This is a genomic window from Methylobacterium sp. C1, assembly GCF_001854385.1.
Taxonomy (GTDB): domain Bacteria; phylum Pseudomonadota; class Alphaproteobacteria; order Rhizobiales; family Beijerinckiaceae; genus Methylobacterium; species Methylobacterium radiotolerans.
Genome location: NZ_CP017640.1, coordinates 1,122,063 through 1,177,363, shown reverse-complemented (window position 1 = coordinate 1,177,363; position 55,301 = coordinate 1,122,063). Strand labels below are relative to the sequence as shown.

Genomic DNA, 55,301 nt, shown 5'->3' with positions numbered 1-55,301 from the left:
ACGCCATCATCTTCTTCAGGTCGAGCTTCGGCGTGCCGACGTCGATGCCGAGATCGGCGAAGTGCGTGTTGGCCTCCTCGAAGGCCTCGGACGCGTGCAGCAGGGCCTTGGACGGGATGCAGCCGACGTTGAGGCAGGTGCCGCCGTGCGTCGCGCGCTTCTCGACCACCGCGGTCCGCAGGCCGAGCTGCGCCGCGCGGATCGCGCAGACGTAGCCGCCGGGGCCGGTGCCGATGACGACGAGATCGTAGGACATGAGGCTTCGCTTCCGCTCGGTCGTGCCGCGTGTGGGACGGGCAGGGAATGTCAGGTCGGGCTGAGGCTCAGCGGCCGCCGCCGATGTCGAGGATGGCGCCCGTGGTGTAGGAGGCCTCCTCCGAGAGCAGCCACACGATCGGTGCGGCCACCTCCTCCGCGGTGCCGGCCCGCTTCATCGGGACGCCCGGGCCGAGGCGCTCCACCCGGTCGGGCTCGCCGCCGCTGGCGTGGATCTCGGTGGCGATGATGCCGGGCGCCACCGCGTTGACCCGGATGCCCTCGGCGGCGACCTCGCGGGCGAGCCCGACCGTCAGCGAGTCGATGGCGCCCTTGGAGGCGGCGTAGTCCACGAACTGACCGGGGCCGCCGAGGCGCGCCGCCACCGAGGACAGATTCACGATCGCGCCCCCCGCCCCGCCGCGCTTGGTCGACATGCGCCGCACCGCCTCCCGCGCGCAGAGGAAGCTGCCGACCACGTTGGTGGTCATCATGCGCTGCAGGCGGGTGACGCTCATGTCGGCGACGTCCGACTTCACGTCGACCACCCCGGCATTGTTGACGAGCGCCGCGAGGCGGCCGAGGCCGTCGGCCGCCTTGAACAGGGCGATGACGTCGGCCTCGTCGCCGACGTCGCCCTTCACGGCGAGCGCGTGTCCGCCCTGGGCCGCGATCGCGTCCACCACGTCCTGCGCCGCGGCCGCGTCCGACACGTAGCTCAGGCACACGGTGTAGCCGCGCTCCGCCAGGAGCAGCGCCACCGCGCGGCCGATGCCGCGGCTGCCGCCGGTGACGATCGCGACCCTGTTCTCAGCGCCCGACATGGCTGCCTCAGAGGTCCAGCACGAGGCGCGCCGGATCCTCCAGCGCCTCCTTGACCCGCACCAGGAAGGTCACGGCCTCCTTACCGTCGACGATGCGATGGTCGTACGACAGGGCGAGGTACATCATCGGCCGCGCCTCGATCTTGCCGGCGCGGACCACCGGGCGCTCCTCGATGCGGTGCATGCCGAGGATGCCCGATTGCGGCGCGTTGAGGATCGGCGTCGACATCAGCGAGCCGTAGATGCCGCCGTTGGTGATCGTGAAGGTGCCGCCCTGCATCTCCTCGATGGAGAGCTTGCCGTCGCGGGCCTTCTTGCCGAAGCCGGCGATCTTCTTCTCGATGCCGGCGATCGACAGGTCGTCGGCGTCGCGCACGACCGGGACGACGAGGCCCTTATCGGTGCCGACCGCGATGCCGATGTGGTAGTAGTTCTTGTAGACGAGGTCCTGCCCGTCGATCTCGGCGTTGACCGCCGGCACGTCCTTGAGGGCGCCGATCACCGCCTTGGTGAAGAAGCCCATGAAGCCGAGCTTCGTGCCGTGCTTCTTCTCGAAGATGTCCTTGTACTGGCTGCGCATCGCCATCACGGCCGACATGTCGACGTCATTGAACGTCGTCAGCATCGCCGCGGTGTCCTGCGCGTCCTTGAGGCGGCGCGCGATGGTCTGGCGCAGCTTCGTCATGCGCACGCGTTCCTCGCGCGCGGCGTCGTCCGGCGCCGAGGGCGCGCGCGGCAGGGTCGGGCGGGCTTCCTTGGCGGGCGCCGACGGGGCCGGCCCCTTGGCGATGGCGCCGAGCATGTCCCCCTTGGTGACGCGGCCGTCCTTGCCGGACCCGTTGACGGACGACGGGTCGACGCCCGACTCCCGGGCGAGCTTCGCCACAGCCGGACCGTTGTCGCCGACCGGACGCTGCTGGGCCGCGGGCGCGGCGGCGTCGCCGTGGTTGCCGTAGCCGGCGGAGGATTCCTGGGCCGGGGCCTCGGCCCTGGCGGGCGCGGCGGCCTTCGGGGCCTCGCTCCGGCTCTCAGTCTTGGTCTCGGCGGCCTCCTTCGGGGCGGCCTTCTTGCCGGCGCCTGCACCGGCCTCGACGATCGAGCCGAGCAGGGCGCCGGGCTCCACGGTCTCGCCGTCCTTGACCAGGATCTCGCCGAGCTGGCCGGCCGCCGGGGCGTTCACCTCCAGCGTGACCTTGTCGGTCTCGAGCTCGACGATCGGCTCGTCGGCCGCGACCGTGTCGCCGGGCTTCTTGAACCAGCGGCCGATGGTGGCCTCGCTCACGGATTCGCCGAGGGTCGGGACGAGGATGTCGGTTGCCATGCTCTTCTGCCCCGCGGGGGGCCTCCTCTGGATGTCGGGCCGCGACGTCAGCGCCGCAGGATCAGGGATGGAACGGGCGAGACGGTGTACCGGAAGCCTGCCTGCGCCATCAGGACGGGATCTGCTTCGCCGAGCGCCTCGGCCCCGGCCGCGTCGTCGGCCTCGACCAGGGCCAGGCCCCAGGTGCCGCCGGACTCGAAGACGGGCCCGACCGCGATGGCGGCTCCACGGGCCGCCTGCTCCATCCAGTAGCCGGAATGCGCCGAGAACAGCGCCTTCTCGGCCTCCGTCGCGTCGAACGGGAAGCTCGGGCGGGGCGGTTCCAGACGGAGCAGGAAGTAGGCCATGGCCGGACGATCAGACCGCCAGGGCCTCGTTGAGGAAGGCCTGGAGCTGCGCCTGGTGCTTCGACATCTGGCCGACCGCCGTGGAGGCGGAGGCCGGACGGCCGACGTAGCGGGCACGCTTCACCGCGGAGCCGGCCTGGCCGAGCACCCATTCGAGGTAGGGCTCGACGAAGGACCAGGCGCCCATGTTCTTGGGCTCCTCCTGGCACCAGATCACGTCGGCGTTGCGGAAGCGGCCCATCTCGTTGGCCAGCGCCTTCAGCGGGAACGGGTAGAGCTGCTCGACGCGCATCAGGTAGATGTCGTTGAGGCCGCGCTTCTCCCGCTCCTCCAGGAGGTCGTAGTAGACCTTGCCGGAGCAGAGCACGACGCGGCGGATCTTGTCGTCGCGCACGAGCTTGTTCTGCGCCCCCTCCTCCTCGGCGTCGTCCCACAGGACGCGGTGGAAGGTCGAGCCCTCGGCGAGCGCGTCGAGGTTCGAGACGGCGCGCTTGTGGCGCAGCAGCGACTTCGGCGTCATCAGCACCAGCGGCTTGCGGAAGTCGCGCTTCAGCTGCCGGCGCAGGATGTGGAAGTAGTTCGCCGGCGTCGTGACGTTGGCGACCTGCATGTTGTCCTCGGCGCAGGCCTGGAGGTAGCGCTCCAGCCGGGCGGACGAGTGCTCGGGCCCCTGCCCCTCGTAGCCGTGCGGCAGCAGCAGGACGAGGCCGGACATGCGCAGCCACTTGCGCTCGCCGGACGCGATGAACTGATCGATCACCACCTGGGCGCCGTTGGCGAAGTCGCCGAACTGGGCTTCCCAGAGGACCAGGGCGTTCGGCTCGGCGAGCGAGTAGCCGTACTCGAAGCCGAGCACCGCCTCCTCGGAGAGCATCGAGTTGATGATCTCGATCGAGGCCTGCCCCTCGCGGATCGAGTTGAGCGGCGTGTAGCGCTGCTCGTTCTCCTGATCGATCACCACCGCGTGGCGCTGCGAGAAGGTGCCGCGCTCGACGTCCTGGCCGGACAGCCGGACCCGGTTGCCGTCGAGGAGCGTTGCCCCGAAGGCCAGGGCCTCGGCGGTCGCCCAGTCGACGCCGATCCCGGTCTCCACCGCCTTGGCGCGGTTGTCCATGAAGCGCTGGATCGTGCGGTGCAGGTGGAAGCCCGGCGGCACCTGGGTGATCCTGCGGGCGATCTCCTGCAGGGTCTCGGCCGGAACGGCGGTGCGGCCGCGGCGCGGATCGTCCACGTCCTCGTGCACGGCCTTCACGCCGGACCAGCGGCCGTCGAGCCAGTCGGCCTTGTTGGCCTTGTAGTTGTTGGCGACGTCGAGCTCGCTGTCGAGCATCCCGCGGAACTCGGCCTTGCGGGCGTCGAGCGCCTCCTGGGTCACGGAGCCGTTCTCGACCAGCTTGCGGCCGTAATTCTCCAGCACCGACGGGTGCTTGCGGATCCGCTGGTACATCTTCGGCTGGGTGAAGGCCGGCTCGTCGCCCTCGTTGTGGCCGAAGCGGCGGTAGCACAGCATGTCGATCACGACCGGCTTGCCGAACTTCTGGCGGTACTCGACCGCGACCTTCGCCGCGAAGGTGACGGCCTCGGGGTCGTCGCCGTTGCAGTGGAAGATCGGCGCCTCAACCATCTTGGCGACGTCGGACGGGTAGGGCGACGAGCGGGAGAAGCGCGGATCGGTCGTGAAGCCGATCTGGTTGTTGATGATGAAGTGGACCGATCCGCCGGTGCGGTGGCCCTTCAGGCCCGACAGGCCGAAGCACTCCGCGACCACGCCCTGGCCCGCGAAGGCCGCGTCGCCGTGGATCAGGAGCGGCAGCACCGTGCGGCGCTCGATGTTGGGCTTGGCCCACTGGTCCTGCTTGGCGCGGACCTTGCCGAGCACGACCGGGTCGACGATCTCGAGGTGCGACGGGTTGGCGGTCAGCGACAGGTGAACGTTGTTGCCGTCGAAGGCGCGGTCCGAGGACGCGCCCAGGTGGTACTTCACGTCGCCCGAGCCCTCGACCTCGGCCGGGGAGGCCGAGCCGCCCTTGAACTCGTGGAACACCGCCCGGAACGGCTTGGCCATCACGTTGGTGAGCACGTTGAGCCGGCCGCGATGGGCCATGCCCAGCACGATCTCGCGGACGCCCAGCGCGCCGCCGCGCTTGATGATCTGCTCCAGCGCCGGGATCATCGACTCGCCGCCGTCGAGGCCGAAGCGCTTGGTCCCGGTGTACTTGAGGTCCAGGAACTTCTCGAAGCCCTCGGCCTCGATCAGCTTGTTGAGGATGGCGCGCCGGCCCTCGGGGGTGAAGGAGATCTCCTTGTCCTTGCCCTCGATGCGCTCCTGGATCCACGCCTTCTCGGCGGGGTCGGAGATGTGCATGAACTCGACGCCGAGGGTCTGGCAGTAGGTCCGCTCCAGGATGTCGACGATCTCGCGGATCGTGCCGAACTGGAGGCCGAGCACGTTGTCGAGGAAGATCGGGCGGTCCCAGTCGCTCTCCTGGAAGCCGTAATGCTGCGGGTGCAACTCCTCGTGGTCGCCGCGCGGCGCGAGACCCAGCGGGTCGAGCTTGGCGTGGAGGTGGCCGCGCATGCGGTAGGAGCGGATCAGCATGATCGCCCGCACCGAGTCCTTCGTCGCCTGCTCCACCGAGACGCCGGTGGTCGCCGTGACGCTGTCCTGCGGCTTGCCGGGCTTGGCGTCCTTGCCCTCGCGGGCGACGATCTTGTCGCCGATCGCCTTCTCCAGGGCGCCCCAGTTGCCGTCCAGCGCCGAGACCAGCTCGCCGTTGAGCGGCACCGGCCAGTTCGGCCGCTCCCAGGAGGCGCCGGCGGCGTTCTTCTCGACCAGGGTCTCGTCCTCGCCGAGCCCCTTGAAGAAGGCCTGCCACTCCGGATCCACCGAGGACGGGTTGCGGGCGTAGGCCGCCTGCAATTCCTCGATGTAGGCGGCGTTGGCGCCGTAGAGGAACGAGGTTTCGAGGAGCGCTTCGTTCACGTCCTGGCGTGCCATGGTGCGTCCATCCTGATCGCGCGGGCAGGCTCCCCTGCCCTCCGGGCTCCCCGTCCGCGCGGCGGATCGCCCTCAAACCGAAACGGGGCGGGTGACCGCCCCGCTGAAATCGTCTGCACGCCCGATATGGGCGTCGCGGCCCTGCGATGGCCGCAACGCAGGCGCGCTTGCCTCAGCCCTTCAGGACCTCGACGAGCGTCGAGCCCAGCCGGGCCGGCGACGGCGACACGCGGATGCCCGCGGCCTCCATGGCGGCGATCTTGTCCTCGGCGCCGCCCTTGCCGCCCGAGATGATCGCGCCGGCATGGCCCATGCGGCGGCCCGGAGGCGCCGTTCGGCCGGCGATGAAGCCGACCATCGGCTTCTTCCGCCCGCGCTTGGCCTCGTCCTTCAGGAACTGCGCGGCCTCCTCCTCGGCCGAGCCACCGATCTCGCCGATCATCACGATCGACTCGGTCTTCGGGTCGGCGAGGAACAGCTCCAGCACGTCGATGAACTCGGTGCCCTTCACCGGGTCGCCGCCGATGCCCACCGCCGTCGTCTGGCCGAGGCCGGCATTGGAGGTCTGGAACACCGCCTCGTAGGTCAGCGTGCCCGAGCGGGACACGATGCCGACGGAGCCCGGCCGGAAGATGTTGGCCGGCATGATGCCGATCTTCGACTCGCCGGCCGTGACGATGCCGGGGCAGTTCGGCCCGACGAGTCGCGACTTCGAGCCGGTGAGCGCCCGCTTCACCCGCACCATGTCGAGCACCGGGATGCCCTCCGTGATGCAGACGATCAGCGGCACCTCGGCGGCGATCGCCTCGCAGATCGCGTCGGCGGCGCCGGGCGGCGGCACGTAGACCACCGAGGCCTCGGCGCCCGTGGCCTCGCGGGCCTCCGCGACGGTGTCGAACACCGGCAGGCCGAGATGGCTGGAGCCGCCCTTGCCGGGGCTCGTGCCGCCGACCATCTTGGTGCCGTACGCGATGGCCTGCTCGGAGTGGAAGGTCCCGTTCTTGCCGGTGAAGCCCTGGCAGATGACCTTGGTGTTGGCGTCGATCATCACCGACATGGTCAGGCTCCCTTCACGGCGGCGACGATCTTCTGGGCGGCGTCGTCGAGGTCGTCCGCCGGGATCACGTTGAGGCCCGAGTTGCGGATGATGGCCTTGCCCTGCTCGACGTTGGTGCCCTCGAGGCGCACCACCAGCGGCACCTGCAGGCCCACCGCCTTCACGGCCGCGATCACGCCGTTGGCGATCACGTCGCACTTCATGATCCCGCCGAAGATGTTGACGAGGATCCCCTTCACGTTCGGGTCGGCGGTGATGATCTTGAACGCCGCCGTGACCTTCTCCTCCGAGGCGCCGCCGCCGACATCGAGGAAGTTCGCCGGCTCCTCGCCGTAGAGCTTGATGATGTCGAGCGTCGCCATGGCGAGGCCGGCGCCGTTGACCATGCAGCCGATCGTGCCGTCGAGCGCGATGTAGGCGAGGTCGTACTTCGACGCCTCGATCTCCTTGGCGTCCTCCTCGGTCTCGTCGCGCAGGGCGACGATGTCGGCGTGCCGGTAGAGGGCGTTCGAGTCGAAGGCCATCTTGGCGTCGAGGCACTTGAGGTGCCCGTCGGCGGTCAGCACCAGCGGGTTGATCTCGAGGAGGCTCATGTCCTTGGCCACGAAGGCCGCGTAGAGCTTCTCGGTGAGCGCGGCGGCCTCCTTGGCCTGGGCGCCCGACAGGCCGAGCGCCTTGGCGACGGCGCGGCCGTGGTGGGGCATCACGCCGGTGGCCGGATCGACCGCGATCGTGTGGATCTTCTCGGGCGTGTCGTGGGCGACCGCCTCGATATCCATGCCACCCTCGGTGGAGACCACGAAGGCGACGCCGCCCGTGGCGCGGTCGACCAGCATCGAGAGGTAGAATTCCTCGGCGATCTGGGCGCCTTCCTCGATGTAGAGGCGGTTGACCTGCTTGCCGGCCGGGCCGGTCTGGATGGTCACTAGCGTCTGGCCGAGCATCTCGCCGGCGAACTGCTTGACCTCGTCGATCGACTTGGTGACGCGCACGCCGCCCTTGGCGCCCTCGGGCGCGCCCTTGAAGGTGCCCTTGCCGCGGCCGCCCGCGTGGATCTGGCTCTTCACGACCCAGACGGGACCGCCGAGCTCCTTGGCGGCGGCCTCGGCCTCCGACGGGTTGAAGATGGCCACGCCGCGGGAGACGGGCAGGCCGAACTCCTTCAGCACGGCCTTGGCCTGATATTCGTGGATATTCATCGGAGCCTCGTAGGGAGGAGCGAATAGGTGGCAGCGGGCGGCGCGTAGAGGAATCGAGCGATCGAGAGTCGAATCTCCGAACGCTACGCGCTGCCCGGTATCCGCTTACCGGTCAGGCGAGGTTGCTGTCGACGCCCTTGCAGGCCTCGATGAGGCCCGTCACCGAGGCGACGGACTTGTCGAACATGGCCTTCTCGGCGTCGTCGAAGGTCACCTCGAGCACGCGCTCGACGCCGTTCGCGCCGATCACGATCGGCACGCCGATGAACATGCCCTTCACGCCGTACTGGCCGTCGAGGTAGGCGGCGCAGGGCAGGACCCGCTTCTTGTCGCGCAGGTAGCTCTCGGCCATGGCGATGGCGGAGGCGGCGGGCGCGTAGAAGGCCGAGCCGGTCTTGAGCAGGTTGACGATCTCGCCGCCGCCCTTGCGGGTGCGCTCGACCATGGCGTCGAGCTTCTCCTGGGTGGTCCAGCCGAGCTTGACGAGGTCGGTCAGCGGCACGCCCGCCACCGTGGAGTAGCGGGTCAGCGGGACCATGTCGTCGCCGTGGCCGCCGAGCACGAAGGCCGTCACGTCCTCCACCGAGACCTTGAACTCCTCGGCGAGGAAGTGGCGGAAGCGCGCCGAATCCAGCACGCCGGCCATGCCGACGATCTTGTTGGTCGGGACGCCGGAGAACTTCTGCAGCGCCCAGACCATGGCGTCGAGCGGGTTGGTGATGCAGATCACGAAGGCGTTCGGCGCGTGGGTCTTGATGCCCTCGCCGACGGCCTGCATCACCTTGAGGTTGATGCCGATCAGGTCGTCGCGGCTCATGCCGGGCTTGCGCGGCACGCCGGCGGTGACGATCACCACGTCGGCGTCCTTGATGGCGGCGTAGTCGCTGGCACCCGCGTACCGCGCGTCGAAGCCCTCGACCGGGGCGGCCTCGGCGATGTCGAGGGCCTTGCCCTGCGGCACGCCGTCGACGATGTCGAACAGCACCACGTCCCCGAGATCCTTGAGGCCGGCCAGAAGGGCCAGGGTGCCGCCGATCTGGCCGGCACCGATGAGCGCGATCTTGTTGCGAGCCATGTCGGATGTGTCTCCGCTGCGTTCGACTTCGGTGATGCGTTGCGCGAGGCCGGGGCTGCTCGTCCGTCAGGGTCCGAGGCCGGATTCGCCACTCTGAAATCTGCGCGGCTGTGTGGCCGAAAAGCACCGTGGCTTCAACCCGATGCGGGCCGCGCGAGCGACCCGTCCGGGACGCCGGAGCGCCACCGGGGAGCCCGACGGTCCTTCGGAAACGTCAACGTCGCGAAGGTTTTAGGTGCAGTGCACCCTGCCGCGCGGCCGCTCCGAAGGCGCGATGACAGATCTGAAAACCTGTCATTTCGGTTCGCGCCGGGCGTGAAGAAGCGCGTCGGGCCGCGCGAACGACGAAGGCCCGGACGGGGTGTCCGGGCCTTCGGAATATCCTGTTCTGGGAGCGGCGGATCAGAGGATGCCGGAGCGCAGAACCCGCTGGATCGCGTGGATGACGGCGCCGAACCGGGCCTCGATCAGGTCGCGCGGCACCTCGGCATCGTGCTGGATCGCCAGGGGATGGGTGAAGCGGTAGCTCGCGTCGAAGATGTAGGCGATCGCCCGCTCCCGGTCCCGGGCCGAGAAGATCCCGGAGGTGATCCCCTCCTCGACCACGCGCTCGACGAGGCTGCGCAGGCGCACGCGGTGCCGCCGGGCGATCGGGCGGGCCGACACGGTGGCGTCGAGATGGACCGCGAACAGGTTCGGCTCGTCGAACAGGGCGTCCCGCTGGACCGTCGCCAGGGCGGTCAGGAGCCGCTCGATCTTGTCGTCGGCGGGGTCGGGCGCGTCGGCGATGCCGGCGAGCCGGGCCTCGACCTCGCGGAGCCAGCGGCCCGCCACCGCGTCGAGGAGCGCGTCCTTCGACGGGAAGTAGCGGTAGACGTTCGCGTGCGTCATGCCGGCCTCGGCGGCGACGGCCACGACCGTCACGCGCTTGGGACCGAGCCGCGAGAGATGCTCGGTGGCGATCCCGAGCAGCCGCACATCGGCCGCGACCGGCGCCCGCGGGCGGGCAGGACTGACCGCCTCACCCGTCTCGCGGAGTGTGCCGGATTCGGCGTCGGCGACGGTAATCTTGGCCTTGGCGCTGAGCGCCTCCTCCTTGGACCCGTCGGACTCTGGCTTGAGGAAAGGAAGCGGAAGGCGGGAAGTGGACAGGTGGTAGGGCGAGACGGACCCCCATCATACCGGCTGAAGCGTCCCGGCGCTTCGCGTTGACGTTACGGCTTCCCCCCGGGAGCCCGGTTACCTGAGCGGATTAGGACCGCTTAAACACCCCTATGTGTCAGTTTGCCTTGAGAAGGCAACAAATTTTTCTCGTTATCACCTGCGTCAGAAGCGGTTCTTCCACGCCCGCAAGGCGACGAACACGGCCTCGGGATCGCTCTGCGGCGGCAGGTCGACGGTTTTCGCGAGGGCCGGCTGCCCGCTCCGCAGGAACGGGTTGGTCGCCCGCTCCGCACCCATGGTCGAGGGGATGAGGAAGCGGCCCTCGGCCTGGGCGCGCTCGGCCTCGGCGAGGCGCGCCCTCAGGTCCGGGTTGTCGGGATCGGCCGCCAGGGCGAAGCGGGCGTTGGAGAGTACGTAGTCGTGGCCGCTGAAGACCTGCGTCGCGTCGGGCAGGTCGTCGAAGCGGCGCAGCGAGCGGTAGAGCGTCTCCGGCGGGCTCTCCATCACCCGGCCGCAGCCCAGGGTGAACAGGGTGTCGCCGGCGCAGACGAGGCCGGCCTGCGCGAACCAGTAGGTCACGTGGTCGGCGCAGTGGCCGGGCGTCTCCCAGACCTGCGCCTCGAGGCGGCCGACCGTGACCGTGTCGCCCTCCCGCACGGTCACGTCCACCTGCGGGACCGCGTCGCCGGCCTTGGCGGGGGCGACCACCCGGGCGCCGGTCGCCCGCTTCACCTCCGGGATGCCCTCGACGTGGTCGCCGTGCCGGTGCGTCACGAGGATGTCGGTCAGCCGCCAGCCGGTCTCGTTCAGGGCCCGGAGGACCGGTCCGGCTTCCGGCACGTCGATCGCCGCGCAGGCGCCCGTCTGCGGATCGCGGATCAGCACGCCGATATTGTCGCTGCGGCAGAGGAAGGTGCGAATCTCGGTCTCGGCGGCCATCGGACGGAGTCTCCCAGGAGCGCGAACGGGCGCGGGGCGGCGCGAAAACTGTTGCCGTGAACAGGTGATGGTCCGGCCGGGTTCCTCCGGCGCTTGCCGCGGCGCGCGCGGCTCACCATTGAGTACGACGACCGTTCCGTCCGCGATCTCCTGTTCCCTCATGCGTCTCGACGTCAACGGCTTGCGGGCCTTCTACGCCAGCCCTCTGGGCCGCACGACGCACCGCGTGGTCGGCCGCGCGCTCCACGACTTCCTCGGCTCGGTCTCGGGGCTGCGCGTCCTCGGGATCGGCTACGCCACGCCGTATCTCGGGCCGGTCCACTGCATCGCCGAGCGCACCCTCGCCTTCATGCCGGCCTCGCAGGGCGTGGTGAACTGGCCGAGCACCGGGCGCTCCTGCGCGGCGCTCGCCGATCCCACCATGATGCCGCTGCCGGAGGCCGCCATCGACCGGGTCATCCTGGTCCACGCCCTCGAATCGGTGGAGAGCCCGACGGAGCTGCTGCAGGAGGTCTGGCGGACCCTCACGCCGGGCGGCCGCATGATCCTCGTGGTGCCCAACCGCCGGGGCGTCTGGGCCCGCCGGGAGGCGACGCCGTTCGGCCACGGGCAGCCCTACAGCCGCTCGCAGCTCGGGCGGCTCATGCGCGAGACGCTGTTCTCGCCGGTGAGCTGGGCCGAGACCCTGTACATGCCGCCGGCCCGCTCGCGCCTGATGCTGCGCACCGGGCCCGCCTGGGAGTGGCTCGGCACCGGCCTGTCCCTGCCCTTCGCGGGCCTGCACGTGGTCGACGCGACGAAGCAGCTCTACCGGCCGGTCGCCGTGCAGCAGGTGCGGCGCGCCCGCCGCCTCGCGCCGGCCCGGGTGCTGGTGCCGGCCCCCTCCCCGGGTTGACCCCGATGAGCCTCGACTTCACCACCCAGCAATTCCTGCTGGCCCTGTCGGCCCTGTTCTCGATCGTGAACCCGATCGGGGGCGCCTTCATCTTCGCCCAGGTGGCGGGCGCCTTCAGCCACGCCGAGCGCGTGCTGCTGTCGCGCCGGATCGGCGTCTACGCCGCCCTGGTGATGCTCGGCGCCCTCTGGGCGGGCACGCCGATCCTGAACTTCTTCGGCGTCACCCTGGGGGCGCTGCGCATCGCCGGCGGCCTCGTGGTGATGTCGTCGGCCTGGACCCAGCTGAACCGGCCCGAGGCACGGGAGGCGCGCAAGCAGGCCGAGGCCTCGGGCTCGGCGGGCCGCGGCGCGGCTCCGGCGGAGCCGCCGGGCGATCCCGCGCCCGGTCCCCTCGCCGACATCGCCTTCTTCCCCCTGACGCTCCCGTTCACCACGGGGCCGGGGACGATCGCGGTCGCCATCACCCTGGGGGCCAACCGGCCGGCGGCCTACGCGGAGCGGTTCGGCTTCTACATCGGCGTCACGCTGGCGGCCCTCGCGGTCGCCGCCACGGTCGCGGTCCTCTACGCCTCCGCCGACCGGGTGGTGGCGTTCATCGGCCCGGCCCGCGCCCGGGTGATGGGCCGCCTCTTCGCCTTCCTGCTCTTGTGCGTCGGCACGCAGATCCTGGTGAACGGCCTCGTCGACGTGTTCGCCCCCCTCGCCGCGGCGCGCTGACGTCCGGAAGACTGCCGGAGACGGCCGACCGCGACCGTCGGCCTGTCGAGCAGATCGGGCCTGAGGACCACGGCGCGGCACGCGTTCCCGTTTTCCGGCCAGGCGAATCGCTCGAATTGCCCGGTACGTCCGCGATGTTCCGTATTAAATCGCAGATACTGGACAATATCGGCTAAGATCATCGAGTTTTACAAATATATAAGTTTGTTAAGGATCTCATTTTAGAGCATCCGCCGGGATCAAATCTGATCTGATCGGGCTTGCGTCCGGCAAGGGACCGGGCAACATCTTGCCGGTACTCGGCCGCAGTGGGGAAAGCTTCCGGCCGAGCCGCCGGCGAAGCAGATCCAGCAACGGAGTGCAGATCGTGGCGACGGACGTCATCGCGAGCCCCCATCGTCGGCGGTCCGCGCCCGGGCCCCGACCGAGAGGCGGCCGAACGGCCGCGACGCCGTCGGCGGTCGATCGGCAGGCCCGCGACCGCGGCCCTGCCCGTGCCGGCCCGGGCCCGATCGGATCCCGCGCTTGAGAAGACCCGGGAGCCCCGTGCGCGATCGCGCCGTCGAGGATTCCGGCCCGCCGCCGCGGACCGTGCGTCCGGGCCCGGCCCCGTGAGCCCTCGAGATCCCGCAGGCCGGTGCCGCGCGCGCCGCGGCCAACAGGCACGTATCAGCAAGGAGACACCGCATGACCGACACGACGCAGATCAAGGTTCCGGCTTGGTACAGCCCGGACGAGATCCAGGACATCCAGCGCGATCTTCTGGGCGCCGCCGCGAAGGTTCTCGTGCTCTGCCTCGGCGGCAAGGGCGGTGTCGGCAAGACGACCATCGCCCTCCAGGTGGCCGATCTCTGCGCGGAGGTCGGTCCGGTGCTGGCGATCGACACCGACCCGGCCAACCGGCACTTCCACACCGCGCTCATGCAGGAGACCATCCCCGGCAGCGACAACTTCGTTCCGCGCCGCCCCGGACTCACCGCCGTCCGGCAGCGCCTGCGCGCCGAGGACAGCACGGGCCGCGTCGACCCGACCCTGTGCCAGGACCTGATCGAGCGCGTGACCGAGGCGGCCGAGCGCTTCGTCGTGGTCGACTTCCCGGCCGGCGACACCGAGACGACCCGCCGCTGCACCGAGATCATCGTGGAGAGCTGCCGGGAGGCGAATGTCCGCCTCGCCGTGGTGGTCGCGGCCGGCGCGGTGGATCCCACAGCCCTGGAGGTCCTGCGCGAGCTCCGGCCCATGCTGATCGAGTGCGACCGCGCGGTCCTGGCGAAGAACACCGCCCAGGCGACCAATTTCGACTATCTCGAATCGTCCGACCTCGTGCGGTCCCTGCGGAAGCAGTCGAACTTTCGCGTCATCGAGATCGAGCGGATCGGCGAGCGGCTGATCGAGGCCCTGCGGGTCCAGAACATGACCTGGCAGGCCTTGGCGAACAGCGCGCCGATGCGCCTGCGGGTCGAGGGCCGCCGCCTGCGGCGCAACTTCCACACGGCGTGGCGGGATGCCCTCCGGCCGTGACCAACCTCGAGCGGTTCTACCGGTCGGTCCACGGCCGCGATCTCCAGCCCTGGGAGCGTCAGCTCGCGGTGCGGATCGCGGCCGCCTTGAACACCACGACGGACGACGACTTCGTCGTCCACCTGTTGCTGGTGTACATGTCCACCAACGCCATCACGAACATGTACAACGAGCTGGTGGCGGCGCGGAACGGTCTCGCCGAACACAACCGGGACCTCATCCAGGCGCTGACGGCCGATCTGCGGCGCAGCCGGCTGGTTACCGCCGTGCTGCTCGGCGCGGCAGCCCTCGGCGTGCTCGTGAGCGTCGGGATCCTCGGCACCGTCCTCAACCTGTCTTACGGGTCCGCCGCCAGCGCGGCGCGCCTCGCCGCGGCGCTGGAATCCTGCGAGTCGCGCGGCCCGGCCGGCGCCCAGCGCGGCCTCGGGATCGGTCGCTGAGCCGAGGGACCCCGCCGTGGGCTCACTCCAGTCGGACGGACACGCTGTCGCTGGCGCCGGTCGCGTCGAGGACCGAGATCCGCGCGAAGCCCGCGCCGCCCGGGGCCCACTCGGCCCGGCGCCGCGGCGTCTGGACGACCGGCTGACCGTCCACCAGCCACGTGAGCGGCGGCACGCCGCCCAGGGCCTTGAGGGCGAGGCCCGGGCCGCCCTCCGCGGCGCCGTGCCGGTCCGCCGCGAGGCCGAGATCGATCCGCGCCCCGTCCGGCGGATAGGCGATCCGCAGCGCCGGTCCCGCCGCCTCGGCCGCCTCGCGCCGCAGGTGCCGCAGCGGCGGCGGCAGGCTCCCCGTCCCGACCACCAGCGCGTCCCGCGGCTGGGGGACCGGCTCGGGCTCGGTCCCGAGGCGCGCGAAGGCGTCGAACAGGATCGGCGCCGCGACGGTGCGGCCCACGAGCCCCGGCACCGCGGCCCCGTCCGGGCGCCCGGCCCAGACGACGATCGTCGCGTGACGGTCGAAGCCGGCGGCCCAGGCGTCGCGGTAGCCGTAGGACGTGCCGGTCTTGTAGGCGATGCGGTTCGGCAGGGCGTTCTCCGGCGGCGGCGTGCCGCGCAGGATGTCGGCGACGTACCAGGCCGCGACGGGCTCCGCGACGCGGTGCCGGGATTCGGCCGCGACCCCGTCGGCGCGGCGGAGCAGGTCCGGAACCGCGCCGCCGCGCGCGAGTCCGGCGTAGAGCCGCGCGAGGTCGGTGACCGTGATGCCGAGGCCGCCGAGCGCGACCGGCAGCCCCGGGGCAGCCTCCCGCGGGAGCTGGACCCCGGCACCCGCGGCGCGCAGCCGGGCGATGAAGCGGGCGGGACCCACCGCATCCATCAGCTCGACCGCGGGCACGTTGAGCGAGAGCTGCAGGGCCCGCCGGGCCGTGACTGTACCCTGGAAGGTCAGGTCGAAATTCTCCGGCGCGTAGCTCGCCGAGAAGCGCGCCGGGCGATCCTCCAGCAGGGTCTCGGGATGCGCGAGGCCGTCCGCGAAGGCCATGGCGTAGACGAACGGCTTCAGCGCGGAGCCGGGCGAGCGCACCGCCAGGGTCATGTCGATGGCGCCGCGCCGGGCAGGGTCCAGGTAGCCGGCGCTGCCGACCTGGGCGAGCACCCGGCCGTCGCGGTTGTCGAGGACGAGGATCGCGGCCGAGAGGTCCGGGCCGGCGGCGGCGGCGCGCTCGGCCGCCAGGGTTTCCAGCCGCTCCTGCAGGCGCCCGTCGATCGCGAGGCGGATCGTGGCGGCACCGGGATCGGCCGCCACCGCCTCCTCGGCGGCGTGCGCCGCGAGCATCGGGAACGGCCTGCGCGCCGTCGGCACCGGCTCGGCCCGGGCGGCCTCGGCCTCCGCCGCCGTGAGGATCCCCCGCGCGACGGCCACCGCCAGGACCCGGTCGCGGGCGGCGCGGGCGCGCTCGGGGAACCGGTCGGGGCGGCGGGTCTCGGGCGATTGCGGCAGGGCGACGAGCAGGGCCGCCTGCGCGGCGGTCAGCCGGACCGGCTCGCGCCCGAAATACGCGACGCTCGCCGCGCGCACGCCCTCCAGCGGGCCGCCGTAGGGGGCCAGCGCCAGGTAGAGATCGAGCAGCCCGGCCTTGCCGAGGCGCCGCTCCAGCGTGACCGCCCGCACCATCTGGCGGAGCTTGGCCTCGAGCGACCGCTCGCGCCGCGGCTCGACGAGGCGTGCCACCTGCATCGACAGGGTGGAGGCGCCGGACACGATGCGGCCGCGGGTCAGCCACTGGCGGGCGGCGCGCAGCACGGCGGCCGGATCGATGCCGGGATGCGCGGCGAAGCGGCGATCCTCGTAGGCGAGCAGCATCGCCCGGTAGCGCGGATCGACCGCCTCCGCGGTGACCGGCAGGCGCCAGCGCCCGTCCGCCGTCGCGAAGGGGCGCAGCAGCGTGCCGGACCGGTCCAGCACCACCGTCGAGCGCGATTCGGCCCCGGCCAGGTCGAGGGGCGGCAGCGCCTCGGCGTAGCGCCAGAGCGCAACCGCGCCGGCCCCCAGCAGGCCGAGCCCGAGCGCCGCCGCTCCCAGCGCCGCGCGCAGGCCCCTCGCCCGCTTCCGAGGAGGCGCCGGCGCGCGCGGATCCGACCCGTCCTGCGGCACGCATCCTCCCGGTCTCGGCTCCGACAGCGCAGGATCCCGTGTTCCCGCGCGATCGACAAGCCCCCGGACCAATCGGCGTCCCGGGCGCCGGCCCGGCTGCGGCCGGACCCTACGCCGTCCCGACGCCCCGCAGGTCCTCGAAGGCGGCGCGATCCGGGCGATTCACCCGGACCGGGAACGGCACGACGTTCGAAGGCATCGGGGCGGTCGCTGTCTCAGGGGGCTGCGCCGCCTTGTGCGCCTTGCCGGGCTTCGCCCACCGCTCGATCCGCTTGAAGTAGGTCCGCCTCGCCAGCCAAGCCGGAACTCGCCTGCTCTTCCGCATGATCTGTCCCTCGCCGTTGCGCCCCGAGCCCCCTCCAGCCCCGCGCCCCGAACGCGTCAAGCGGTTCGAATCGCGGCTGTATTCACGATACGAGCGGATCCCGGGGAGCCCCGCATCCCCCGTTTGGGTGACGCGCGCGCAGGCGCGACCGTCAGGCCGCCGCGTTCTCCTTCGCCCGCTCCAGCGCGAGCTTCGTGACGGCCACCTGGTCGACCTTGCCGGTGCCGAGCATCGGGATCGCGTCCAGCACCGCCACCTCGGCGGGGATCGCGACGTCGGAGGCGCCGCGACCCTTGGCGAAGCTCTGGTAGGCGGCCCGGGTCGCGCCCTTCTCCTGCGTGAACAGGATCAGCCGCTCGCCCTTGCGCGCGTCCGGCACCGCCGCCACCGCGCTCGGACGGTCGGGCCAGAGTTCGGCGGCCAGCGCCTCGATGCCGGCGAGCGACACCATCTCGCCGGCGATCTTCGCGAAGCGCTTGGCCCGGCCCTTGATGGTGACGAAGCCCATCGCGTCGATCGCCACGATGTCGCCGGTGTCGTGCCAGCCGCCCGGCGGCGGCTCCAGCACGCCGGGCTTCTCGGCGCGCAGGTAGCCCAGCATGATGTTCGGCCCGCGCAGGGACAGGCGGCCGCCCTCGTCGATCCCCGGCACCGGCTCGAGGCGGGTCTCGATGCCGGGCAGGATCCGCCCGACCGTGCCGAAGCGGTTGAACATCGGCGTGTTGAGCGCCACGACCGGCCCGCACTCGGTGACGCCGTAGCCCTCCAGGATGCGCAGCCCGAACTTCTCCGCCCAGGTCTTCCGGGTGGTCTCCTTCACGGCCTCGGCGCCGGCCACGACGTAGCGCAGGGAGCGCAGGTCGTAGGAATGGGCCGCGCGGGCGTAGCCCGTCAGGAACGTGTCGGTCCCGAACAGCACCGTGCTGTTCGAGCCGTAGATCAGCTCCGGCACGATCCGGTAGTGGAGCGGTGACGGGTAGAGGTAGACCGGCACCCCCGAGACCAGGGGCAGGACCAGCCCGGCCGTGAGCCCGAAGGCGTGGAACACCGGCAGGACGTTGAACACCTTGTCCATCGGTCCGAAATCGATCCGGGCCGCCACCTGCGCCACGTTGGCGAGCATGCAGCGGTTGGCGAGCACCACGCCCTTCGGCGTTCCCTCGCTGCCCGAGGTGAACAGGACCGCCCCCGGATCCTCGCCGGAGCGCGCCACCAGGGGACGGCGCGGCGCCAGGAGGCCGCGGATCTTGTCCCCCGTCGTGATCCCGGCCCGCACGTCCTCCAGGTAGATCAGCTCGACCGATCCGCGGATCGCCTCCACGAGCGGCCCCAGGCGCCCCTTCTCGATGAAGGCCCGCGAGGTCAGGATCTTGCCGACCTCCGCTGCCCGGCAGGCCGAGAGCACGTTGGCGGGGCCGGCGGAGAAGTTGATCATCGCCGGCACCCGGCCCGCGGAGGCGAGGGCGAACAGCGTCACCGCGGCGCCGTTGGCGTTCGGCAGCATGACGCCGATCCGGCCGCCCACGGGCGCCAGCGGCATCAGCTTGCGGCCGAGCACGTTGGCGCCCATCACGAGCCGGCTGTAGCTGAGGCGGCCGCCGACCGGGTCCTCCAGGGCGTTGCGGCCCCAGCCGTGGCGCTCGCCCGCCTCGATCAGCGCCGCCATCAGGCCGCGCTCGATGTCGGCGGTGCGGAACACGAGGTCCGACATGATCCCGTAGAGGGCGGCGCCCGCCGCCTGCCGCCGCGCCTTGCCCTTGAGCGCGGGGTCCACGGTCAGCCGCACCGGCGGCATCACCGTCACGGTCACCTTGGGCCACCAGCGGCGGCGCACCTGCCCGCGCGACAGCCGCGAGAAGACCGTGCGCTCCAGGCCGTCGAGCTTCACCGGGACGACCATCGCGCCCGACTTGTCGGCGATCAGCCCGGCGCCGTCGTAGACCTTCATCAGGCTGCCGGTGACCGTGAGCCGGCCCTCCGGGAAGATGATCAGGGTCTCGCCGCCCTTGACCGCGTTGATCAGCGTCCGGGTGGCGAGCGGCCGGGTCGGGTCGAGCGGCATCGCCTTGGTGACGCGCAGGAACGGCCGGACCCACCAGCGCTGCGCGATGCCGCTGTCGATGGCGAAGACCGGCTCCTGGTCGAGGAGCGACAGGGCGAGCGGCGCGTCGAGGAACGAGACGTGGTTAAGGGCCACGATGGCGTTCGGCCCGGCCGCCGCGAGGTTGTCGAAGCCGCGCACCTCCAGCCGGTAGAACGCCCGGAACAGGATCGACAGGGCGTCGCGGAACGGGCTGGTCGGCAGGGTCGCGAACACGACCGCGCCGACGATCAGGTTCAGCACAGCCACCACGGCGAGCAGGCTCGCGATCGTGAGGCCTGCGCCCTGCAGCGCCGCCAGTGCCAGGGTGCCGGCGACCATGAAGGCCGCCGTCATGACGTTGACCGCGCCGATGATCCGCGCGCGCATCGCCTTCTCGGCCCAGGCCTGCACGGCCGCGAAGGACGGGACGATGTAGAGGCCGCCGGAGATCGCCAGCCCGAGGAAGTCGATGCCGGTGCGCAGGCCGTGGCCGGTCTGCAGGAAGCCGAGGGGGCCGATCGGCTCGGCGGGCGGTGCCGGCAGGTGGCCGACCGTCCAGGCGAGGTCGAGGCCGAACAGGCCCATCAGCACCGCGCCGACCGGCGTCGGCAGCAGCACGATCCGGCCGCTGGCGAGCCACGAGGCGAGGCCGGACCCGACGGCGATGCCGATCGAGAACAGCGCGAGCAGCAGCGTGATCACCGTCTCGGTGCCGTTGAAGGCGCCCCGCACCAGCACCGGCAGCAGCGACAGCACCACCACGCCGACCAGCCAGAACCAGCTCACGGTGAGCGAGCCGCGCCACAGCCGCGTGTCGGCCCAGAGGTCGCGCAGCAGCGCGTAGGTCGAGCGGGCGACGTTCGGGTCGACGCGCAGGTCCGGCGCCCCCTCCCCGGTCGGCGGGATCATCCGGGCCGAGAGCCAGCACAGGACGGCGAAGCCCATCACCAGGGCGCCGAACAGGAGGCCCGAGCCGCCCATCGCCGAGGCCGCGCCGGCCGCGATCGTGCCCAGCAGGATCGCCAGGAAGGTCGCCGCCTCCACGAGGGCGTTGCCGGCGGGCAGCTCCTCGCGGCGGAGATGGTCCGGCAGGATCCCGTACTTGATCGGGCCGAACAGCGCCGCGATCGTCCCGAACAGGCCAAGAGCCACGAACAGGACCGGGATCGAGTGCAGCAGGAAGCCGAGCACCGCGGTGCCGGCCGCGAAGATCTCGGCGAACTTGAGCCGCCGCGCCATGAGGGCCTTGTCGTAGCGGTCGGCCCACTGGCCGCCGAGACCCGACAGGATGAAGAACGGCCCGATGAACACCGCGCTCGCGAGCGTCACCAGGACACCGGCATGGGCGTCCGCCTGGCCGCCGATCCCGAACAGGATCAGGAAGGCGAGCGCGTTCTTGAGGAAGTTGTCGTTGAACGCCGAGAAGAACTGGCACCAGAACAGCGGCGCGAAGCGCCGCGCAGTCATCAGGGTACGGAACATGGCGATCTCTCGGTTCCGAACCTGACTGGCCCACGAGAGACGGTCAGGTCAAATCGGACCGAGACGAACGCACAGGGATCGCGGGCGTCGCGTGGTCGAGCCGTGCGGGCCGGCACTGCCGGCCGCCGCGCCGCCCGGCCGCGGATCGGCGCCCGCCCCGTCAGGCCTTGTGGACGAGGCGGCCTCTCCGCGCGGCGGCGGCCCCGGCGTGCCGGGCGATGAACGTGTGCAGGGCGGCGCCGAGATCGTAGGACCAGTAGACGTGGGCCGCGACGGCCGAGATCACGAGGAGCGCGGCACCGACCGCGCAGGCCGGCACGAGCAGCAGGCCGGTCAGGACCATCCCGACGGCGGTCCGCTCGGCCAGGGACGCCTGCGGCCACGGATCGATCGGGAGCGAGAGCAGGGAGAAGCGTCGTCCAGTGCGCATGGCTGCGACCCTCGATGGTTCGGCATGACGCGGTACGACCAGTCAACAGCGGCCACCGTCGGACGTTGCGTCCCGGACCGCGAAATCGGCGGCCCCCGTGACGTTCCGGACCGGCCCGGCGGCGCAACCGAGCGCGCCGCACCGGGTTGCCGGTTCGGTCTCTCGAGGATGAGGTGGGTATGGCACGGGTTGCGGTCGTTACCGGGGGCACGGCCGGAATCGGTCTCGCCACCGCGCATGAATTCGCCGCGCGCGGCTGGTCGGTGGCGGTGATCGCGCGGGATCCTGGCCGTCTCGCCGCCGCCGAGCGGGCGCTGGCCGCCTACGGCCAGCCGGTGCTGGCGATCGGCGCCGACGTCGCCGAGCCGGAGGCCGTGGACGCCGCCGCCGAGCGGGTGGAGCGCGAACTCGGCCCGATCCGCGCGTGGGTCAACAACGCCATGTCGACGGTGGTGAACCCGGCCGACCGAATCACTCCGGACGAGTACCGGCGGGTCACCGAGACCACCTATCTCAGCCAGGTCTACGGGACGCTCGCCGCCCTGCGCTTCATGAAGCGCCGCGACCGCGGCGCGATCATCCAGGTCTCGTCGGGACTCGCGATCCGGGCGGCGCCGCTGCAGGCACCCTACTGCGCGGCGAAGTTCGCGGTCTCGGGCTTCACCGACGCCCTGCGCTGCGAGCTGCTGCACGACCGGGTCAATGTCAGCCTCAGCGTGATCTACCTGCCGGCGGTCAACACGCCCCAGTTCAACTGGGCGCGCAACCGCACCGGCCACCGCCAGTACGCGCCGGATCCGGTCTTCGACCCGCGGCTCTGCGCCGAGGCGATCCTGTACGCGGTCGAGCACCCGCGCCGCGAGGTCTGGGTCGGGCGGTCGTCGGCGATGATGGCGGCCGCCCAGGCGCTGGCGCCGGCGCTCGCCGACCGCAAGGCCGCCTCCATGTGGGCGGCGCAGCTCTCCGACGAGACCATCCCCGAGATGGACGGCAACCTCTACGAAGCTGTGCCCGGCCCGGTCGGGATCGACGGGCGCTTCATCGGCCGGACCAAGGCGAGCCGCGGAGAGTTCGTCACGAGCCGGACCCGCGACGTCGTGGTCGGCGGCCTCGTCGGGCTGGCCCTCGTCGGCCTCGCCGGCACCGTCCACGCCGCCCGCTCGGCGCGCCGGCGGCCGGAGCGGATCTGACGGCTGCGCCCGTGCGCGCCGCCTGCTAAGCCCGTTCCGATCGATAGGCCCGCCGCCGCCGTCGCGAGCGGTGCGAAGCCATCCCGTTGCGCCGCCCCCGCCGAGGTCGCGCTGCCCTGGGTCGCTTCGCTCCGCTCGCGACGGCGGAGAAGGCGACTGCGACTGCGGCCGCATCACACGCGCCGCCCCCGAAGAGGTCCACGACGATGCCCGGCTATCTGCCCTTCGCGGGCGCCCTGAAGCTGCCCGCCTATACCTGCGACAATTGCGGGTTCTGGCAGCGGCACTTCGAGGCGCCGGCCGCCTGCCCGATGTGCCTCGACGCCCGCCACGTCGTGCCGCAGGACGGGTGGCGCTTCCGCACCGCCCGCGAGGCCCAGGAGGCCTTCCCCTGCCACTGGCAGGAACTCGAGCCGGGCGTCTGGCGCTTCTGGAACGAGCCGGTCTCCGGCATCGGCCCGTCCGCCTACCTGATCCAGACCGAGCACGGGAACATGGGCTTCGAGGGCTGCCCGGTCTTCAGCGAGGCCGCCCTCGACCAGATCGAGCGGCTCGGCGGGATGGCCGTCCTCTCGGCCTCGCACCCGCACTCCTACGGGGCGCTGCCGCAGCTCCAGGACCGGTTCGACCCGGAGCTGTGCCTGCCGGCGGCCGACTTCACCTGGAGCGCCGCGCTCCAGGTGAGCTGGCCCTACGACGATTTTCTGGAGCCGCTGCCGGGGTTGGAACTGCACCGCACCGCGGGCCATTTCGATGGCCACGCGATCCTGTACGACCGTGGGCGAAAAATCTGCTTCTGCGGCGACGCGCTGAAGTTCGAGCTCGACCCCGCGGATTTCCGCCGGGCCACCACGATCTCGGCCCACAAGGCCTTCGTGCGCGGGGTGCCGCTCACGCCGAGCGAGCTGCGCCGCTACCGCGACGTGTTCGAGCGCCTCGACTTCGCCCAGACCTGGACGCCGTTCGAGCCCGCCCGGAATTGCGGGCGACCCGAGGTCCTGGCCCTGCTCGACCAGCTGATGAGCGGCCGGTCGCACGCCGCGCCGGTGCCGCTCGACAGCCTGCGGGTTCAGGGCCGGTAGAGCGGGTCGTTCTCCAGGCGGATCGGCTGGCCGTGGGGCGTCGCCTCCGCGGCCCGCAGGAAGGCCTCGGTCCGCGCCGCGACGCTCTCGGGTCCCGCCACGCCGCGCTCGGCCAGGAGCGCCTCCAGCGTCGCGAGCCACGCGCCGTAATCGGCCGCCTGCTCGGGCGACTCGGCCGGCCGGATCTGCCGGCCGAGCCGGTCCGCCCATTCCGACCACGTGAACAGCCCGGATTCGCGCAGGGAGACCACCAGCGCGAAGACCTGCGCCTCCCAGGGCGCCGCGAAGGGGCTGGGCGACGGCGCGGTCACGCGGGGTCCAGGTACGGTTCGAAGGCCGCCACCGTGACGACGCCCCCCGGGTCGCCGCTCTCGCCCCACAGCTCCCGCGCCGTGAAGGCGACCGTGTAGAGCCAGGTCGGGTTCTCGCCCGCCCGGTAGGCGTTGGTGTCGGGGAAGACGAAGACCCCGTCGACGCGCACGATCCGGCCGCGCTTGCCGCGCACGTAGCGGGGCAGCCGCGTGTGGCCGGTCGGGTGGATGTTGCGGGCCAGGACGGCGTCGTCCACCGCGAAGCGCGCCGGGGCGTCGGCGGCGCGGCTGCTCGGGAAGCCGGCCCGGAAGCGCTGTTCCAGGCCCTCGCGGGCCAGGACCCGCGCGACGGGCTTGGCCGGCTCCGCGGAGCGGCCGGACTCCATCTCGGCCGGCGTCGCCAGCCCCGTGGCGACGACCTGCTTCTCCAGGGCCTTGAGCCAGATCTCGTAGTAGCTCGACGCGAGGTATTCCGCGGGCGGCAGGGATTCGCGGTTGGCCCGGCTGCCGTCGAGGTTCCAGGCGCCCGTGTAGCCCATGGCCATCGCCAGCGCGAAGACGCGGCGCTCCCACGCGGCGTGGAAGACTGGCTCGTCCGGCTCCGGCACCACCGGCCCGAAGCCGTGCGCGCCGCCGAGATCCTGGGCCCCGTTCATACCGGCATCTCCGCGGGGGCGGCCGGGATCGCCTCGGGCAGCCCCGTGCCGATCATGGAATCGCGCGTGACGAGGGCGGCCAGGGCCTCCTCTGAGAAGCCGTCGGTCCCGGCCGGCCGCATCGGCAGGACCATGTAGCGGGTCTCGGCCGTCGAGTCCCAGACGGTGATGCGGGTCGTTTCCGGCAGCGTCACCCCGAACTCGGCGAGCACGCCGCGCGGGTCGATCACCGCCCGGGCCCGGTAGGGCGGCGCCTTGTACCAGACCGGCGGCAGGCCGAGCACCGGCCACGGGTAGCAGGAGCACAGGGTGCAGACGACGAGGTTGTGGATCTCCGGCGTGTTCTCGACGACCACCATGTGCTCGCCGCCGCGGCCGCCGATCCCGAGTTCGGCGATGGCCGGCGTGGCGTCGGCCAGGAGCCGCGCCCGGAAGGCGGGATCGGTCCAGGCCCGGGCCACGACGCGGGCGCCCGCGTGCGGGCCGACCTTGGTCTCGTAGAGCTCGACCAGGGCATCGAGGGCCGCCGGGTCGACGTAGCCCTTCTCGGTGAGCAGCGATTCCAGGGCGCGCACCCGGGCCTCGACCGGCGACAGGTCGCTGCCGTGGTGGTGATCGTGATGATCATGCGAGTGCTGCGCGTGATCGTGACTCATCCCGCTCTCCTGACTGCCCGCAATCTGCATCGCCCGGCCCGCCGCCGCCAGCCCGGGAAGGCGGATCCGGCCGGCGTTGTCACCTCGGGCACTCTGCCTAAATTCCCTGTCACACTCGGGAGCGTTTGGCATAGGTTCAGAATTTTATCGCTACCGACGTTAGAGCTATTCTAGTATGCCAGCGTGGGAGGCGGAAACGTTCATGACTGAGGACGTTGCGGACCGGCCAGATGCAACTGCGGGCACCCGGGACGGGGCCGGCTACGCCGCGTCCATCGGCCAGCACCTCGCCCTGCCGATCCGGGAGTATTTCAAGGTCGTCGAGCTGGAGCCCCTGCCGGCGCAGCTCGCCGCGCTGGTATCGCGCTTCGAGGCGGCGGTCACGGCGCACGGGGAGACGGTGCCCTTCGACTTCCGCGGCGACATCATCAAGGCGCTGCCGGCCCTGCGCACCTTCGCCCTGTCGCTCGTGGGCGACGTGAGCCGCGCCGACGACTTGGTGCAGGAGACCTTCGTGAAGGCCTGGGCGAACCAGGAGCGGTTCCGGCCCGGCACCAACTTCACCGCGTGGCTGTTCACGATCCTGCGCAACCAGTTCTACACCGATCTGCGCAAGACGCGGCGGGAGGTGGAGGACGTGGACGGGACGCATGCCGGTCAGATGACCAGCCCGTCCGACCAGGAGGATGCCAGCACCCTCAAGGTCGTCTGGGAGCGTCTCGGCGACCTGCCGTCGGCGCAGCGCCAAGCGCTGCTGCTGGTGGGCGCCGAGGGCCACACCTACGAGGAGGCTGCGATCATGCTCGGCTGCCAGGTCGGCACCGTGAAGAGCCGCGTGAGCCGGGCCCGGTCGTCGCTCCTCGATACCCTCGGTGTCGTCGTGGCTGGGCAGGCTCCGGCCGCGTGATCGGCCGAGCCCCCGGCGGCACGGCCTGACGCGGCCTCGTTCCGGCGCGGGGCGCGACGCGTTCCGGCGCCGCCGCACCCTGGACGTGGATCAACCGCAGGACCTGCGCCGGTCCTGTGCGCGTCCTCACGATGGCCGGAAGTCGCGGCCCGTAGGATCGATATCAGTCATCGATTCGAGGTGGGCCCATGCAACACTTGTCAGCAGAGAACGGCCGGGTGGCGGCGTGGTGCGCGAAGCATCCGGTCTTCCTCGCCTTCGGTCTGTGCGCCTTCGGCCTCGCCGTCGCCGCCGCGGTCTGGGGGCTCGGGATCCTCTCGTCGGCCACGGCCACGGTTGTTGCCGCCCTCTATGGTGTCTTCCTCGGCGCCTTCCTCATGGAGTACTTCAGGATCAACGAAATCGTCAGAGCGGTGCGATCGATCTGGTCCGCACTGACGGGCATCTGGTGGCTGTTGACCTTCTGGCGGGCGTGACGGGACCGCGGATCCCGCCTCACCATCGGCGGACGCCGGAGGCGAGAGCCTCGCGAGTCTCAGACCGGGGGCCGACGCAGGTGCCAGTCCGTCACCCTCTGGTAGGCCTGTCCGATCCGCAGGGCCGTCGTCTCCTCGTAGCCGCGGCAGACGATCTGCAGCGAGAGCGGCAGCCCGGACGCGGTGAAGCCGTTCGGCAGCGCCAGGGCGCAGAGGTCGAGCAGGTTGCCGAACCGGGTGAAGCGCGACGGCAGGTGCGCCTCGTCGACGGCGTCGAGCGCGACGGCCGCGCTCTCCGTGGTCGGCGTCAGGAGGGCGTCGATGCCCGCGAGGGCGGCGTCGTACTGCTGCTTCATCGCGGCCCGGCGGTGGAGCGTGCCGAGATACTCCTGGGCCGAGACGTTCGCGCCGGCCAGGATCCGCGCCCGGACGGCGTCGCCGAGCTCTGCGGAGGGATCCTCCGCCAGGGTCCCGTTGACGAAGTAGGCCTCCGCGTTGGTGATCTGGCTCATGGCCACGCAGTCGCTGAAGCGGAACGGCAGGGCGACGTCGACGATCTCGGCGCCCTGACCGGCCAGGAGGTCGAGGGCCGCGTCGTAGGCGGCCAGCATGTCGGGGGCGACCCCGTCCCGCTCCGAGTCCGGCATCCGGCCGAGGCGCAGGCCGCGGACTCCGCGGTTCAGCGCCGGCCAGGGCGCGTCCGGCGCCACCCCGCGGGTCGTCGGATCGCGGGGATCGGGGCCGGAGATCGCCTCGTAGAGCAGCGCGGTGTCCTCCACGGTGCGGGCCAGCGGCCCGGGCGTGTCGAGGGTCATCGAGAGCGGCACGATCCCCCAGGTCGAGACGCGCCCGACCGTCACCTTGAGGCCCGTCAGCCCGCAGAACGAGGCCGGCAGGCGCACCGAGCCGCCGGTGTCGGTGCCGATACCCCAGGGCGCCATCCGGGCTGCCACCGACACGCCGGTGCCGCTGCTCGACCCGCCGGGGGTGCGCGGCGTCTCCGGATCCCAGGGATTCCACGGCGTGCCGAGATGCTGGTTCGTGCCCCAGCCGCCGTAGGCGAACTCGACTGTGTGGGTCTTGCCGAGCACGATCATGCCCTGGCCGATGAGGCGCCGGGCGATCGTCGCGGTGCGCTCGGCCCGGCGCGCCCGGTGGGCGGCCGAGCCGCCCATGGTGATCCGGCCCTCCAGGTCGATCAGGTCCTTGAGCACGACGGGGACGCCGTGGAGCGGCCCCACGGCGTGGCCCGACCGGATCGCCCGGTCGGCCCCCTCGGCGGCGAGGCGGGCGTCGGCGGCGAAGACCTCCGTGAAGGCCTGGAGCCTCGGCTCCAGCCGCTCGATCCGGCCGAGGAGGGCCTCGACGGCGTCGACCGGCGAGAGGGTCCGCGCCTGGAGCGACCGGGCGAGCTCGGCCGCGGAGGCGTGTACGGGATCGATGTCGGACATGGGTTCTACTGCACGCTGACGAGGGTGAGGTCGACGAACCAGGATTGCGGCGAGACGAATCCCTGGACCTTCTTGGACATCCCGCGGGGATTGAGGTCGTGGACGACGAACAGCCACGGCGGATCGTCCACGAGGCGCTCGTGGGCGGCCTTGGTCTGCGCGTCGATCACCTTCGCGTCGGTGGTCTCGGCGAGCGCCTTGAGGGCGGCGTCGAACTGGTCGTCCTTCCAGGTGGGGAAGTTGAAGCCGTTCGGCGGGAACCGGTCGCCCGCGAAGTAGCGCGCCATCACGGCGGCGTCCGACGAGGGCGAGGAGACGTTGAGCGCCATCGCGCCCTGGAGGCTCGGGGCGTCGGGGAGAGCCCGGCCGGCGTTCAGGAGGACCTGCCACTCGACCACGTTGAAGGTGAGATCGACGTTGCAGGCCTGCTTCAGGTTCTCCTGCAGGTATTCGTTCATCGGCATCGGCAGCATCTGCCCCGAGCCGGAGGAGGAGATCATCACCTTGAGGCTCAGCGGCTTCTTGTCGGTGTAGCCGGCCTCGGCGAGCAGCGCCTTCCCCTTGGCGGCGTCGAAGGTGTAGCGATTCTTCGGGCTGCCGAAATTCGGGTCCTTGTCGTTCAGCCATCCGCTCGCCGGCTCGGCGGTGCCGTTGAGGAGCTCGACGATGCCGGCCCGGTCGATGCAGTAGTTCAGGCCCTGCCGGACGCGCACATCCTTCAGCGGGCTGTCCTTGGCGCCCATGTTGAAGAAGTAGGGCCAGACGTGCGGGTACGAGCCCGTGGTGATGGTGAAGCCCGCCTGCTTCAGCGACGGGATCGCGTCGGGCGCCGGCACCTCGATCCAGTCGACCTGGCCGGCCCGCAGGGCGGCGACGCGGGCATTCGCCTCCGGGATCGGCAGCAGCCGGACCTTGTCGACCTTGGCCATCCGGTTCGGATCCCAGTAGCCGTCGAACTTGGCGAGATCGACCGCCTCCCGCGGGGCCACGCGGGTGATCCTGAACGGGCCCGTGCCGGCCGCCGGCAGCGCCGCGACCTTGCTCCAGTCGCGCCCGGCCTTCTCGAAGGAGGCGGGCGAGGTGAAGAGCAGGTAGACCACCATGTAGGGGAAGTACGAGGCGACCTGGGTGGTGGTGATCTGCACGGTCGAATCGTCGACCTTCTTGTAACTCCCGACCAGCGGCGCCCGGGCCCGGGAGATGCCGGCGCCCTGCGGCTCGAACTGCGGGCTGTCGTTCTTGAAGTAGCGGTCGAGGTTCCAGATCACCGCGTCGGCGTTGAACGGCGTCCCGTCGTGGAACTTCACGCCCTGGCGCAGGTGGAAGGTCCACACCGCCTTGTCGTTCGGATCCTGCTCCCAGCGCTCGGCCAGCGCCGGGATGATGCCGGCGAGCTTGGTGGTGCTCTTGAGGTCCCACTGCACCAGCCCCTCGAAGATCGGGTAGCCGAGGAAGCGCATCCCCTCGAAGCCGTTGTTGGGCATGCCCGTCGTGGTGGGGATGTCGCTCGCCGTCATGGCGATGCGCAGGACGCTCTCGGCGCTGGCCGACCCCGTCAGGGCCACGGTACCCGCCAGGGCGGCGGCAATCAGGCGGCGAAATGTCATCCGGATCCCAATCGTCGAAGTTGCGGCGCGCCAACCGCAATTCCCGCGCCACGCCCAGGCTTAGGCCCTGCGTTCGGCGAACAGAAGATGCCGGACGTCGCCTCTTGCGCGTGGCGCCGGCTGCGTCACGATAATACAAAATGCGAGTCGCCAGCCGGGACGGCCGGCCCCTGAAGGAGACGCCCGTGACCGACGAGACGCCGCGCGCCATGAACGGGGCCGAGAGCTTGGTCCGGACCCTGGTGGAGGGCGGCGTCGAGGTCTGCTTCACCAATCCCGGCACCTCCGAGATGCACTTCGTCGCCGCCCTCGACCGCGTCGAGGGCATGCGCTGCGTCCTGTTCCTGTTCGAGGGCGGGGCGACCGGCGCCGCCGACGGCTACGCCCGCATGGCCGACAAGCCGGCCTCGACCCTGCTCCATCTCGGGCCCGGCCTCGCCAACGGGCTGGCCAACCTCCACAACGCCAAGAAGGCGCGCACGCCCGTCGTCAACATCGTCGGCGAGCACGCGACCTACCACCGGGAGTACAACGCGCCGCTCACCTCGGACATCGAGGGGCTGGCCCACCCGATGTCCTCCTGGGTGCGGACCGGCATGAGCGCGACCGAGATCGGCTCCGACGGCGCCGCCGCCATCGCGGCCGCCCGCACCGCCCCGGGTCAGGTCGCGACCCTGATCCTGCCGGCCAACACCGCCTGGGATCCCGGCACCGGCCCCGAGCCGGTGCCGCCGATCCCCGAGCGGGCGCGGGCGAGCGACGACGCGATCGCGGCGGCCGTGCGGGCCCTGCAGAGCGGCGAGCCCGTGCTCCTGCATCTCGGCGACCGGGCCGTGCGCGGCGAGGGCCGGGTGATTGCCGACCGGATCGCCCGCAAGACCGGCGCCCGGCTGATGGCGATGACCTCGAACGCCCGGATCGACCGCGGCGCCGGCACCGTGCCGATCGAGCGCCTCCCCTACCCGATCGACCAGGGGATCGCGGCGCTCAAGGACTTCCGCCACATCGTCCTGATCGGCGCGACCCCGCCGGTCGGCTTCTTCGCCTACCCGGGCAAGCCGAGCCTGCTGGCGCCGGAGGGCAGCACCACGATCACGCTGGCCACGCCCGAGGAGGACCAGATCGACGCCCTGGAGCGGCTCGCCGAGGCCGTCGCGGCCCCGCCCGCCGAGCCGGTCGCTATCGGGCCGCGGCCGAAGCTCCCGACCTCCGGTCCCCTCGACCAGGACACGATCGGGCAGGTGCTCGGCGCGCTGATCCCCGAGGGCGCGGTGATCTGCGACGAGTCGATCACCACGGGCCGCAACTTCTTCGCCCTGACCCGGGACGCCGCGCCCCACACCTGGCTCCAGCTCAGCGGCGGCTCGATCGGCCTCGGCATCCCGATGGCGACCGGCGCGGCCGTGGCCTGCCCCGACCGCAAGGTCATCAACCTGCAGGCCGATGGCAGCGGGCTCTACACGGTGCAGGCGCTCTGGACCCAGGCGCGCGAGCACCTCGACGTGGTGACGCTCGTCTGGTCGAACCGCTCCTACGCGATCCTGCGGGCGGAACTCACCAATGTCGGCGCGCTCAATCCCGGCCCGAAGGCGCTGGGCATGCTGAGCCTCGACGATCCGGCCGTGGATTGGGTGAGCCTCGCCCGCGGCTTCGGCGTCGCGGGACGGCGGGTCGAGACCCTGCCCGACTTCATCGAGGCGTTCCAGCACGCGCTGGCCAACCCGGGACCGCACCTCATCGAAGTGGCTCTGTGAGCGTGGCGACCTACGCCCTCCCCGGCCTCGACGGGCCGGTGGAGATCCGCGTCGACCGCTGGGGGCTGGCGCATATCCGCGCCGGCACCGCGCTCGACGCCTTCCGCGCGCAGGGGTTCAACGCGGCGCGGGACCGGCTCTGGCAGCTCGACCTGTGGCGCAAGCGCGGGCTCGGCCTGCTGGCGGCGGATTTCGGACCGGGCTACCTCGCCCAGGACCGGGCCGCCCGGCTGTTCCTCTACCGCGGCGACATGGCGGCCGAGTGGGCGGCCTACGGGCCGCAGGACACGCGGGCCATCGTCGCCGCCTTCGTGTCGGGGATCAACGCCTACGTCGCCCTCGCCGAGGCGCGGCCCGACCTGCGCCCGCCGGAATTCGGCCTGACGGGCACGCGCCCGGCCCTGTGGCAGCCGGAGGACGTGGTGCGCATCCGCAGCCACGCGCTGATCCGCAACGTCCTGTCCGAGGTCGCCCGCGCGCGGGTCCTCGCCCGCGGTCGCAGCCCGGCGGACGGGCTCGCCACGGACGATCTGCGCAAGCGGATCAGCCCGCCCCATGAGCCGGTCGTCCCGGACGGCCTCGACGCCGCCGACTGGCCAGACGACCTCCTCGATGCCTTCCGTCTCGCCACCGCGCCGGTCGGGTTCGGCCCGGACCGGATGGCGGCGACCCGCGCGGAGGCCTGGGACTGGTCGAGGGTCGACGCGCACGGGGCCGTCACGCGCGGTCCCCGCAGCGCGCCGAAGGAGCCGGCCGAGGGCTCGAACAACTGGGTGGTCGGGCCAGCCCGCACCGCCACCGGCCGGCCGATCCTGGCGAGCGACCCGCACCGGGTCTACCTGCAGCCCTCGCTGCGCTACGCCGTCCACCTCACCGCGCCGGGACTCGACGTGATCGGGGCCGGCGAGCCGGCCCTGCCCGGCATCTCCATCGGCCATAACGGCCACGCCGCCTTCAGCCTCACCATCGCGCCGATCGATCAGGAGGACCTGTTCGTCTGCGAGACCGACCCGGCCGATCCCGACCGCTACCGCTCCGGCGACGGTTGGGAACCGATCGCGCGCGTCGCGGAGCGGATCCCGGTGCGCGGCGGGCCGGACGAGACCGTGATCCTCGGCTTCACCCGGCACGGGCCGGTCCTCCGCGAGGAGAGGGGCCGCGCCTTCGCGCTGCGGACCGTCTGGACGGAGCCCGGCGCTGCCGCCTATCTCGGCAGCCTCGCCTATCTCGGCGCCACGACGCCCGAGGCCTTCGGCGAGGCCCTGCGCCACTGGTCGGCGCCCTCGGTGAACCAGCTCTACGCCGACGCGGCGGGGCGGATCGCGTGGTTCATGGCCGGCAAGGCGCCGGTGCGGCCCGGCCATGACGGGTTGCTGCCGGTGCCGGGCGACGGGCGGTACGACTGGACCGGCTTCCACGATCCTGGCGCCCTGCCCCGGAGCGTCGATCCGGAAGCGGGCTGGCTCGCCACCGCCAACGAGATGAACCTGCCGCCGGACTATCCCGCGGAGGACCGGAGGGTCGGGTTCGAGTGGGCCGAGCCCTGGCGGGCCCGCCGCATCCGGGCCGTCCTCGGCGGGCAGGACCGGCACAGCCTCGCGGATTCGCGGGCGCTCCAGGGCGACGTGGTCTCCGAGCCGGCCCGGCGGCTGGCCAACCTGGTGCGCGCCCTGCCGGCGGCGGACGATCCCGACGCCGCCGCGGCCCGGGCCGTGCTGGCCGCGTTCGACGGCGCGCTGCACCACGGCTCCGCGGCGGCCGCCCTCATCGAGGTGGTCTGGGTCCGGCACCTGCGCCCGGCCCTGCTCGCGGCGCTCGTGCCCGATGCCGGCACGCGCCGCCTCCTGCCGCCCGGCGACACGCAGAGCCTGCTCGAGCGGCTGGAGACCGGTCTCGACCCGGCGACGCGCGCCGGCCTGATCAGCGACGCCCTCGGCGCCGGCCTTCGCACCTGCCGGGAGCGGATGGGCGCCGACCCGGCGCACTGGTCCTGGGGCCGCCTGCACCACGCGCTGTTCGCGCATCCGCTGACGGCCCAGGCGCCCGGATCCGGCTGGGACGTCGGCCCGCTGCCGGTGGGCGGCGCCGCGGCATCGGTCATGCACGCGGAGTACCGGACCGACACGTTCCGGCTCACCCACGGCGCCTCGTTCCGCATGGTCGTGGACGTCGGGGACTGGGATCGCTCGGTCTTCATCAACGTGCCGGGCCAGTCGGGAGACCCGGGAAGTCCGCACTACGCCGACCTGGCCCCGGTCTGGGGGCGCCAGGACTACGTGCCGATGCTCTACGGCCGCGCGGCCGTGGACGCGGCGACCGAGACGGTCATCACGCTGACCCCGAGCCCCGCCTGACCCGGCGGCCGGGACGGATTGGGACAGGACCTTGAAGATCTTCATCGCCGGCCTCGCCACCGAGACCAACACCTTCGCGCCGCTGCCCACCGGACGGTCGGCGTTCCACGCCGACTACGCCCGCCGGAACGGCAGCCGGAACCCGCCGAGCCTCAGCAATATCGGCCTCAAGGCCTGGCGCGCGATGGCCGAGGCGGACGGGCATACGGTCGTCGAGAGCCTCTCGACCTTCGCGCAGCCCGGCGGGATCACCCTGCGGGGCGTCTACGAGGAGCTGCGCGACGCCCTGCTGGAGGACCTGGAGGCCGCGATGCCGGTCGACGCGGTGCTGCTGTTCATGCACGGCGCCATGGTGGCCGAGGGGTACGACGACTGCGAGGGCGACACCCTGGAGCGGGTCCGCGCCGTCGTCGGCCCGGACGCCACGATCGGCGTCGAGCTCGATCTCCACTGCCACCTCACCGAGGCGATGCGGACCAGCGCCGACGTCATCGTGATCTACAAGGAATACCCGCACACCGACATCGTCGACCGCGCCCGCGACCTGTATCCGCTGGTCGTCCGGACCGTGTCGAAGGACATCCGGCCGGTGATGGCCTACGCCGACTGCCGGATCGTCAACATGTGGCGCACCAGCCGCGAGCCGGTCGCGGGATTCGTGCGCCGGATGGAGGCGCTGGAGGGGCGCGACGGGATCCTGTCGGTCTCATTCGGGCACGGCTTCCCCTGGGGCGACGTGGCGGATGTGGGCGCCAAGATGCTGGTCGTCGCCGACGGCGATGCCGCCAGGGCGCAGGCGCTGGCCGACGAGCTGGCCGGCGCCGTCTGGGCCATGCGGGAGGAGGCGGCGAGCCGCTGCGACACGATCGACGCGGCGATCGACCGCGCCCTCGCTTCCGACGACCCGCGCCCGATGGTGCTCGCCGACTTCGCCGACAATGCCGGCGCGGGCGCCCCCTCCGACAACACCGCGATCCTCGCCCGCCTCGCCGAGCGGGGCATCGCGGACGTGGCGCTCGGCCTGATCTGGGATCCCGGCGCGGTCGGCATCTGCCACGAGGCCGGCCTCGGGGCGACCTTCACCCTGCGGATCGGCGGCAAGTGCGGCGTGACCTCCGGGAACCCGGTGGACCTGCGCGTCACGGTCCGCGGCCTCTCGGACGACCACAGCCAGACCGGCCTCAGCGGCGGCCGGGCCCATCTCGGCCCCGCGGCGTGGGTGGAGGCGGACGGGATCCACGTGGTGCTGACCCACAAGCGCCAGCAGGCCTTCGCGCCCGACGCGTTCACGGGCCTCGGCCTGAGCCTCGACGACAAGCGGATCGTCGTGGTGAAGTCGATGCAGCACTTCTACGCCGCCTTCGCGCCGATCGCGAGCGAGGTCCGCTACGTCGCGGCGCCGGGCGCCGTCCCGCCGGATTACGGCGCGATCCCCTACACCAAGCGGTCCGGCCTCTACTGGCCGCGGGTCGCCGATCCGTTCGCCGAGGAGAAAGCCCGATGATCCCGGAGATGATCCCGGACCTGCCCTTCGACGCGCGCGACATCCTCGCGACCCTGGAACCCTGGGTCCTGTGCGAGAGCCCGACCCACGACGCGGCGGCGGTCAACCGCATGATGGGCGTGGCCGCCCGCGATCTCGCGCTCCTCGGGGCCACCGTCGAGACGATCCCGGGCCGCATGGGCCTGAGCGACTGCGTCCGCGCCCGGTTCCCGCACCGGGACCGCGACGCGCCCGGCATCCTGGTGCTCGGCCACCTCGACACGGTGCATCCGGTCGGCACCCTCGGCAGCCTGCCCTGGCGGATCGAGGGCGACCGCGCCTACGGTCCCGGCATCCTCGACATGAAGGGCGGCAACGTCGTCGCGCTGGCGGCGATCCGCGCCCTGGCGGCGGCCGGGATCGAGACGCCGCTGCCGGTGACCGTCCTGTTCACCGGCGACGAGGAGGTCGGCAGCCCCTCCACCCGCGACCTGATCGAGGCGGAGGCCGCCCGCCACGCCTTCGTGCTGGTGCCCGAACCCGGCCAGCCCGAGAACGGGGTCGTCACCGGGCGCTACGCCATCGCCCGCTTCGAGCTCGAGGCCCTGGGCCGCCCGAGCCACGCCGGCGCCTCGCCCCACGAGGGGCGCTCGGCGATCCGCGCGATGGCGCGGAAGATCCTCGCCATCGACGCGCTGTCGGATGCCGACTGCACCGTCTCGACCGGGGTCGTCTCGGGCGGGCAGTGGGTGAACTGCGTCCCGACCGTCTGCCGCGGGCAGGCGCTCAGCATGGCGAAGCGGCAGGCCGACCTCGACCGCGGCGTCGCGCGGATGCTGGCCCTGTCGGGCGAGGAGGACGGCGTCCGCTTCACCGTGACCCGGGGCGTGACCCGGCCGGTCTGGGAGCCGGATGCCGGCTGCATGGCGCTCTACGAGCGGGCGCGCGCGCTGAGCGAGGCGCTCGGGCAGCCCCTGCCGCATCGCAGCGCCGGCGGCGGCTCGGACGGCAACTTCACCGGCGCCAACGGCATCCCGACCCTCGACGGGCTCGGGCCTCTGGGCCAGGGCTACCACACCCTGGAGGAGCACGTGCTGATCGAGAGCCTGCCGCGGCGGGCGCGGCTGTTCGCGGCCCTGCTCGCCAGCCTCGGCGCCGCCGGCCGGGCGTGAGCCCGGCCGCGCCGCGGTCAGGCGCGACCCCGGCCGAGGGCCGCGACCGCCAGCGCGCCCAGGAGCCCCCCGGCCGTGCCGCCGCCGAAGAAGCCCGCCAGGGCGAGGAGCGGCCCCGACGGCAAGGCCAGCAGACAGGTCAGGGTGCTTCCGAGGCACCCGCCGGTGGCGATCATCGACATGCCGCGCTCCATGCCGCGCTCTCTGCAACCAATGGTTGTAAAAGCGGGGCAGCCACGGTTCGGTTCCGGCGGAGGCGATTCCGCGTCAGGCCGGGTCGACCGGCATCTCCGGCACGCCGCCGGCCTCGATCGCCGCGCCGGCCGCGAGGCAGAGGTCTTCGCGGTAGCGGGCCGCGACCAGCTGGACGCCGACGGGCGTGCGCCCGACGAGGCCGGTCGTCACCGTGAGCGCCGGGACGCCGATCGGCGCCAGCCCGACCTGCAGCAGGTTCGCCTCGAAGGCCCGGGCGATCCCGGCATCGCCGGTGCGGTCGAGCCCGTCCGGGAAGGGCAGCTCGCCCGACACCGGGACCAGTAGCACGGGGTTCTCGGCGAGGAACAGCGCCCATTCCCGCGCCAGCGTCGCGCGCCGCGTCAGCGCCCGCGCGATGGCGTCGGGCGCCATCGCCTCGGCCCGCGGCCGGAAGCTCTCCAGGAGACCGATCGCCGCCGGATCCCCTTCCCGCTCGGCCGCGGCCCGGACCGCCGCGTAGCCGTCGCCGAGCCAGAGCTGGAGCTGGAGTTCGCTGGCCTCCCGGATCGGCGGGGTATCGGCGATCTCGGTGACCGCCCACCCGGCCTCGACGAGGCGCCGCGCGGCCTCGCGCAGGGCGGTCTCGACCTCCGGTGCGGTGGCGAGGCCCCCGGGCCGCACGCAGAGGGCGACCTTGCGCGCGACCGGCGGCCCGTCCAGCGGTGCCGGCACCCACCACGGGTCGCGCGGGTCGGGCGCCGCCATGACCTCGAGGCCGAGGCGCACATCGGCGATGCTGCGGGCGAGCGGGCCGGAGACCGCCATCAGCTGGGGGCCGATGCCGCGCTCGGGCGAGGACGCGTTCCAGGCCGGGATCCGGCCCAGGCTCGGGCGCAGCCCGTGCACCCCGCAGGCGTAGGCCGGGTAGCGCACCGAGCCGGCGATGTCGGTGCCGTGCGCGATCGCCCCGATCCCGGCCGCCACCGCGGCGCCGGCGCCCCCGGAGGAGCCGCCGGGCGTCAGCGCCGGGTCGCGGGGGTTCTTGGTGTCCCCGTGGAGCTGGTTGGTGGTGAACCAGCGGAGCGAGAAGGCCGGCGTGTTGGTCCGCCCGAGCAGCACGGCGCCGGCCCGGCGCAGGTTGGCGACGACGGGGTTGTCGTCCGTCGCCACGAGGTCGCGCTGGAGGCGCAGGCCGTTCGTCGTCGCGAAGCCGCGCTGGTCGGCGTTGACCTTGATGGTGACCGGTACGCCCGCCAGCGGCCCGGGGGCCTCGCCGCGCGCGCGGGCGGCGTCCACCGCCTCCGCCTGCGCCAGCACGTCCTCGGGGCGATGCTCGACCACGGCGTTGATGCGCCCGTTGACGGCGTCGAGCCGGTCGAGGGCGTCCCGCGCGGCCTCCCGGGCCGAGACCTGGCCGGAGCGGATCAGGGCCGCGAGGTCGGTCGCCGTGAGACGCCAGAGCTGCATGGGTGTTCCTTTCGCGCGCCCGGACGGGCGGGATCCATCCTACGATTCGCACCGCCCGAGCGGCTCTCGGCCGGCGCCCGCAGCATATTCAAAATGCAAGACGCCGGCCGCTTTTTTGCGCATCCGCGGATCGCGAGCCCGGCCAAGGCTTTGCCGCATTGCAGCGGAAGGGCCTAAGCATTTCGACGTATACGACCCTTGCCACCCTCGGAACGACTGATAACCTCGCCCTCGTTCGCGCGTTCGACCGGCCAATCCAGCGAGAAGGGACGATTTCCTCAGACGAAAGCAGGCAACCTCCAGCATAAGGCAGGCTCCCATGGCAGAGGTGATTCGCGTCAGGCCGACTCACGACGGCACCTATACCGTGTATCGCGGGACACTCGCGTTGATATGCGGTCTCACCCGCCTCCAGGCCGAGCGCTACGAAGCAAGTCTCAGCCGACAGCAGCGCGCCGACCTCGCGGTCGCCGGCATCTGAACCGCATCCGTGCTGAACATTGACCCGGCACGGCCGTGATCGCGGCCGCGCCGGGTCGCGCCCTCAGGCGCGATCCGGCGCGTCGAGGTCCAGCGTGCCGAGGTCGGTCACGGTGCCCGACGCGTCGAGGCCCCGCCGGCGGGCCGTGACCGCGTATCCCTGTTCCGCCCGGCCGATCTCGAACAGCAGGTAGGACGCCCGGCGCGACGCGATCGCCCCGTGCCCGTCCGGGCGCGCCGAGGCGGAGGGGGCGCCGATGACCGGAACGGTCCGCCCGTCCGGCCCCGCGATCCGGGCGGTGCTGGTGACGTGATTGTGACCGTGCAGGATCAGGTCCGCGCCGGCCCGCCCGACCATCGCGGTGAACGCCGCCGCGTCCTTGAGCTCGCGCCCCGGCGAGGCTCCGCCGGGCTGCGGCGGATGGTGGATCATCACCACCCGGAACGGCCGACCGGGCTCGGTGGCCAGGGCGCGGAGCAGGGTCTCGGCCGCGGCGAGCTGCGACGCGCCGAGGCGGCCGGTCGCCACGAAGGGCTTCGTCGGGATCGCGCTGGACAGGCCGACCAGGGCCAGGGGCCCGCGCCGCCGCAGGTACGGGAAGTGGCCCCACGAGCCCGAGTCGTCCCCCGTGTAGCGGCCGCAGGCGGCGAGCAGGCCCTCCAGGGAGCCGCGGACATAGGCGTCGTGGTTGCCCGGCACGAAGCTCACCGCCTCGGGGGAGCCCAGAGCCTCCAGGAAGGTGCGGGCGGTCTCCCACTCGCTGGGCAGGCCGATGTTGCACAGGTCGCCCGTACAGGCCACGTGCCCGGCGCCCTGCGCCTTCAGGTCGGTGACCAGCGCCTCCAGCACGGTCATGTCGTGGCTGCGCGAGCGCCCGCGCCGCCAGTTGGCGTAGCCGGTGGCGCGCTTGCCGATGAGCTGGCGGAGGCGCACCCGGCCGAGGGGGCCGACATGCGGGTCGCTGAGATGGGCGAGGCGGAAGGTCAACGCCGGTGGTCACCCTCGACACGGGGAAAGGCGCCCCGCATCGCGGGCGCGGCGCGTCCCGTCAAGCGCTTCCGATCAGCATCCCGACGACCAGCACCAGCGCGCCGCCGAGCATGACCTGCAGGGCCGCGCGCCAGAACGGCGTCGCCATGAAGCGCGTGCGGATCGCCGCGATGACGGCGAGTTCCACGATCACCACCAGGATCGCGAGGCTCGTCGCCAGGACGAACGGGTTCGGCCAGCCGGCCGGGAGCGTGTCGGGGATCGCGTAGGGCAGCGTGTGGCCGAGGCCGCCGAGGGTTGTCATCGCCCCGCAGACCAGGCCGCGCAGCCACGGGTCGCCGCGGCCCGTGACGGCGCCGTCGTCCGACAGGGCCTCGGTGAACCCCATGCTGATGCCGGCGCCGACCGAGGCCGCGAGCCCCACCAGGAAGGTCGCGCCGTTGTGACCCGTGGCGAACGCCGCCGCGAAGATCGGCGCGAGGGTCGAGACCGAGCCGTCGATCAGGCCGGCGAGGCCGGGCTGAACGTAGCGCAGCACGAAGGCGCGGCGCGCTTCGGCGTGCAGTTCGGCAGCGCTGTTGAGAGCGGCAGCCATGGGAAGCTCCTTCTTTTAATCCATTCCAATCTATACTCTGGAATTGATCTAAACAAGGAGCGCTGCCGTGTTTTCGCCGCGCCGCGGGAGCATCCGCGGCGCCGGGATGCCCGCCGATCCCGGCGGCCTATCCGTGTGGTTGTGGACGAGGCCGATTGTCTCGTCTCCGGAGCGGGGGCTAGACCATGCGCGGTCGAATTCGATCCGGACCCGATCGGGCGGCGGCGCGCCGGCCCGACCCAAGCGTGACATGAGCCTCGGTAAGCGTCTCCTCCGTAACCCGCCCGTGCAGCGCCTCCTCGGCCGCCTCGCGGCGGCCTATCTGCGGCTCGTGCGCCTCACCAACCGCTTCGAGATCCACGCGGGCGAGGCGCCCGCGGGCGCGGCGGACGGGTGGATCGACGCGCGCACGCCGCTGATCCTCGGCATGTGGCACGGCCAGCACATCATGATGCCGCTCCTGCGCCGGCCGGGCGACCGCGTCGCGACGATCATCTCGCGGAACCAGGACGGGAACATCAACACCATCGCGCTGGAGCGATTCGGCGTCCGCGTCATGCGCGCCTCCGGCGCCCGCGGCCGCGGGCGCGCCACCGATCAGCGCGCCAAGGGCGGCGCGGAGGGCCTGCGGGCGATGCTGCGGGCCCTGAAGGCCGGCGAATCCGTGGCGTTCAGCGCCGACGTGCCGAAGGTCTCGCGCCGGTGCGACGCCGGGATCCTCACCCTCGCGCGCTTCTCCGGCCGGCCGATCGTCCCGGCGGCCGTGGTGACGAGCCGGCACCTGCGCTTCAACTCGTGGGACCGGGCCTGCCTCGGGCTGCCCTTCGGCCGCGGCGCGATCGTGCTGGGCGACCCGATCTACGTCCCGCGGGACAGCGAGGGCGAGGCGTTCGAGGCGCTCCGCCGCTTCGTCGAGGCCGAGATGAACCGGGTCCACGCCCGCGCCTACGCGCTCGTCGGGCGCGCCGACCGGGCGGCGCTCTACCGCGACCCGCTCCCCGAGACGCGGCGCGCGCCGGTGGGAGACCTCGCGTGAGGCGCCCCTCCGTGACCCTGCCGCTGCAGGCCTACCGGGCCGGCCTGCGCATCGGCGAGCCGGCGCTGACCGGTCTGCTCGCGTGGCGCGCGCAGCGCGGCAAGGAGGATCCGCGCCGGCTGCCGGAGCGGCGGGGCCTGCCGGGGCGGGCCCGGCCGGTCGGGCCGCTCGCCTGGATGCACGGCGCCAGCGTGGGCGAGGCCCTGTCGCTGATCGGGCTCGTCGAGGGCATGATCGCCCGCGGCTTCTCGGTCCTCGTCACCACCGGCACGCGCGCGGCCGCCGAGCTGGTCGGCGGCCGGCTGCCCCCGGGCGCGGTGCACCAGTACATGCCCCTGGACGCGCCGCGCTGGGTCGGACGGTTCCTCGATCACTGGCAGCCGGACCTCGCGGTGATCGCCGAGTCGGAGATCTGGCCGAACACGATCCTGGCGCTCGACGAGCGCGAGATCCCGCTGATCCTGGTCAACGGGCGCATGTCGGAGCGCTCGTTCCGGGGCTGGGAGCGCTGCCCGCGCACCGCGAAGGCGCTCCTGGCGCGGATCGCGATCTGCCTCACGCAGACCCAGGAGGACGGCGAGCGCTTCGCCAAGCTCGGCGCGCCGCGCGTGAGCATCGCCGGCAACCTCAAGTTCGACGCGTCGGTGCCGCCGGCCGACGCGCAGCAGCTCGCCTATCTGGGATCCATGGTGGCCGGCCGGCCGGTCTGGGTCGCGGCGAGCACGCATCCCGGCGAGGAGGCCATGGTCGCCTACGCGCACGCGATGCTGAAGGCGCAGTTTCCCCAGCTCCTGACCATCATCGCCCCGCGCCACCCGGCGCGGGGCGGCGAGGCCGTCGCCTGCGCGAACGCCGTCGGCCTGCGCAGCGCGCTGCGGTCCACCGGCGGGCGGCCCCATCCCTCGATCGAGGTCTACGTCGCCGACACGATCGGCGAGCTGGGCCTGTTCTACCGCCTCAGCCCCCTGGTGTTCCTCGGCGGCTCCCTGGTCCCGCGGGGCGGCCAGAACCCGATCGAGCCGCTGCGTCTCGAATCAGCGGTGCTGCACGGGCCGCACACCGAGAATTTCGGCGTGATCTACCAGGCCCTCGACCGCGCCGGCGGCGCCGTGCCGGTGCGCGACGGCGTCGAGCTGGCGGCGGTCGCCGCCGAACTTCTCGGTGACCGGCAGCGCCTCGCCGACATGGCCCGCGCCGGGCAGCGCGCCCTGGAGCCGTTCGAGGGGGCGGTGGCGCGCACGCTCGCGGTCCTCGACCCGTTCGTGGCGCAGATGAAGCTCCAGCGCCTCGACCGCGGCAGCCCCGCGCGCCCGCTCGCGCGGGCCTGATGCGACCGCCGGCCTTCTGGGCCGCGGGGCCGGACCACCCGGCCGCGCGCGGGCTGGGGCCGCTCGGCGCGGTCTACGGGGCGCTGGCGGCGCGACGGATGGACCGACCCGGCGCGCGGGCCGGCTGCCCGGTCCTGTGCCTGGGCAACTTCACCCTCGGCGGTGCCGGCAAGACGCCGGCCGCCCTGGCGGTGGCGGCCCTCGTCGCCGAGCTCGGCGCCGCGCCGGCCTTCCTGTCGCGCGGATACGGCGGCCGGCTCGCGGGTCCGGTGCGGGTCGATCCCGCGCACCACGCCGCCGCCGAGGTCGGCGACGAGCCGCTGCTCCTCGCCCGCCGCGCCCCCGCGGTCGTCGCCCGCGACCGCCCGGCCGGGGCCGCCCTGTGCCGGAGCCTCGGCGCCGACGTCATCGTGATGGATGACGGCCTCCAGAACCCGAGCCTCGCGAAGGACCTCAGCCTCGCGGTGGTCGACGGCCCCGCCGGCCTCGGCAACGGCCTGCCGTTCCCCGCGGGGCCGCTGCGCGCGCCGCTCGCCCGGCAATGGCCGCATGTCGGCGGCCTGATCGTGATCGGGAACGGGGCCGGAGGCGACGCGGTCGCCCGGGCGGCCGAGCGGCGCGGCCTCCCGGTCCACGGGGCGCGCCTCGTCCGTGAGGCGGACGATCTGGCCGGCCGCCGCTGCCTCGCCTTCGCGGGGATCGGCCGCCCGGAGAAATTCTACGCGACCCTGGCCGAGGCGGGGGCGGTGATCGTCGGGACGCGCCCCTACCCCGACCATCATCCCTACCGGGCGCGCGAGCTGGCGGCCCTTGCCGAGGCGGCCCGGCGCCTCGACGCCGAGCTCGTCACCACCGAGAAGGACGCGGTGCGCCTGCCTCGGGCCTTCGCGGCGGGCGTGCGGGTGCTGCGCGTCCGCCTCGCGTTCGACGACGCGGAGGCGCTGCGCCGGCAGATCCGCGGCGCGCTCGGCGCGCCGTGAGCGTCAGGGGCGGCCGGTTTCCTTCAGCCGCTTGAGGATCGCCTCGGGGGAGACGTACGCCTCCTGGCGGGCGGCGCTCCAGTAGCGCAGGGCGTCGAGCGGGATCGGCTCGCCGGTCACCGCGCAGCGCACGAAGCTGCCGGGCTTCACCACCCGCATGGTGCCGTCGCCGTACTCGACGACCGCCTCGCCGTTGTTCGCGCGCTCGTAACGACCCAGCACGTCCGCCTCCTGCTCGATGGTACCTTCTACACGATCCGCGCGCCCCGCGATGCCCGCAGGGCTCAGGTCAGCATCGACGGGGTCTCGTCCCGCGCCAGCATGGCCCGGGCCGTGGCCGCATCGACGTGCATCCGCTCGACGAGCGCCTCGGCGCTGGCGAACCGCTCCTCGCCGCGGATATAGCCGACGAACTCCACGGCGACGTCCTGCCCGTAGAGATCGCCGGAAAAGTCGAACAGGTAGGTCTCCAGCAGCGGCGCCCCGTCGTCGAAGGTCGGGCGACGCCCGTAGCTCGCCACGCCGTCGCAGAACGCGCCCGAGGCCAGGCGGACCCGCACCGCGTAGATGCCGTGCGCGAGCCCGCAATCGGGCAGCATCACGTTGGCGGTGGGGAAGCCCAGCTGGCGGCCGCGCTTGTCGCCGTGGCGGACCGCGCCGAGGACGAACCAGCGATAGCCGAGAAGGGCGTTCGCGCGGGCGACGTCGCCGGCCGCGAGGGCCGCGCGGATCGCGCTCGAGGAGACCGGCGCGGTCTCGCCGCCGAGGGCGACCGGCGCCACGATGCGGCAGCTCATCCCCGCCTCCCGGCACAGGTCGGCCAGGATCGCGGGCGTGCCCTCGCGGCCGCGGCCGAAATGAAAATCGTGCCCGACGACCACGCCGGACAGGCCCAGGGATCCCTTCAGGAAGTCGAGCACGAAGGCGCGGGCGCCGGTCTCGGCCAGGGCCCCGTCGAAGCGGCGCACGATCAGCCCGTCGAGGCCGAGATGCGCGAACACGATCTCCTTCGCGGCGGGGCCGGTCAGCCGGAACATCGGCGCGTCGGGCATGAAGTACGCCCGCGGGTGCGGCTCGAAGGTCAGGATCGCCGACGGGCGGCCGGCCGCGCGGGCGGCGGCGCGCACGCTGTCGACGAGCGTCCGGTGCCCGAGATGGACGCCGTCGAAGTTGCCGATCGCCGCCACGGCCCCGGCCAGGGCGGGTGGGACGGGGGCGTCGGCGCGGCAGATCGTGAAGGGTCGCGCGGCCGTGTCGTCGCCTGGGGCCATCGGTTCGGGGTCGAGTGCTCGGAAGGGTCGGATGGGGTCGCCTGACATGTCCGCGAGGGGCCCGACGCGGCCGGACCCTGCCCAAAGGCGCCCGGAGGGTCAAGCGACCGAACCCCGGTCGCCTGCCGGCCATGCGCCGGCCACGCCGATTAACGGCTTCGCAATGCGCATGCCCTATTTGAAATGCTGTGCAGCGCAGCTAAATTGCAGCGTTAGCGAAGCGTTAATCTATCCGGGAGCCGCCGCGGCTTCCCGCCGGGCAATACGGAGCAGTTGTTCGATGGCTCTCGACCTGAGCATGCCGATCCTCGTTGTCGACGATTACCAGACGATGGTCCGCATTATTCGCAATCTACTGAAGCAGCTCGGCTTCGAAGAGGTCGACGACGCTTCCGACGGGACAGAGGCCCTCGCGCGGCTGAAGGGCCGCAAGTACGGGCTGGTCATCTCCGACTGGAACATGGAGCCGATGACCGGCTACGAGCTGCTCCGTCACGTGCGGGCCGACGAAAATCTTCGCACGACGCCGTTCATCATGGTGACGGCCGAATCGAAGACCGAGAACGTGATCGCGGCCAAGAAGGCCGGCGTGAACAACTACATCGTCAAGCCCTTCAACGCGGCCACGCTGAAGTCGAAGATCGAGGCGGTCTGCGGGAGCTGATCGCTCCCCGTCTTCGTCCCCCGCACCGTCCGGGCGGATCGCTCCGGCGCCGCTGGGCGCCGAGACGTGGCGTGGCCGGCCAGGACGGCCACAGATCCGAGGAGGAGAGCATGTCGACAGCCGCCGCGCGGCAGACCGATCTGCGGCTTCGGGAGCCGCAGACGGTCATCGCCGAGCTGATCGAGATCGCCGATTACATCGCCCATCTCCGCGAGGAGATCGGGGCCTTGCGCGCGAACGAGATGAGTCGCGACCGGATCCCCATGGCGCACGAGGAGCTCGGCAGCGTCGTGCAGGCGACGGCCGGCGCCACCAACACGATCATGGAGGCCGCCGAGGCGATGCTCGGCCTGCCCGACGGGCCGGGCTACCGCGACGCGGTCGAGGAGCGCATCAACACGATCTTCGAGGCCTGCGCGTTCCAGGACATCACCGGCCAGCGGATCGCCAAGGTGGTCGAATCGCTCCGCCTGTTCGAGCAGCGCCTCGCCCGCTTCGTCGGCGCCGTGAAGGCCCGCGACGCGGCCTCCATGGATCCCGCCGAGCGCGCCCGGCGGACCCGGGCCGAGGACCTCATGCTGAACGGCCCGCAGGCCGTGGAGGCCATGCCTTCCCAGGACGACATCGACGCGCTGTTCGCCTGACGCGATCCGGGCCGGCACGGGGCCCGTCGTCCGGAGGTCGGCCGCCGGCGCGGCGGTCGACTCGGCGGCCGCCTGCCGGCTAGATCGCCTCCCGGACCCGCCCCGACGCGGGTCGGGAGGAGGCCGCGGCAGGATGACGGCGCAGTTCTGGTCCGAGCTGACCACCGATGACTTGGCCCGACGCGACATGGGCCGCGCGATCGCCGTCCTGCCGGTGGCTGCCACCGAGCAGCACGGTCCCCACCTGCCCCTCGCGACCGACACCCTCATCGCCGAGGGCTACCTCGCCCGGGTGCGCGACGGCGTGCCGGCGGATCTCGACGTGCTGCTGCTGCCGGTCCAGCCCGTGGGCAAGTCCGACGAGCACGACGCGTTTCCCGGCACCCTCTCTCTGGAGACCGGCACCGCCCTCGCCGCCTGGACGGGGATCGGCGCGGCCGTCCACCGCGCCGGCTGCCGCAAGCTGGTGATCGTCACGAGCCACGGCGGCAACAGCGCGCTCATCGATCTCGTGGCGGGCGAGCTGCGCGCCCGGTTCGGCATGGTGGCGGTCACGACCTCCTGGGCGCGGCTCGGCTATCCCGACGGCCTGTTCCCGGCGGACGAGATCGCCCACGGCATCCATGCCGGCGGCATCGAGACGGCGCTGATGCTGGCCCTGCGGCCGGATCTCGTCCGGACCGACCGGGTCGCGGATTTCCCGCCCCGCACGCTGTCGATGATCCGCGATTTCACCCACCTGCGCGCCGGCCGCCCCGCGGCCTTCGCCTGGAGGGCCGGCGACCTCCAGGCTTCGGGTGCGATGGGCGACGCGCGACTCGGCACCGCCGAGGCCGGCCGGGCGGCGCTCGACCACGGCGCCCGGGCCTTCGTCGCCCTGCTGCGCGACGTCGACGCCTTCGAGCTCGCGCCGCCGGTGTAACCGCCGCCGCGCCGCCGCCGAAGGAGCCGGTACGCCGGGTACGAAGCGCCGGCGTGCGGGAGTTCCGGCCATGCGCCCTACCCTCTTGATCGCCGCCGCCCTCCTGTGCGGCGGCCTCTGTCGGGCCGACGCGGCGGAGCGCCCCGTCGTCGTCGAGCTGTTCACCTCGCAGAGCTGCTCCTCGTGCCCGCCCGCGGAGGCGCTGATCGGCCGCCTCGCCCGCGAGCCGGCGGGGGCGCGGGGCGACGTCCTGCCGCTCGCGTTCCACGTCACCTACTGGAACCATCTCGACTGGCGCGATCGCTACGCCCTGCCGGCAGCCACCGCGCGCCAGGAGGCCTACGCGGACCGCCTCGGCGGCTCCACCTACACGCCGCAGGCGGTGGTCGACGGGCAGGTCGGGCTGGTCGGCTCCGACGAGGCGGCCCTGCGCGCCGCGATCGCGCGCGCCCGGCAGGCCGGGCCCGGCATTCCCGTGACGCTGGCCCGCGACGGCGAGCAGGTCGTCGCGCAGGTCGGGGCCGGGGCGGAGGGCGGCGGCTCCGCGGGCCGCGTCCTGCTGATCGGGTACGATCCGAGCCACACCACCCGCGTGCTGCGCGGCGAGAACGCCGGTCGCACCATCGAGCAGGCCAACATCGTCCGGTCGGTGCGCGATCTCGGGCGCTGGTCCGGCTCCGCCGCGACCTTCGCGTCGGCGCGTCCCGAGGGCGAGGCGGCCGCCCTGCTGCTCCAGTCCGATGACGGGCGCATCCTCGGCGCCGCGCGCCTCGCCGCTTCCCCCGCCGCTTCCCCCGCTGCTTCCCCCGCCGGGGCGGTCCGGGAGGCCGTGCGATGATGCTCGCCGTTCCGGGCGGGATGCCCGCGCGCGGCTGGGCGCTGGCGTCGGGATCGGACCGTGGGGTAGATACGCCGCGTGCCGGGGGACGGAACGACGGCGGAGCCCGGATGGCGCTCGAACAGGAACTGGCGACCCTGATGACGGCGGCCCAGGGCGGCGACGCGGCCGCCTATCGCGCGCTGCTGAAGGCCTGTCTGCCCGTGGTCTCGGCGATCGCGCGGGCGCAGGGCGTGCGCGGCGAGGCGGTGGACGACGTCGTGCAGGACGCGCTGATGACCGTCCACCGCGCCCGGGCGAGCTACGATCCCGCCCGGCCGTTCCTGCCCTGGCTGCGCGCCATCACCCAGCGGCGCGCCATCGACCGGCTGCGCCGCGCCGGGCGGCGCCCGCGGGAGGTCAACGACCCGCTGGCCTACGAGGCGGAGGTCGATCCGGGGCCGGCCCCCGGCCAGGGGCTGGAGGCGCGGGACCGGGCCGCCGCGCTGGCCAGGGCGGTGGCGGCCCTGCCCGACGGCCAGCGGCAGGCGGTGGAGCACCTGGGCCTGCGCGAACTGTCGCTCGACGAGACCGCGGCCCTCACCGGCCGCAGCAAGGGGGCCCTCAAGGTGAACCTGCACCGGGCGCTGAAGGCGCTCCGGGCCAGCCTGACGCAGGAGCGGGAGTGATGCCCGGAGAGGGGAGCAACTGGGCCGGCGGCGACCTGTCCCGTCACGAGCGGCTCGTCGAGGAACTCGCGGGCGGGCTCGAACCCGTGCGGCCGCTGCCGGCGCCGGAGGCCCGGGCGGCCCTCTGGCTCGGCGCGACGCTGGTGATCGGCGTCGTCCTCGCGGCCTGGATCGGGACCGGCGGCTTCATGCTGCGCATGCATGTACCGGATCTGGCCCTCGCGGCGGTCGGCGCCGTGCTGACGGCGATCACCGCGGCCTTCGCGGCCTTCGTCACGAGCGTGCCGGGACGGTCCGGCCGCTGGGCGCTGCTGCCGCTTCCGCCCCTCGCCCTCTGGGTCGGCGCGAGCGGGCTGGGCTGCCTGCGCGACTGGATCGCGCCCGGGGCCGACATGCCCGGCGAGCACGCGATCACGGGCTGCTTCAGCTTCCTGATCTGCGTCTCGGTGCCGCTGTCCGTGCTGATCGTCGTGATGCTGCGGCGCGCCTGTCCCCTGCGACCGAACCTCACGGCGGCCCTCGGGGGGCTGGCGGTGGCCGCCGCGGCGGCGGCGCTGCTGATGCCGGTTCACCCGCACGACGCGACCGCCACGGACCTGCTGTTCCACGCGGCGGCGGTCGCCATCGTCATCGCGGCGAACGGATTGGCCGGCGGCCGGCTGCTCGGCCGGGACTCCGGGGCCGGCTAGGGCGTGCCGGTCGAGGCGGCGCGGCCGCTCCGGCGTGAGCGGGGCCGCGGGCGTCGGGCGCGGGCGCCTCAGGCGGCGCTCGGATCGAGGCCAGGCCAGTCCACGATCCGGTCCGGCAGCTCGTCCTCCGAGAATTCCTCCTCGTTGCCGCTGAGCCGGCCGCGGACCGAGATGCCCGCCTCGTGCACGCTCGCGGCCCGGCCGGAGACCAGGGGGTGCCACGGGTAGAGCGGCTGCCCGTCGCGCACGAGCCGGTACGCGCAGGTCGGCGGCAGCCACGCGATCGACCGCACCGCCTCGGGCGTCAGGCGCACGCAGTCGGGCACGCGCTTCTGCCGCCTTGCGTAGTCGCGGCACCGGCAGGTCAGGCCGTCGAGCAGCGTGCAGCCGATATCGGTGTGGTGGACCGCGCCGGTATCCTCGTCCTCGAGCTTCATCAGGCAGCACCGGCCGCAGCCGTCGCACAGGCTCTCCCACTCGGACGGGGTCATGGCTTCGAGCGTCTTGGTCCGCCAGAACGGCTCGACCGCCCCGCGGCGCGGCGCCTCGGGCTTGGGCATCGGAAAAGTCTCTCGACTGGGAAGGCGCCTCTCTGCCCGAGGCGCGGCACCGCTGCAAGCGCGGCCGCCGACGGGTCCCATGCGACCGGATCGCGCCGCCGCGCGTTACGCCCGGGCTCGTCCGCGGCGAATCGCGAGACTGCGCAGAGCCTCGCCGCCGGTTCCGGATCCTGCTATGGACGTCGGATGCCGTGCGGCGGCGCCGGCGCAGGGTTCGTCTCCGCGGCGCGGGCGCCCGACCATCCGCCGCCAGGATCCGCCGCAGAGGCGCTCGACAAGCCGGGTTCGACATCGTGCGCCTGCCGACGTTCACCGAGATCAAGGTCCGCCTCGAACGCGCCGCCCTCGCCTTCGACGCCTGGGTCAACGCGAGCCTGTACGACGGCGGCCAGTCGACCGGTCAGGCCTACGAGCGCTTCCAGCGCGTCATGAGCCGCTTCGCGGTGCGCGGCTGGAAGCGCGCCGCCCTCGACCTGACGAGCGAGGGCGTCACCATCGGGACCGGCGGCGCCATCCTGATGCTCGCCCTGGCGCAGCCCGCCTTCCAGCTCACCAGCGAGAACTGGCTGAAGCAGCAGGACCTCGCCGTCACCTTCCTGGACCGTTACGGCACCGAGGTCGGGCGCCGGGGCATCAAGCACGACGACTCGCTGAAGCTCGACGAGTTTCCCGACATCATGATCAAGGCGCTGGTCTCCACGGAGGACCGGCGCTTCTACGAGCACTGGGGCATCGACCCGATTGGCACGCTGCGGGCGCTGGTGAACAATTCCCGCGGCGGCAGCGGCACGCAGGGCGGGTCCTCGATCACCCAGCAGCTCGCCAAGAACCTGTTCCTGACGAACGAGCGCTCCCTGGAGCGGAAGATCAACGAGGCCTTCCTGGCCCTGTGGCTCGAGAGCCATCTCACCAAGAACGAGATCCTGAAGCTCTACCTCGACCGCGCGTATATGGGCGGTGGAACCTTCGGCGCGGTGGCGGCCGCGGATTACTATTTCGGCAAGCCGCTCAAGGACATCAGCCTCGCGGAGGCCGCCATGCTGGCGGGCCTGTTCAAGGCGCCGACCAAGTACGCCCCGCACGTCAACCTGCCGGCGGCCCGCGCCCGGGCGGCGGACGTGCTGCACAACATGGTGGAGGCGGGCTTCGTCACCGAGGGCCAGATCCAGACGGCGCTGCGCAACCCGGCGACGCCGGTGACCCGCACCCGCGACATCACCGCCGACTACTACCTCGACTGGGCCTTCGGCGAGATCAAGGCGATGGCCGATGCCGGCAAGCTGCGCAACGACCGCGTGCTGACCGTGAAGACGCCGCTCGACCTCGCGATCCAGAAGCGCGCCGACGAGGTGGTGGCCGACATCCTGCGCAAGTCCGGCGACGCCTACGACGTGGACGAGGCCGCCATGGTGATCCTCGATCCCGACGGGGCGCTGCGCGCCATGGTGGGCGGTGCCGATTACGGCGAGAGCCAGTTCAACCGCGCCACCGACGCGCTGCGCCAGCCCGGCTCCTCGTTCAAGCCCTACGTCTACTCGGCCGCCCTGAACTCGGGCCTGTTCAAGCCCGACACGACCGTGGTCGACAGCCCCGTCTGCATCGGCAACTGGTGCCCGCAGAACTACGGCCGCTCCTATGCCGGCCGGGTGCCGATGTGGCTCGCGGTGGCCAAGTCGATCAACACGATCCCGATCAAGATCTCCATCGCCCTCGGCAAGGCGATGGGCATCACCCACGAGGCGAAGGCCGCGAAGGCGGGCCGCGCGAAGATCATCGAGCTCGCCCACAAGATGGGCATCACCTCGAACCTGATCGACACGGTCTCGATGCCGATCGGCTCGGACGAGGTGACGGTCATCGATCAGGCGGCGGGCTACGCGGTGTTCGCCAACGGCGGCTTCCGCGCCAAGCCCTACGCGGCCATCGAGGTGAAGAACTCGTCCGGCGAGGTGATCTACCGCCACGCCGACGAGGCGCCCGAGCGGGTGCTCGCGCCCCAGGTCGTGGCGGACATGAACTTCATGCTCAACAAGGTCGTCGAGGAGGGCACCGGCAAGCGGGCGCAGCTCGAGGGCGTGAAGGTGGCCGGCAAGTCCGGCACGACGAACGCCTACCGGGACGCGTGGTTCGTCGGCTACACCGGCAATTACGTCGGCGCCGTCTGGTTCGGCAACGACGACCACACCTCGACCAACAAGCTCACCGGCGGCTCCCTCCCGGCCCAGCTCTGGCACGACGTGATGGAGCCGGCCCACCAGGGCATCGAGATCAAGGGTCTGCCCGGCCTGAAGGAGAGCCCGCGCGCCGCCCAGCAGCAGGCCTCCGGCGGCCCGACCGCCCCGACCGATCCCAATGCCAGCGCGTACGGCAAGCTCTCCCGCCGCTCCTTCGAGGTGATCAGCGGCCTCAACGGCCTGTTCCGCACCGTCGAGCGCGCCCCCGGATCCGCCGCGGACGCGCCCGCCAACGCCGGGGACGCGCCGAAGACGGGCCGGAAGCCCGGCGACCGGGCGGCGGCGCCGTCGGGTCAGCTGCGCGAGGTCGCCGAGGGCGCCCGCCCGGTCGGCGGCTTCACCGAGGTCCGGTGAGCGCATGAAGCTCACGATCCCCGACGCGTTCGGCCGGACCGCCGCGCTCGCCGGCGCCCCCCGCGGCGGCGCCGCCCGCCTCGTCCTGCGCCTCTGGCGCAAGAGCTCGATCGCCGGCCTCGCCGCCTACGCCCTGGCGCTGGGCGCCGTGCTGGGACTTGCCAGCGCCGACTGGGCCACGAGCGGCGGCTACCCGTTCGGCGGCGTGCAGGTCGGCGCCTGGACCGCGTGGCCGCGGGCCGGCGCCGCGAATGCCGATCCCTACACGCGCGCCGTCAACGCGCGCCGCGGCGAGATCCCCCTGGCGGTCGGTGAGGGCCTGCTCCTGACGGCGGCGGTCGACGATTCCGGGCAGGCGCTCGACGCCACCTGCACGTACCAGATCGGCGGCGCGACGCCGCCGGCCCGCGCCTGGACCGTCACGGTGGCCGGGCGCGGCCCGCGCGAGCCCGGCCGCGCGCCCCTGCGCGAGGGCTTCACCTCCACGGAGGTGCTGCGCGCCGCCGACGGGCGGTTCACCATCACGCTCGCGCCGGATGTCCAGCCGGGCAACTGGCTGCCGAGCCCGCGGGCGAGCGGGCCGGTCCGCCTCGCCCTGCGCCTGTACGACACGCCGGTCGCCGCCAGCGTCGGGTCCCTCGACCGGAGCTCCGTGCCGGCCATCACCCGTCTGGGATGCGCCCCGTGAGCCTGCGCTTCGTCTACGCCACGCTGATCGGCCTCGTGCTCGCCGGGATCGTCCACATCGCGGCGGTCCTGGCGATCCCCGCCCTGTCGGAGACCGACGCTGTCTCGCGGGCCCGCACCAGCGAGAACCTGGACCATCCGCAATCGATCTACGCGGTCGCGACCGGCGACGACCCCTCCCCGCCCGAGGCGTGGCTGCCGATCCCGGATCCGGCGGTCGCCGTGGGCGTGTGCGCCTACAACCTCGCGGACGGGCCCATGCGCGTCTCGGCCCGCACCGGGCCGCTGTCCCTCTCGCTCGCCGCGCATGCCCGCCGCGGGGCCTTCTACGCGGTGACCGATCAGGCCGCGGTCCGCGGCGCCCTCGACCTCGTGATCCTGACCCGCGCGCAGTACGACGAGGCGCTGGCCGACGACGACGAGAACGATCCGAGCCGCGACGTGCGCATCGTCGCGCCCGACACGCGCGGCTTCGTGGTGGTGCGGGTGATCGCCGGTCTCCCGAGCCAGCGTCCCGCCGCCAACGCCGCCGTCCAGGCCGTCTCCTGCACCACCGACACGCCGACGGACGACGCGCCGGCCGGCAAGGATGCGTCCGGCAAGGATGCGTCGGGAAGGGGATCGGGACGCTGAGGGCGGACCTTGCACGGGTTCGCCGCGTCGCTCGGCCGATGTTGAGCCTCCGCGGCCCCGCGCTCTCCCGGCCGGCGGAGCCCGCCGCGCCGTCGCGATGACCGGATCCGCCGCGACCGCGCCCTCCCCGGTCGCCGGGCTCGCGCCGTCCGCCCTCGATCTGCTGGGCAACGCGCTGCTCGTCGCCCTCGACCGTGTCCATGCCGGTTCCGGCCGCGCATCCTCGCGAAGGCCGAATTCATGCGGCCCGGCGGCCGCGCCGCTGTCGTCCGGGCGTCTCCCCCCGCGAACCGACCGCCGTGACCGTCCACTGCGACACCGGGCTGAAGGGCTCGGGCCGGCGAAGTCCGGCTTCGGGGCATCCGCGAAGCGCGAGCGTCGTCCTGGGGCGGCCTCGGCCGCTCAGTATTTGACCACCAGCGGCTCCGCCTGCGCGACCGGCGGCGGGGGCGGCAGCGGAACCGGCCCGAGGCCGCACCGGGCGGCCGCGTCCGGCGGGAGGAGCGGGTCGAGCAGGTTGCGGCGCGCGGCCAGCATCATGATGGATCGCTCGGCCGAGACCGATTCCGACGCCGGTGCCGCGGCGAACAGGTGCTCCAGGGCGAACCGGTACCGGGCGAGCCGCAGGCCGGCCTCGAAGCGCACCCAGGCGATCAGGCAGCGGTTCTCGGCGACCCGCTGGACGGCATCCCGGACGGCCGCGTCGTCGAGGGTCTTGGCGAAGGGCAGGCTGCGCAGCCGCGCGGCATCCGCGTCGATGACGCGGGCGGCGAGCGCCACGAAGATCGGGATCAGCCGGGCATCGGCGGTCGCGTCGTCGCTGAGCTTCCGATAGCGGGAGACCGGGGAGCGGGACGGCTCCGCCGTCAGGGCCTCGTAATAGGCGCCGACCTCCTCGTAGCGCCACGTCGGCGGGAGCGTGTGGGCGCTGGCGAGGCCGAACACCGTGTCCTGGAAGGCCGCGAAGCTGCTGGCAGGCTCGACGAACCGCCACGCGCGGTCGCGCAGGGCCTGCTCGTCGTCGGTCAGGCCGGATTCGAGCAGGAGGCGCCCGCGATCCCGGGTGCTGAAGCTGCCCGTCGTGTCGATGAGCCCGTTCCAGACGCCCGTGCGCGGCCGGCCGAAATCGCCGCTCTGGGTGCAGGCCGCGAGCAGGGCCAGCGCGGCGCCGGCGGGGGCGAGGCGCAGCGCGGTGCGCGCGTGGCCGAGCGGCCGGCGATCCGGGGCAGGCATGGGAGAACCGTCGGTGGTGTCGCGCGGCCGGGACGACATGCGCGGGTCTGTCCTCAGGACGCCAGGCGCTCGTAGCGCACGCCGAGGAACAGGAGGATCTCGCCGCGCCGCTCGTCGGAGCGCGGGATCCGGCAGGTCCGCCGCGCCTCCGCGCCGGGGAACGGGATCAGGGTGGCGGACGCCGCCGGGGCAGCTCTGCGCGCGGACTCGGCGGCGAGCGTCGACGGACGGGTTTCGCCGGTCTCCTGCGGCTTGAAAAGGGTCATGGTCTCCGGCTCCTGTCGGCGGTCCGAGCATCTGGCCCGGGCCCTTCGGAGGGCGTCGGCAAGGGCTACCGAAACAATCCAGCACGACGTGGTTAACGGAGTCTTGCCGCGGCAGGACCGCGAATTTCGGCGCCTCCGGAAGTTGGCGCGTGAATTGCGTGGCTGTCTCCGCCCATGGCGGGCGTTTCCTCCCTTCGACTTGAGGCCCTGTCCGATCCCGGACGGGGCCTTCTTATGT

The 55,301-nt window shown here is 72.7% G+C and carries 52 protein-coding genes and 1 pseudogene (1 of these 53 only partly in view); 25 read left to right on the top strand and 28 right to left on the bottom strand.

Annotated elements, in window-relative coordinates; translation table 11 throughout:
* The 10 genes from lpdA to gloB form a co-directional block, all read right to left on the bottom strand.
* Positions 1–256 carry the 5' end (the start) of a dihydrolipoyl dehydrogenase gene (gene lpdA, locus BKE41_RS05530; protein ID WP_012317929.1) on the bottom strand. Its footprint begins 1,148 nt before the window's first position, so 256 of the gene's 1,404 nt are visible here — the first part of the coding sequence; it begins with the start codon at positions 254–256; the stop codon falls past the left edge of the window.
* Positions 257–323: 67 nt separating this feature from the next.
* Positions 324–1,079: an SDR family oxidoreductase gene (locus BKE41_RS05525; protein ID WP_012317928.1), complete on the bottom strand. Its 756-nt coding sequence runs from the start codon at positions 1,077–1,079 to the stop codon at positions 324–326.
* A gap of 7 nt (positions 1,080–1,086) precedes the next feature.
* The gene (gene odhB / locus BKE41_RS05520; protein ID WP_024830891.1) at positions 1,087–2,400 is read right to left on the bottom strand and encodes a 2-oxoglutarate dehydrogenase complex dihydrolipoyllysine-residue succinyltransferase; all 1,314 of its coding nucleotides are present in this window, start codon (positions 2,398–2,400) and stop codon (positions 1,087–1,089) included.
* A 47-nt stretch (positions 2,401–2,447) separates the two neighbouring features.
* Positions 2,448–2,747, bottom strand: coding sequence for a YciI family protein (locus BKE41_RS05515; RefSeq protein WP_012317926.1), 300 nt, complete (start codon positions 2,745–2,747; stop codon positions 2,448–2,450).
* Between the two features lie 10 nt (positions 2,748–2,757).
* Positions 2,758–5,745, bottom strand: coding sequence for a 2-oxoglutarate dehydrogenase E1 component (locus tag BKE41_RS05510; RefSeq protein WP_012317925.1), 2,988 nt, complete (start codon positions 5,743–5,745; stop codon positions 2,758–2,760).
* A 172-nt stretch (positions 5,746–5,917) separates the two neighbouring features.
* Entirely contained in the window at positions 5,918–6,802 is an 885-nt protein-coding gene (gene sucD / locus BKE41_RS05505; RefSeq protein ID WP_012317924.1) for a succinate--CoA ligase subunit alpha, read from the bottom strand.
* Between the two features lie 2 nt (positions 6,803–6,804).
* Entirely contained in the window at positions 6,805–8,001 is a 1,197-nt protein-coding gene (gene sucC / locus BKE41_RS05500) for an ADP-forming succinate--CoA ligase subunit beta (protein WP_012317923.1), read from the bottom strand.
* A 112-nt stretch (positions 8,002–8,113) separates the two neighbouring features.
* Entirely contained in the window at positions 8,114–9,076 is a 963-nt protein-coding gene (gene mdh, locus BKE41_RS05495) for a malate dehydrogenase (RefSeq protein WP_012317922.1), read from the bottom strand.
* A 402-nt stretch (positions 9,077–9,478) separates the two neighbouring features.
* Positions 9,479–10,054, bottom strand: coding sequence for a TetR family transcriptional regulator (locus BKE41_RS05490; RefSeq protein ID WP_012317921.1), 576 nt, complete (start codon positions 10,052–10,054; stop codon positions 9,479–9,481).
* 348 nt (positions 10,055–10,402) lie between these two features.
* A complete protein-coding gene (gene gloB, locus BKE41_RS05485; RefSeq protein WP_070998676.1) occupies positions 10,403–11,179 on the bottom strand; it encodes a hydroxyacylglutathione hydrolase in 777 nt (258 codons plus the stop codon).
* 160 nt (positions 11,180–11,339) lie between these two features.
* Here gloB and BKE41_RS05480 point away from each other — a divergent pair, with 160 nt between their 5' ends.
* The 4 genes from BKE41_RS05480 to BKE41_RS05465 all read left to right on the top strand — a co-directional run bounded on the left by BKE41_RS05480 (position 11,340) and on the right by BKE41_RS05465 (position 14,754).
* Complete coding sequence (locus tag BKE41_RS05480) at positions 11,340–12,074, top strand: methyltransferase domain-containing protein (protein WP_012317919.1); 735 nt, start codon at positions 11,340–11,342, stop codon at positions 12,072–12,074.
* Between the two features lie 5 nt (positions 12,075–12,079).
* A complete protein-coding gene (locus BKE41_RS05475; protein WP_012317918.1) occupies positions 12,080–12,793 on the top strand; it encodes a MarC family protein in 714 nt (237 codons plus the stop codon).
* Positions 12,794–13,480: 687 nt separating this feature from the next.
* On the top strand, positions 13,481–14,314 hold the full coding sequence (locus BKE41_RS05470) for an ArsA-related P-loop ATPase (RefSeq protein WP_070998674.1): 834 nt from the start codon (positions 13,481–13,483) through the stop codon (positions 14,312–14,314).
* A complete protein-coding gene (locus BKE41_RS05465) occupies positions 14,311–14,754 on the top strand; it encodes a hypothetical protein (RefSeq protein ID WP_070998672.1) in 444 nt (147 codons plus the stop codon). Before BKE41_RS05470 ends, BKE41_RS05465 begins: the two co-directional genes overlap by 4 nt.
* Positions 14,755–14,776: 22 nt before the next feature.
* On the opposite strand, the gene pbpC is transcribed toward BKE41_RS05465, so the two are convergent.
* From pbpC to BKE41_RS05445, 4 genes are all read right to left on the bottom strand, one after another.
* Complete coding sequence (pbpC, locus tag BKE41_RS05460) at positions 14,777–16,849, bottom strand: penicillin-binding protein 1C (protein ID WP_245295963.1); 2,073 nt, start codon at positions 16,847–16,849, stop codon at positions 14,777–14,779.
* Positions 16,850–17,018: 169 nt separating this feature from the next.
* A complete protein-coding gene (locus BKE41_RS05455; RefSeq protein ID WP_053620708.1) occupies positions 17,019–17,234 on the bottom strand; it encodes a hypothetical protein in 216 nt (71 codons plus the stop codon).
* Between the two features lie 151 nt (positions 17,235–17,385).
* On the bottom strand, positions 17,386–20,799 hold the full coding sequence (locus BKE41_RS05450; protein WP_070998669.1) for an acyl-[ACP]--phospholipid O-acyltransferase: 3,414 nt from the start codon (positions 20,797–20,799) through the stop codon (positions 17,386–17,388).
* 160 nt (positions 20,800–20,959) lie between these two features.
* The gene (locus tag BKE41_RS05445; protein WP_012317912.1) at positions 20,960–21,229 is read right to left on the bottom strand and encodes a hypothetical protein; all 270 of its coding nucleotides are present in this window, start codon (positions 21,227–21,229) and stop codon (positions 20,960–20,962) included.
* A 179-nt stretch (positions 21,230–21,408) separates the two neighbouring features.
* Here BKE41_RS05445 and BKE41_RS05440 point away from each other — a divergent pair, with 179 nt between their 5' ends.
* Positions 21,409–22,419, top strand: coding sequence for an SDR family oxidoreductase (locus BKE41_RS05440; protein ID WP_012317911.1), 1,011 nt, complete (start codon positions 21,409–21,411; stop codon positions 22,417–22,419).
* A gap of 206 nt (positions 22,420–22,625) precedes the next feature.
* Positions 22,626–23,501, top strand: coding sequence for an MBL fold metallo-hydrolase (locus BKE41_RS05435; RefSeq protein WP_024830900.1), 876 nt, complete (start codon positions 22,626–22,628; stop codon positions 23,499–23,501).
* Here BKE41_RS05435 and BKE41_RS05430 read toward each other — a convergent pair.
* From BKE41_RS05430 to nthA, 3 genes are read right to left on the bottom strand one after another with little or no spacing between them, the layout of a single operon-like run.
* Entirely contained in the window at positions 23,489–23,812 is a 324-nt protein-coding gene (locus BKE41_RS05430; RefSeq protein ID WP_012317909.1) for a nitrile hydratase accessory protein, read from the bottom strand. The genes BKE41_RS05435 and BKE41_RS05430 overlap by 13 nt on opposite strands.
* Positions 23,809–24,468: a nitrile hydratase subunit beta gene (gene nthB / locus BKE41_RS05425; RefSeq protein ID WP_024830901.1), complete on the bottom strand. Its 660-nt coding sequence runs from the start codon at positions 24,466–24,468 to the stop codon at positions 23,809–23,811. Before nthB ends, BKE41_RS05430 begins: the two co-directional genes overlap by 4 nt.
* Positions 24,465–25,124, bottom strand: coding sequence for a nitrile hydratase subunit alpha (gene nthA, locus BKE41_RS05420; protein WP_024830902.1), 660 nt, complete (start codon positions 25,122–25,124; stop codon positions 24,465–24,467). Before nthA ends, nthB begins: the two co-directional genes overlap by 4 nt.
* Positions 25,125–25,326: 202 nt before the next feature.
* Between nthA and BKE41_RS05415 the strand changes: the two genes are divergently transcribed.
* Positions 25,327–26,031 (top strand): sigma-70 family RNA polymerase sigma factor, encoded by a 705-nt coding sequence (locus BKE41_RS05415; protein WP_012317906.1) that lies wholly within the window; start codon positions 25,327–25,329, stop codon positions 26,029–26,031.
* A gap of 188 nt (positions 26,032–26,219) precedes the next feature.
* Positions 26,220–26,507, top strand: a complete 288-nt coding sequence (locus tag BKE41_RS05410; protein ID WP_024830903.1) for a hypothetical protein — start codon at positions 26,220–26,222, stop codon at positions 26,505–26,507.
* Positions 26,508–26,566: 59 nt separating this feature from the next.
* On the opposite strand, the gene BKE41_RS05405 is transcribed toward BKE41_RS05410, so the two are convergent.
* Together BKE41_RS05405 and BKE41_RS05400 are read right to left on the bottom strand one after the other, a co-directional pair.
* A complete protein-coding gene (locus BKE41_RS05405) occupies positions 26,567–27,958 on the bottom strand; it encodes an amidase (protein WP_024830904.1) in 1,392 nt (463 codons plus the stop codon).
* A gap of 5 nt (positions 27,959–27,963) precedes the next feature.
* Entirely contained in the window at positions 27,964–29,565 is a 1,602-nt protein-coding gene (locus tag BKE41_RS05400) for an ABC transporter substrate-binding protein (RefSeq protein WP_012317903.1), read from the bottom strand.
* Between the two features lie 209 nt (positions 29,566–29,774).
* On the opposite strand from BKE41_RS05400, the gene BKE41_RS05395 reads away from it, so the two are divergent.
* Genes BKE41_RS05395 through BKE41_RS05380 form a run of 4 tightly spaced genes read left to right on the top strand, consistent with a single transcriptional unit; the run spans position 29,775 to position 36,328 of the window.
* Positions 29,775–31,319 (top strand): acetolactate synthase large subunit, encoded by a 1,545-nt coding sequence (locus BKE41_RS05395; protein ID WP_059409144.1) that lies wholly within the window; start codon positions 29,775–29,777, stop codon positions 31,317–31,319.
* Positions 31,316–33,673 (top strand): penicillin acylase family protein, encoded by a 2,358-nt coding sequence (locus tag BKE41_RS05390; protein WP_070998667.1) that lies wholly within the window; start codon positions 31,316–31,318, stop codon positions 33,671–33,673. The genes BKE41_RS05395 and BKE41_RS05390 overlap by 4 nt, the downstream gene beginning before the upstream one ends.
* Before the next feature lie 31 nt (positions 33,674–33,704).
* A complete protein-coding gene (locus tag BKE41_RS05385) occupies positions 33,705–35,177 on the top strand; it encodes a M81 family metallopeptidase (RefSeq protein ID WP_070998666.1) in 1,473 nt (490 codons plus the stop codon).
* 8 nt (positions 35,178–35,185) lie between these two features.
* Positions 35,186–36,328 carry a M20/M25/M40 family metallo-hydrolase gene (locus tag BKE41_RS05380; RefSeq protein WP_071000637.1) on the top strand — a complete coding sequence of 381 codons (1,143 nt, stop codon included), beginning with the start codon at positions 35,186–35,188 and terminating at the stop codon, positions 36,326–36,328.
* Between the two features lie 17 nt (positions 36,329–36,345).
* Here the strand turns inward: BKE41_RS05380 and BKE41_RS31545 are convergent, their stop codons facing one another.
* Together BKE41_RS31545 and BKE41_RS05375 are read right to left on the bottom strand one after the other, a co-directional pair.
* Entirely contained in the window at positions 36,346–36,510 is a 165-nt protein-coding gene (locus BKE41_RS31545) for a hypothetical protein (protein WP_012317898.1), read from the bottom strand.
* Between the two features lie 85 nt (positions 36,511–36,595).
* The gene (locus BKE41_RS05375; protein ID WP_012317897.1) at positions 36,596–37,990 is read right to left on the bottom strand and encodes an amidase family protein; all 1,395 of its coding nucleotides are present in this window, start codon (positions 37,988–37,990) and stop codon (positions 36,596–36,598) included.
* Between the two features lie 319 nt (positions 37,991–38,309).
* Here BKE41_RS05375 and BKE41_RS31540 point away from each other — a divergent pair, with 319 nt between their 5' ends.
* The gene (locus BKE41_RS31540) at positions 38,310–38,471 is read left to right on the top strand and encodes a hypothetical protein (protein ID WP_012317896.1); all 162 of its coding nucleotides are present in this window, start codon (positions 38,310–38,312) and stop codon (positions 38,469–38,471) included.
* 63 nt (positions 38,472–38,534) lie between these two features.
* Here BKE41_RS31540 and BKE41_RS05370 read toward each other — a convergent pair whose 3' ends face one another.
* Positions 38,535–39,458 carry a metallophosphoesterase gene (locus tag BKE41_RS05370; RefSeq protein WP_012317895.1) on the bottom strand — a complete coding sequence of 308 codons (924 nt, stop codon included), beginning with the start codon at positions 39,456–39,458 and terminating at the stop codon, positions 38,535–38,537.
* A 61-nt stretch (positions 39,459–39,519) separates the two neighbouring features.
* Positions 39,520–40,011, bottom strand: a pseudogene (locus BKE41_RS05365) (VIT1/CCC1 transporter family protein); the annotation flags it as partial.
* 295 nt (positions 40,012–40,306) lie between these two features.
* Between BKE41_RS05365 and BKE41_RS05360 the strand changes: the two are divergent.
* Genes BKE41_RS05360 through lpxK form a run of 3 tightly spaced genes read left to right on the top strand, consistent with a single transcriptional unit; the run spans position 40,307 to position 43,400 of the window.
* Positions 40,307–41,092: a lysophospholipid acyltransferase family protein gene (locus BKE41_RS05360; RefSeq protein ID WP_012317893.1), complete on the top strand. Its 786-nt coding sequence runs from the start codon at positions 40,307–40,309 to the stop codon at positions 41,090–41,092.
* Entirely contained in the window at positions 41,089–42,420 is a 1,332-nt protein-coding gene (locus tag BKE41_RS05355) for a 3-deoxy-D-manno-octulosonic acid transferase (protein ID WP_012317892.1), read from the top strand. The genes BKE41_RS05360 and BKE41_RS05355 overlap by 4 nt, the downstream gene beginning before the upstream one ends.
* A complete protein-coding gene (gene lpxK / locus BKE41_RS05350; RefSeq protein WP_012317891.1) occupies positions 42,420–43,400 on the top strand; it encodes a tetraacyldisaccharide 4'-kinase in 981 nt (326 codons plus the stop codon). Before BKE41_RS05355 ends, lpxK begins: the two co-directional genes overlap by 1 nt.
* Positions 43,401–43,403: 3 nt before the next feature.
* On the opposite strand, the gene BKE41_RS05345 is transcribed toward lpxK, so the two are convergent.
* On the bottom strand, positions 43,404–43,622 hold the full coding sequence (locus BKE41_RS05345; protein WP_012317890.1) for a DUF2093 domain-containing protein: 219 nt from the start codon (positions 43,620–43,622) through the stop codon (positions 43,404–43,406).
* 62 nt (positions 43,623–43,684) lie between these two features.
* The gene (locus BKE41_RS05340; RefSeq protein WP_070998664.1) at positions 43,685–44,671 is read right to left on the bottom strand and encodes a bifunctional riboflavin kinase/FAD synthetase; all 987 of its coding nucleotides are present in this window, start codon (positions 44,669–44,671) and stop codon (positions 43,685–43,687) included.
* Positions 44,672–44,951: 280 nt separating this feature from the next.
* Here BKE41_RS05340 and BKE41_RS05335 point away from each other — a divergent pair, with 280 nt between their 5' ends.
* The 6 genes from BKE41_RS05335 (at position 44,952) to BKE41_RS05310 (ending at position 49,096) form a co-directional block, all read left to right on the top strand.
* Complete coding sequence (locus tag BKE41_RS05335; RefSeq protein ID WP_012317888.1) at positions 44,952–45,335, top strand: response regulator; 384 nt, start codon at positions 44,952–44,954, stop codon at positions 45,333–45,335.
* Between the two features lie 110 nt (positions 45,336–45,445).
* Complete coding sequence (locus tag BKE41_RS05330; protein ID WP_012317887.1) at positions 45,446–45,979, top strand: protein phosphatase CheZ; 534 nt, start codon at positions 45,446–45,448, stop codon at positions 45,977–45,979.
* A 133-nt stretch (positions 45,980–46,112) separates the two neighbouring features.
* The gene (locus BKE41_RS05325; RefSeq protein ID WP_043073215.1) at positions 46,113–46,901 is read left to right on the top strand and encodes a creatininase family protein; all 789 of its coding nucleotides are present in this window, start codon (positions 46,113–46,115) and stop codon (positions 46,899–46,901) included.
* A 70-nt stretch (positions 46,902–46,971) separates the two neighbouring features.
* The gene (locus tag BKE41_RS05320; RefSeq protein WP_070998662.1) at positions 46,972–47,739 is read left to right on the top strand and encodes a DUF1223 domain-containing protein; all 768 of its coding nucleotides are present in this window, start codon (positions 46,972–46,974) and stop codon (positions 47,737–47,739) included.
* Between the two features lie 110 nt (positions 47,740–47,849).
* Positions 47,850–48,407, top strand: a complete 558-nt coding sequence (locus tag BKE41_RS05315) for a sigma-70 family RNA polymerase sigma factor (protein ID WP_024830914.1) — start codon at positions 47,850–47,852, stop codon at positions 48,405–48,407.
* Entirely contained in the window at positions 48,407–49,096 is a 690-nt protein-coding gene (locus BKE41_RS05310; protein WP_029360164.1) for an NrsF family protein, read from the top strand. Before BKE41_RS05315 ends, BKE41_RS05310 begins: the two co-directional genes overlap by 1 nt.
* A gap of 68 nt (positions 49,097–49,164) precedes the next feature.
* Here the strand turns inward: BKE41_RS05310 and BKE41_RS05305 are convergent, their stop codons facing one another.
* Entirely contained in the window at positions 49,165–49,656 is a 492-nt protein-coding gene (locus BKE41_RS05305; protein WP_012317882.1) for a YcgN family cysteine cluster protein, read from the bottom strand.
* A 293-nt stretch (positions 49,657–49,949) separates the two neighbouring features.
* On the opposite strand from BKE41_RS05305, the gene BKE41_RS05300 reads away from it, so the two are divergent.
* The 3 genes from BKE41_RS05300 to BKE41_RS05290 are packed head-to-tail and all read left to right on the top strand — an operon-like array spanning position 49,950 to position 53,564.
* A complete protein-coding gene (locus tag BKE41_RS05300; protein WP_024830916.1) occupies positions 49,950–52,244 on the top strand; it encodes a PBP1A family penicillin-binding protein in 2,295 nt (764 codons plus the stop codon).
* A 4-nt stretch (positions 52,245–52,248) separates the two neighbouring features.
* Positions 52,249–52,932, top strand: a complete 684-nt coding sequence (locus tag BKE41_RS05295) for a DUF1214 domain-containing protein (protein ID WP_012317880.1) — start codon at positions 52,249–52,251, stop codon at positions 52,930–52,932.
* Positions 52,920–53,564, top strand: a complete 645-nt coding sequence (locus BKE41_RS05290) for a hypothetical protein (protein WP_024830918.1) — start codon at positions 52,920–52,922, stop codon at positions 53,562–53,564. The genes BKE41_RS05295 and BKE41_RS05290 overlap by 13 nt, the downstream gene beginning before the upstream one ends.
* 402 nt (positions 53,565–53,966) lie before the next feature.
* Here BKE41_RS05290 and BKE41_RS05285 read toward each other — a convergent pair whose 3' ends face one another.
* Together BKE41_RS05285 and BKE41_RS05280 are read right to left on the bottom strand one after the other, a co-directional pair.
* Positions 53,967–54,797, bottom strand: a complete 831-nt coding sequence (locus tag BKE41_RS05285; protein WP_024830919.1) for a hypothetical protein — start codon at positions 54,795–54,797, stop codon at positions 53,967–53,969.
* A 53-nt stretch (positions 54,798–54,850) separates the two neighbouring features.
* Complete coding sequence (locus BKE41_RS05280) at positions 54,851–55,063, bottom strand: hypothetical protein (RefSeq protein WP_012317877.1); 213 nt, start codon at positions 55,061–55,063, stop codon at positions 54,851–54,853.
* Positions 55,064–55,301: the final 238 nt, after the last annotated feature.

What these genes read in the sequence shown, in the direction of transcription:
- BKE41_RS05525 (WP_012317928.1), bottom strand. Translation starts at nt 1,079, where the DNA reads ATGTCGGGCGCTGAGAACAGGGTCGCGATCGTCACCGGCGGCAGCCGC.
- odhB (WP_024830891.1), bottom strand. Translation starts at nt 2,400, where the DNA reads ATGGCAACCGACATCCTCGTCCCGACCCTCGGCGAATCCGTGAGCGAG.
- BKE41_RS05515 (WP_012317926.1), bottom strand. Translation starts at nt 2,747, where the DNA reads ATGGCCTACTTCCTGCTCCGTCTGGAACCGCCCCGCCCGAGCTTCCCG.
- BKE41_RS05510 (WP_012317925.1), bottom strand. Translation starts at nt 5,745, where the DNA reads ATGGCACGCCAGGACGTGAACGAAGCGCTCCTCGAAACCTCGTTCCTC.
- sucD (WP_012317924.1), bottom strand. Translation starts at nt 6,802, where the DNA reads ATGTCGGTGATGATCGACGCCAACACCAAGGTCATCTGCCAGGGCTTC.
- sucC (WP_012317923.1), bottom strand. Translation starts at nt 8,001, where the DNA reads ATGAATATCCACGAATATCAGGCCAAGGCCGTGCTGAAGGAGTTCGGC.
- mdh (WP_012317922.1), bottom strand. Translation starts at nt 9,076, where the DNA reads ATGGCTCGCAACAAGATCGCGCTCATCGGTGCCGGCCAGATCGGCGGC.
- gloB (WP_070998676.1), bottom strand. Translation starts at nt 11,179, where the DNA reads ATGGCCGCCGAGACCGAGATTCGCACCTTCCTCTGCCGCAGCGACAAT.
- BKE41_RS05480 (WP_012317919.1), top strand. Translation starts at nt 11,340, where the DNA reads ATGCGTCTCGACGTCAACGGCTTGCGGGCCTTCTACGCCAGCCCTCTG.
- BKE41_RS05475 (WP_012317918.1), top strand. Translation starts at nt 12,080, where the DNA reads ATGAGCCTCGACTTCACCACCCAGCAATTCCTGCTGGCCCTGTCGGCC.
- BKE41_RS05470 (WP_070998674.1), top strand. Translation starts at nt 13,481, where the DNA reads ATGACCGACACGACGCAGATCAAGGTTCCGGCTTGGTACAGCCCGGAC.
- BKE41_RS05455 (WP_053620708.1), bottom strand. Translation starts at nt 17,234, where the DNA reads ATGCGGAAGAGCAGGCGAGTTCCGGCTTGGCTGGCGAGGCGGACCTAC.
- BKE41_RS05450 (WP_070998669.1), bottom strand. Translation starts at nt 20,799, where the DNA reads ATGTTCCGTACCCTGATGACTGCGCGGCGCTTCGCGCCGCTGTTCTGG.
- BKE41_RS05445 (WP_012317912.1), bottom strand. Translation starts at nt 21,229, where the DNA reads ATGCGCACTGGACGACGCTTCTCCCTGCTCTCGCTCCCGATCGATCCG.
- BKE41_RS05440 (WP_012317911.1), top strand. Translation starts at nt 21,409, where the DNA reads ATGGCACGGGTTGCGGTCGTTACCGGGGGCACGGCCGGAATCGGTCTC.
- BKE41_RS05435 (WP_024830900.1), top strand. Translation starts at nt 22,626, where the DNA reads ATGCCCGGCTATCTGCCCTTCGCGGGCGCCCTGAAGCTGCCCGCCTAT.
- nthB (WP_024830901.1), bottom strand. Translation starts at nt 24,468, where the DNA reads ATGAACGGGGCCCAGGATCTCGGCGGCGCGCACGGCTTCGGGCCGGTG.
- nthA (WP_024830902.1), bottom strand. Translation starts at nt 25,124, where the DNA reads ATGAGTCACGATCACGCGCAGCACTCGCATGATCATCACGATCACCAC.
- BKE41_RS05415 (WP_012317906.1), top strand. Translation starts at nt 25,327, where the DNA reads ATGACTGAGGACGTTGCGGACCGGCCAGATGCAACTGCGGGCACCCGG.
- BKE41_RS05410 (WP_024830903.1), top strand. Translation starts at nt 26,220, where the DNA reads ATGCAACACTTGTCAGCAGAGAACGGCCGGGTGGCGGCGTGGTGCGCG.
- BKE41_RS05405 (WP_024830904.1), bottom strand. Translation starts at nt 27,958, where the DNA reads ATGTCCGACATCGATCCCGTACACGCCTCCGCGGCCGAGCTCGCCCGG.
- BKE41_RS05400 (WP_012317903.1), bottom strand. Translation starts at nt 29,565, where the DNA reads ATGACATTTCGCCGCCTGATTGCCGCCGCCCTGGCGGGTACCGTGGCC.
- BKE41_RS05395 (WP_059409144.1), top strand. Translation starts at nt 29,775, where the DNA reads ATGAACGGGGCCGAGAGCTTGGTCCGGACCCTGGTGGAGGGCGGCGTC.
- BKE41_RS05380 (WP_071000637.1), top strand. Translation starts at nt 35,186, where the DNA reads ATGATCCCGGACCTGCCCTTCGACGCGCGCGACATCCTCGCGACCCTG.
- BKE41_RS31545 (WP_012317898.1), bottom strand. Translation starts at nt 36,510, where the DNA reads ATGTCGATGATCGCCACCGGCGGGTGCCTCGGAAGCACCCTGACCTGT.
- BKE41_RS05375 (WP_012317897.1), bottom strand. Translation starts at nt 37,990, where the DNA reads ATGCAGCTCTGGCGTCTCACGGCGACCGACCTCGCGGCCCTGATCCGC.
- BKE41_RS31540 (WP_012317896.1), top strand. Translation starts at nt 38,310, where the DNA reads ATGGCAGAGGTGATTCGCGTCAGGCCGACTCACGACGGCACCTATACC.
- BKE41_RS05360 (WP_012317893.1), top strand. Translation starts at nt 40,307, where the DNA reads ATGAGCCTCGGTAAGCGTCTCCTCCGTAACCCGCCCGTGCAGCGCCTC.
- lpxK (WP_012317891.1), top strand. Translation starts at nt 42,420, where the DNA reads ATGCGACCGCCGGCCTTCTGGGCCGCGGGGCCGGACCACCCGGCCGCG.
- BKE41_RS05340 (WP_070998664.1), bottom strand. Translation starts at nt 44,671, where the DNA reads ATGGCCCCAGGCGACGACACGGCCGCGCGACCCTTCACGATCTGCCGC.
- BKE41_RS05335 (WP_012317888.1), top strand. Translation starts at nt 44,952, where the DNA reads ATGGCTCTCGACCTGAGCATGCCGATCCTCGTTGTCGACGATTACCAG.
- BKE41_RS05330 (WP_012317887.1), top strand. Translation starts at nt 45,446, where the DNA reads ATGTCGACAGCCGCCGCGCGGCAGACCGATCTGCGGCTTCGGGAGCCG.
- BKE41_RS05325 (WP_043073215.1), top strand. Translation starts at nt 46,113, where the DNA reads ATGACGGCGCAGTTCTGGTCCGAGCTGACCACCGATGACTTGGCCCGA.
- BKE41_RS05320 (WP_070998662.1), top strand. Translation starts at nt 46,972, where the DNA reads ATGCGCCCTACCCTCTTGATCGCCGCCGCCCTCCTGTGCGGCGGCCTC.
- BKE41_RS05315 (WP_024830914.1), top strand. Translation starts at nt 47,850, where the DNA reads ATGGCGCTCGAACAGGAACTGGCGACCCTGATGACGGCGGCCCAGGGC.
- BKE41_RS05310 (WP_029360164.1), top strand. Translation starts at nt 48,407, where the DNA reads ATGCCCGGAGAGGGGAGCAACTGGGCCGGCGGCGACCTGTCCCGTCAC.
- BKE41_RS05305 (WP_012317882.1), bottom strand. Translation starts at nt 49,656, where the DNA reads ATGCCCAAGCCCGAGGCGCCGCGCCGCGGGGCGGTCGAGCCGTTCTGG.
- BKE41_RS05295 (WP_012317880.1), top strand. Translation starts at nt 52,249, where the DNA reads ATGAAGCTCACGATCCCCGACGCGTTCGGCCGGACCGCCGCGCTCGCC.
- BKE41_RS05290 (WP_024830918.1), top strand. Translation starts at nt 52,920, where the DNA reads ATGCGCCCCGTGAGCCTGCGCTTCGTCTACGCCACGCTGATCGGCCTC.
- BKE41_RS05285 (WP_024830919.1), bottom strand. Translation starts at nt 54,797, where the DNA reads ATGCCTGCCCCGGATCGCCGGCCGCTCGGCCACGCGCGCACCGCGCTG.
- BKE41_RS05280 (WP_012317877.1), bottom strand. Translation starts at nt 55,063, where the DNA reads ATGACCCTTTTCAAGCCGCAGGAGACCGGCGAAACCCGTCCGTCGACG.